This is a genomic window from Rhodococcus sp. CH91, assembly GCF_022554085.1.
In the GTDB taxonomy this organism is placed as follows: domain Bacteria; phylum Actinomycetota; class Actinomycetes; order Mycobacteriales; family Mycobacteriaceae; genus Rhodococcus.
In genome coordinates, this window is sequence record NZ_JAKFYR010000007.1 from 172,716 (window position 1) to 230,386 (window position 57,671).

Consider the following 57,671-nt stretch of genomic DNA (forward strand, 5'->3'; position numbering starts at 1 on the left):
CGGGACGAATACCTCGCGCACTTCGAACAGGGCGGATGCCCGTTCGACCCGCACCTGTCGACGCTCGCCGTCGCATCCGGGGAAGGAGACGAGCGATGACCACTCTGCCCGGCGCGGGCGCCGACAAGGCCGGCACGGCCCATCTGGTGGGTGTGACCATCGACGGCACCGAGATCGCCGTGCCCAAGGGCACACTCGTGATCCGAGCCGCGGAACTGATCGGCGTCCACATCCCCCGATTCTGCGACCACCCGCTGCTCGAACCGGTCGGCGCGTGCCGGCAATGCCTCGTCGACGTCGAAGGCCAACGTAAACCGCTCGCCTCCTGCACCACCGTGGTGACCGACGGAATGGTGGTACGCACCCAGCTCACCTCGCCGGTGGCGGACAAGGCCCAGCGCGGAGTGATGGAACTGCTGCTCATCAACCATCCGCTCGACTGTCCGGTGTGCGACAAGGGCGGTGAATGCCCGCTGCAGAACCAGGCGATGTCCAACGGCCGGGCCGAGACCCGATTCGAGGACACCAAACGTACCTATCCGAAACCCATCGCGATCTCCTCCCAGGTGCTGCTCGACCGTGAGCGCTGCGTGCTGTGCGCGCGATGCACCCGCTTCGCGGACCAGGTCGCGGGGGACCGGTTCGTCGACATGCTCGACCGCGGCGCGCTCCAGCAGGTGGGCATCTACACGGAGGAACCCTTCGAGTCCTACTTCTCGGGCAACACCGTCCAGATCTGTCCCGTCGGTGCACTCACGGGTGCCGCCTATCGTTTCCGTGCCCGCCCGTTCGACCTGATCTCGACCCCGAGCGTGTGCGAACACTGTGCGAGTGGCTGTGCCCAGCGCACGGATCACCGTCGTGGGGCGGTGCTGCGGCGTCTCGCCGGGGACGATCCCGAGGTCAACGAGGAATGGAACTGCGACAAGGGGCGCTGGGCCTTCACCTACGCCACCGCGGACGACCGCATCACCACTCCACTGGTACGCGACGACACCGGCGCGCTCGTCCCGGCGTCCTGGACCGAGGCGCTGGGGGTCGCGGCCCGAGGATTGGCGTCGGCACGCGGCAGGGCCGCGGTGCTGACCGGGGGCCGGCTCACCGTCGAGGACGCCTACGCGTATGCGAAGTTCGCGCGAACCGCGCTCGGCACGAACGACATCGACTTCCGCAGCCGTGCGTTGTCGGACGAGGAAACGGACTTCCTCGCCGCTCGGATCGCCGGGCGACGCCTCGAGGTCACCTACGCGGACGTCGAAGCCGCCCCCACCGTGCTGCTCGCCGGATTCGAACCCGAGGAGGAGTCGCCGATCGTCTTCCTGCGACTGCGCAAGGCGGTTCGACGCAACGGCATGCAGGTGATCGCGATCGCACCGTTCGCCTCCCGCGGACTGCGGAAGCTGTCGGCACGACTCCTCACGAGCGTTCCCGGGGGCGAAGCCGTTCTCCTCGACGATCTGCGGGTCGCCGAGGCCGACGGGACGTCCACGATCGCGACCGCGGCCGCGGGACTGCGCCGGCCCGGCGCGATCGTACTGGTGGGGGAGCGGGCAGCCGGTTCGCCCGGCATGCTCTCTGCCGCTGCCGCACTCGCCGACGCGACCGGTGCGCGGCTGGCCTGGATACCGCGACGCGCCGGTGATCGCGGTGCTCTCGAGTCGGGTGCCTTCCCCGTCCTGCTGCCCGGCGGCAGGCCCGTGGACGATCCCCGGGCCCGGCACGAGGTCGAAGCCGCCTGGGGCCTGCCGTCCGGCGCTCTTCCGCAGCATCGAGGCCGCGACAGCGCCCGCATCCTCGCAGCCGGTGTGGCAGGGGAGTTGTCGGCGCTCGTCGTCGCCGGGGTCGATCCCGACGACCTGCCCGATCCCGACACCGCTCGCGCCGGCATCGACGGGGCCGGATTCGTCGTGAGCCTGGAAGTGCGGCACAGCGCGGTGACCGCGCGGGCCGACGTCGTCTTCCCCGTCGCACCCGTGGCCGAGAAGGCGGGCAGCTTTCTCGACTGGGAGGCGCGTGAGCGCGTGTTCCCGGCCGCGCTCCGCGATACCGGGGCGCTGCCCGACCACCGGGTGCTCGCTGCGATCGCCGAGACGATGGATCTCGGCGGCGCACCCCACGGCCACGAGGAACTGCGTGACGAACTCGCGAGACTCGGGCCGTGGGGTGGTGCGATTCCCGGGACGACCGAGGTCGTCCCGCAGGCACCGGCGCGTCCCGTACTCGGTGAGGCGGTCCTCGCCACCTGGCGGATGCTCCTGGACACGGGCCGATTGCAGGACGACGAACCGCACCTCGCCGGAACGGCCCACCCGCCCGTCGCCCGGTTGTCGGCAGCGACCGCCGCGGAGATCGGGGCCACCGAACACGAACTGCTGACCGTCTCCACCGCGCGAGGATCGGTCGCCCTGCCCCTGGTGTTCGACGATCTGCCCGAGCGTGTCGTCTGGTTGCCGACCGCATCACCGGGCTCGCGGGTGCACGCCGATCTCGGGGTCACTTCCGGCGACATCGTCCGGATCCGGGGCGGCGCGACCACCGCGGCGAGCGCGGGTACCGGCTCCGGTGAGGAGACCCCGCGATGACCGCCGCAGCGCAGGGCCCTGTGGATCTGTCGATGTTCGGGGTCGACCCGTGGTGGCTCGTGGTCCTGAAAGCGCTGGCGATCTTCGCCTTCCTGGTCCTGACCACCCTCGTGCTCATCCTCGCCGAACGCAAGGTCATGGCCTGGATGCAGATGCGTGTCGGTCCCGACCGCGTCGGGCCGAAGGGACTGCTGCAGACGGTCGCGGACGGACTGAAACTCGCTCTCAAGGAGGGCATCACGCCGGCCGGTGTCGACAAGCCGGTCTATCTGCTCGCACCTGTCATCGCGACGGCCCCGGCATTCATGGCGTTCGCGGTCGTCCCGTTCGGTCCCGAGGTGTCGATCTTCGGTACGCGAACGCCTCTGCAACTCACGGACCTACCGGTCGCCGTGCTCTATGTTCTCGCGGTCACCTCGGTGGGTGTCTACGGGATCGTTCTCGCCGGATGGGCATCGGGCTCGACCTACCCCCTGCTCGGCGGACTCCGCTCGACCGCACAGGTCATCTCCTACGAGATCGCGATGGGGCTCGCGTTCGCCGCGGTCTTCCTGCAGGCGGGCACGATGTCGACCTCGGGGATCGTCGCCGCGCAGGGCGGTTTGTGGTTCGTCGTGCTGTTGCTTCCGTCGTTCCTGGTGTATTCGGTGTCGATGGTCGGGGAGACCAATCGCGCTCCCTTCGACCTGCCCGAAGCCGAAGGCGAACTCGTGGGCGGTTTCCACACCGAGTACTCGTCGTTGCGTTTCGCGATGTTCATGCTCGCCGAGTACGTGAACATGGTGACCGTCTCGGCACTCGCGACCACTCTCTTCCTCGGTGGATGGCACGCCCCGTGGCCGCTGACGGTGTGGAGCGGCGCGAATTCGGGGTGGTGGCCGCTGTTGTGGTTCGTCCTCAAGGTGTGGCTCGTGCTGTTCGTCTTCGTGTGGTTGCGCAGCACGCTGCCCCGCTTGCGGTACGACCAGTTCATGGCGCTGGGCTGGAAACTGCTCATTCCTGTCTCGGTGGTGTGGGTGATGGTCGTCGCCGTGCTGCGTCTCCTCGACACCGACGGTGTACTTCCCGGCACGGCGAGTCTCGTCGTCGCCGGACTGTTGTCGACGGCACTGCTGTTCGCCTGGCTCCTCCGGCGGGGACAGCGGGAACGGCGTGCGGCCGCGACCGTCGGGCAGAACCGGACCGGTGAGCACTTCGACGCCATGGCCGGAGGATTTCCCGTGCCACCCCTGCCTTCTCGATCGCCCACGGGATCGAGTCCACCCGCTTCGGCGGCCCGCATCCCAGGAGGATCGTGATGGTCGAGTTCCGCGGCCCACTGGCCGGTTTCGGTGTGACGCTCACGACGATGTTCAAGAAGCCCAACACCGAAGGTTATCCGGAGGAGAAGAAGCCCACCGCGGCCCGCTATCACGGGCGGCACCAGCTGAACAGATATCCGGACGGCCTCGAGAAGTGCATCGGCTGCGAACTGTGCGCGTGGGCGTGCCCGGCCGACGCCATCCACGTCGAAGGGGCCGACAACACCGACGAGGAGCGGTATTCGCCGGGTGAACGCTACGGCCGGGTCTACCAGATCAACTATCTGCGGTGCATCGGCTGTGGACTCTGCATCGAGGCGTGCCCCACACGCGCACTCACGATGACCAACGAGTACGAGATGGCCGACGACAACCGGACCGACCTGATCTACGAGAAGGACCGGCTGCTTGCACCGCCGGAGCCCGGAATGCAACTGCCTCCACACCCCCTGGCGCCCGGTACCACCGACGAGGACTACTACCGGGGCGAGATCCCCGTCCCGGAACACGCGTCTGCGGGCGACGGGGAGGAGCGACGATGACCACCGCCCTGCTGGCAGCCGAGGTCGGCACCACGTCGAGCGGTGAGGCCGTGCAGTTCTGGATCCTCGGTGCCGTCGCCGTGCTCGGTGGTCTCGGCGTCGTCGTCGCATCGAAGGCCGTGTATTCGGCGTTGTTCCTGGCCATGACGATGATCGTGCTGGCAGTCTTCTACATCGCGCAGGACGCTGCCTTCCTCGGTGTGGTGCAGGTCGTCGTGTACACCGGCGCGGTCATGATGCTGTTCCTGTTCGTGTTGATGCTCGTCGGTATCGACTCGTCCGATTCGCTCGTCGAGACCATCAGGGGGCAGCGCGTTCTCGCGATCGTCGTGGCGCTCGGATTCGCGGTGATGCTGATCGGCGGGATCGGGAACACCGCGGTGGGCGGATTCGCGGGACTCGACGAGGCGAACGCCGGAGGTAACGTCGAAGGCCTCGCCGTGCTGCTTTTCATCGACTACGTCTGGGCGTTCGAACTCACCGGCGCGCTGCTCATCACCGCCACCGTGGGAGCCATGGTGCTCGCCCACCGGGAACGGCTGCAGCCCCGGCAGACCCAGCGCGAACTCGCCGAACGCCGTTTCCGGGAAGGGGAGCGGGTCACGCCGCTGCCCGCTGCGGGGGTCTACGCCCGGCACAACGCCGCCGACGTACCGGCTCTGCTTCCGGACGGCTCGTTCTCCGAGCTGTCGGTCGGTGACCTGCTCGGCCGCATCGGGCGTGACTGGGATCGCACCCGGCTCGGCCTGCCGGAACCGGGTGACGGCGAGCCGGGGAAGGACCGTCGATGAACCCCGAGAACTATCTCTACCTGTCCGCGCTGCTGTTCACCATCGGAGCGGTGGGAGTTCTGGTCCGCCGCAACGCCATCGTCGTGTTCATGTGTATCGAGCTGATGCTCAACGCTGCCAATCTGGCGTTCGTGACCTTCGCGCGCATGCACGGGAATCTCCACGGCCAGGTGTTCGCCTTCTTCACGATGGTCGTCGCGGCCGCCGAGGTGGTCGTCGGTCTCGCCATCATCGTGACCATCTTCCGGACGAGGCGATCCGCCTCGGTCGACAACGCGGATCTGCTCAAGTACTGACCACCCGGACGAGGACGGTGCGTGTGAGAGCCAACGACGAGCCGAGAGGACACACAGCATGAGTTCGTTCCTGGCCTCGGCATTGTGGTCGATACCCGCGCTGCCCCTCGCGGGCGCAGTGGTGCTCCTGCTCCTCGGGCGCCGCAGCGACGGCTGGGGGCACCTGCTCGGATGCACCACCGCATTCGCCTCGTTCGTGCTCGGCGTCGCGATGTTCGCCGGCATGCTCGGGCTCGAGGCGAGCGAGCGCCGTGCGCAGCAGACCCTGTTCACCTGGGTGCCGGTCGAGGAACTGCAGGTCGATTTCGGCCTCCGGCTCGACGCGTTGTCGATCTGTTTCGTGCTGCTGATCACCGGCGTGGGCTCACTGATCCACCTCTACTCGGTGGGTTACATGGCGCACGACCCCGAGCGCCGGAAGTTCTTCGCCTATCTCAACCTGTTCCTCGCGGCGATGCTGGTGCTCGTCCTCGCCGACAACTTCCTCGTCCTCTATCTCGGATGGGAAGGGGTCGGTCTCGCCTCCTACCTGCTCATCGGCTTCTGGCAGTACAAGCCGACCGCGGCGACCGCAGCGAACAAGGCGTTCGTCGTCAACCGCGTCGGAGACATGGGGCTTCTCGTCGCCCTCATGATCGTGTTCACGACCTTCGGCAGCCTCGACTACGACACGGTGTTCGCCGCGGTCCCCGAGGCGGGGGAAGGCGTCGTGACGGCGATCGGCCTGTGCCTGCTCCTGGCGGCGTGCGCGAAATCCGCGCAGCTCCCGCTGCAGTCGTGGCTCGGCGACGCCATGGAAGGACCCACCCCGGTCTCGGCTCTCATCCACGCCGCGACCATGGTCACCGCCGGTGTCTACCTCGTCACCCGCGCGAACGCGATCTTCGACGCGGCGCCGGCGGCGCGACTGGCCGTGGTGATCGTCGGCGCGTCGACCCTGTTGTTCGGCGCGATCATCGGCTGTGCCAAGGACGACATCAAGAAGGCGCTCGCCGCCTCGACGATGAGTCAGATCGGGTACATGGTGCTCGCCGCCGGACTCGGTCCCGCGGGGTATGCCTTCGCGATTCTCCACCTGCTCACCCACGGGTTCTTCAAGGCGGGACTGTTCCTCGGTGCGGGTTCGGTGATGCATGCGATGAACGACGAGACCGACATGCGCCGGTTCGGGGGATTGCGCACGGTCATGCCGATCACCTTCGTCACCTTCGGCCTGGGTTATCTCGCGATCATCGGGATTCCGCCGTTCTCCGGCTTCTTCTCCAAGGACAAGATCATCGAAGTCGCCTTCGGAGTGGGAGGGTTCGACGGCATCGTGCTGGGTGTCGTGACCCTGCTGGGCGCGGGACTGACAGCCTTCTACATGACCCGCGTGATGATCCTGACCTTCTTCGGCGACCGGCGGTGGGCACCCGACGCCGAGCCGCACGAGTCGCCGACGGTGATGACCTGGCCGATGATCGCGCTGGCCTTCGGATCCGTAGGCGCCGGTGGCCTGCTCGTGCTCGGTGGAGCCCTGCAGCACTGGCTCGAACCCGTCGTCGGCTACGACCACCACGAAGGCGGTCTGCCGGTCTGGCTCGTCACCGCGCTCACCTTGGCGGTCGTACTCGCCGGAGTCGCGGTGGCCTGGCGCGGGTACGCGCGCGAGCCGGTCCCCGAGACCGCCCCCGCGGCGGTGTCGGCGCTGACGACCGCCGCGCGCCGCGACCTCTACGGAGACGACGCGAACGAAGCCCTGTTCATGCGTCCCGGACAGGGGATGGTGCGCACGCTGGTCGGGGTGGAATCCGCCGAGATCGACGGCGCGGTCACCGGCATGGCCGCCGGGATCGGTGCATTCTCGCGCGGGCTCCGGCGGACGCAGACCGGTTTCGTCCGTTCGTACGCGCTGTACATGTTCGCCGGCGCGACCGTCGTGGTTGGCGCGCTCGTGCTGGCGACGATGTGATGGGGGTGTATCGGTGACCGTTCCCTGGCTGACGATCCTGTGGGTCCTTCCGCTCCTCGGAGCGGCCGCCGTAGCGGCTCTGCCCGCACGCCGGGGCGCCGCCGTCCGGCCGATCGCCGTGGGCGTGTCGATCGCGGTACTGCTCGTGGGGGTGATCGTCGCTGCCGGATTCGACCCGACGGGGGAGCGCTTCCAGTTCGTCGAATCGTACGAGTGGATCCCGTCCTTCGGCGCCGGCTACCGCCTGGGGATCGACGGTATCGCTCTGGTGCTGGTGCTGCTGACCGCCGCGCTCGTTCCGCTGCTCCTGCTGGCCGGCTGGCACGACCATCGAGCCGCCGACGAGGAGATCGGTCGCACCCGTCCCCGCTCCGTGCACACCTATGCGGCACTGATCCTGCTCGTCGAGTCGATGGTCCTCGTCTCGTTCACCGCGCTGGACACCCTGCTGTTCTACGTGTTCTTCGAGGCGATGCTCGTTCCCATGTACTTCCTCATCGGTGGTTTCGGCTCGCCGGGCACCGCTCGTGCGGATCGAGCGCGCGCCGCGGTGAAGTTCCTGCTGTACAACCTGGCCGGTGGCCTGGTGATGCTGGCTGCCCTCATCGGCCTGTACGTGGTCACCGCACGGTCCGGGCTGGGGGAGACCGCGGGAGTGGGCACCTTCGACATCCGCGTCGTCACCGCCGCCGCGACGTCCGGAGAGCTCGATGCGACCCCCTTCGTGCTCGGTGCGTTGTGCGCGGGCTTCCTGTTCGCGTTCGCCGTCAAGGCACCCCTGTGGCCGCTCCACGGCTGGCTTCCGGACGCGGCCGTGCGGACCACGCCGGTCGCCGCGGTGCTCATGATGGCCGTGGTGGACAAGGTCGGCACCTTCGGGATGCTGCGCTACTGTCTGCAGCTCTTCCCCGAGGCCTCGGTGGCCTTCGCGCCGGTGGTGGTCACCCTCGCCGTAATCGGGATCATCTACGGTGCGATGCTGGCGATCGGCCAGACCGACGTGATGCGGTTGATCGCCTACACCTCGATCTCGCACTTCGGATTCATCGTCCTCGGCATCTTCGCATTGACAAGCCAGGGGCAGTCGGGTTCGACGCTGTACATGGTCAATCACGGAATCTCCACGGCCGCACTGTTCCTCATCGCGGGATTCCTGGTCTCCCGCCGCGGCAGCCGCACGATCGCGGCATACGGCGGCGTACAGAAGATCGCCCCGGTCCTCGCCGGGACCTTCCTCGTCGCCGGGCTGGCGACCCTCTCCCTGCCCGGACTCGCCCCCTTCGTCAGTGAGTTCCTCGTCCTCGTCGGTACCTATCCCCGCTATCAGGTCGCCGCGGTGATCGCGACACTCGCGCTCGTCCTCTCGGCGCTGTACGTCCTGTGGCTCTACCAACGCATGATGGGCGGTCCCGTGCGCCTCCCGGCCGGTCCGGCCCGGGGCGACGCCGGCGAGGGAGAGGACCGCGTGGCCGACCTGGTGCCGAGGGAGATCGTCGTCGTCGCGCCGCTGATCGCCTTGCTGCTCGTGCTGGGGATATATCCGAAACCGGCACTCGACATCATCACTCCGGCGGTCGACGACACGCTCGTCTCGATCGACATCTCGCAGCCCGAGCCGGTGATACCCCCGGACCGTCCCGTCGCCGAGGACGGCGTTCTCCCACCCGCCCCGGAGGAAGGTGACGAATGAACCCGTCCGACGGCATCGCCGTTCTTGCCGCATCCATTCCTGCTCCGGCGATCGACTACGGTCTCGTCGCGCCGATCCTGATCGTGTTCGCCGCCGCCGTCGCCGGCGTACTCGTCGAAGCGTTCGTGCCGGCCTCCGCGCGCTATTCCACACACGTCGTTCTGTCGACGGTTGCGATCGTCGCGGCTTTCGTCGTGGTCCTGACGCTCGCCGGGACACGCGCGACGACCCTGTCGGGTGCGGTCGTGATCGACGGGCCGGCGCTCTTCGTGCAGGGGGCGATCCTGATCGTGGCGTTGCTGTCGGTCGCTCTGGTCGCCGAACGCACGACGGAACCTGCTCGTGTGGAAGCGGATTCCCGCGCAGCGGTCGGCGCACAGCTCGACGCGTTCGTGCCTCAGGCGTCGGCGATCCCCGGGACCGCCGCCGAACGGCACGCGGCCGCGGCGGGCGTTACGCGAACGGAGGTCTTTCCGCTCGTGCTGTTCGCCGTGGGCGGGATGCTCGTGTTCCCCGCCTCGAACGACCTGCTGACCATGTTCGTCGCCCTCGAAGTACTGTCGTTGCCGCTGTATCTCCTGTGCGGACTCGCACGCCGGCGCCGGTTGCTCTCCCAGGAAGCGGCTCTGAAGTACTTCCTGCTGGGGGCGTTCTCGTCGGCCTTCTTCCTGTACGGGGTGGCCATGTTGTACGGCTACGCCGGTACGGTTCGTCTCCGCGGCATCGCCGACGCGATCGATGCCGGCGCGGGGAACGAGACCACGGCACTGATCGGGGTGGGGCTGCTGGCGGTGGGGCTGCTGTTCAAGATCGGTGCGGTGCCCTTCCATTCGTGGACACCGGACGTGTACCAGGGGGCCCCGACCCCGGTGACGGCGTTCATGGCGGCGGCGACGAAGATCGCCGCTTTCGGGGCACTGCTGCGCGTGCTCTATGTCGCCGTGCCCGGTGCCGCCGACCAGTGGCGCCCGATCCTGTGGGCCGTGGCGATCGCGACGATGCTCGTCGGCGCGGTACTGGCGGTGACGCAGAACGACATCAAGCGGATGCTCGCGTACTCGGCGATCAGTCACACCGGGTTCGTGCTGACCGGTGTCGTCGCGGGTACTGCGTCCGGTGTCTCGTCCACCCTGTTCTACCTGCTCGTCTACGGCATCGGCACGGTCGGGGTTTTCGCCGTCGTGACCCTGGTCCGCGATCACGACGGGGAGGCGTGGGAGCTGACACGGTGGGCCGGTCTCGGGCGACGCTCACCGGTGCTGGGAACCGCCTTTGCGTTGTTTCTGCTGTCCCTGGCAGGGATCCCGCTGACGAGCGGGTTCATCGCGAAGTTCGCCGTCTTCGGCGCGGCGATCTCGGGGGGTGCGGCGCCGCTCGTGATCGTCGGTGTGCTCGCCAGCGCGGTCGCAGCCTATTTCTACGTCCGCGTCATCGTGCTGATGTTCTTCACCGAACCGCCGTCGGGTGCTCCGAGAGTCGTGACCTCGGCCGTGGCCACAGGTGCGGTCGTCGCGTTCGCGGCTGTGATCACCGTGGTGCTCGGTATCCTGCCGCAACCGGTCCTCGATCTCACGGACGGGGCGTCGCTGTTCGTGTGGTGACCCGATCGCCGGACGATCCTCGGTTCCCTCACCCCGTATGGTTGGAATTGCAGGTGCGAACTCGTCCGCGGAAGGACAACCCATGGGAATGCTCGGCAAGGTCCTCAAGAGCGCTGCGGCGGTCAAGGCGATCCAGGTCGTCCGCCGCGAAGCCGCCAAGCCGGAGAACCAGCGCAAGGCCAAGGACATGATCACCAAGTTGCGGCAGCAGCGCGGTCGCTCGCACTGAGCGGTGGTCGCGCGAAGCGGCAGCCCGTGCTGCTCGGTGCGCGACCGTGTGACGGGAGCCGGGAGACGGTGACCCCTGGTGCGTTTCTTCCTCGTAGGACTTCTCGGTCTCGTTGTGGTGGCAGCCGTTGTTGCCGCCACCGTCGGCGCATGGGAATGGTGGATCCCGGCGCTCCTTCTGGCGGTCGTGCTGGTGGTCGCCCTCCATGATCTCGTACAACGGCGGCATTCCGTGCTGCGCAATTATCCGGTGCTCGGACATGTGCGCTACCTGCTCGAGAGTGTGCGGCCGGAGTTCCAGCAGTATTTCGTCGAACGGAACTTCGACGGGCGCCCGTTCGACAGGGACGTGCGCACCGTGGTCTACGAACGCGCCAAGGGTATCCACGGCGAACTGTCGTTCGGAACCGAGCGCGACGTCTACGAGGTCGGTTACGAGTATCTGGTTCATTCGACGGCGCCGGTGCCGGAACCCGAGGAACCACCTCGGGTGACGGTGGGCGGACCCGACTGTGCTCGGCCGTACTCGATGTCGCTCCTGAACGTGTCCTCGATGAGTTTCGGCGCACTGTCGAGCAATGCGATCAGGGCGTTGAATCGTGGAGCAGCAGCCGGTCGATTCGCTCACGACACCGGAGAGGGCGGACTGACGCCCTACCATCTCGAAGGCGGCGGGGACCTCGTCTGGGAAATCGGCTCGGGGTATTTCGGCGCCCGCACGCGCGACGGACACTTCGATCCCTCGCAGTTCGCGGACAGATCCGCGCACGATCACGTGAAGGCCGTCTCGCTCAAACTCAGCCAGGGCGCGAAGCCCGGAGTCGGAGGTGTTCTTCCGGCGGCCAAGGTCAGCGACGAGATCGCGCGTTACAGAGGCGTTCCCGCTCACGAGAAGTGCGTCAGCCCTGCCGCGCACACGGCCTTCACCACTCCCTGCGAGCTCGTTCGTTTCGTCGCCCGGCTCAGGGAACTGGCCGGAGGAAAACCGGTGGGTTTCAAGCTCTGCGTCGGCTCCCGTATCGAACTGCTCGCACTCTGCAAGGCGATGCTCCTGGAGGGTACGACGCCCGATTTCATCATCGTCGACGGTGCGGAGGGGGGCACTGCCGCAGCTCCTCTCGAATACGAGGACAACGTGGGTCTGCCTCTCACCGACGGTCTGACGACCGTCCACAACGCACTCGTTGCCACCGGCTTGCGAGATCGGATCGCGGTCGGTGCGAGCGGTAAGGTCGCGACGGGCAACGACATCGTGAAGCGACTGATCCAGGGAGCGGACTACACCAATTCGGCGCGGGCGATGATGATGGCGATCGGGTGCATCCAGGCGCAGCGTTGCCATACGAACATGTGCCCCGTGGGGGTGGCGACACAGGATCCCGCGCGGGCGCGAGCTCTCGATGTGGCGGACAAATCGTTACGTGTGCAGAGATATCACGCGAGCACGGTGCGGCAGGCGGTTCAGATCATGGCGTCCATGGGAGCACACGAGCCGAGCGGACTGACGACGGACATGCTGCGGAAGAGGGTGGCTCCCAGTACTGTTCGTTCGTACAGTGAACTCTACGAATGGCTCGGTCGGGGTGAACTCCTGGCCGATCCGCCTGCCACCTGGGCGGCGGACTGGCGTGCCGCCACGCCGGAGTCCTTCCGGTGCGCCCGGTGAGGTGACTGTGGAAGGGCCGTCTTCGCGCGTCACGTCGGAAGTGACTGCTTCACGAGGGTGAACTGCTGGACGTCGATGAGGCGCCGCCGGAAGTTCGCAGCGCAACCGGTGAGATAGCGGAGGTACCGCTGGTAGACCTCCTCGGAGGCCAGCTGCACCGCATCGTCGTGTTGTTCTTCGAGGGCCTTCGCCCACAGGTCGAGGGTACGGGCGTAATGCGGCTGCAAGGATTCGATGTTCTGCACCCAGAAGCCGTGACGCTGGCCGCCGAAGATGATCTGGTCCCGTTCGGGAAGCTGACCTCCCGGGAAGATCTCCCTCATGATGAACCGGAGGAAGAGCGCGTCGTCGCGGGTGACCGCCACCTTCATCGCTTCGAGCTGGGGGCGGGAGTGCCCGACGATGGTGTGCAGCAGCATCCGCCCGTCCTCGGGAAGAATGCGCGACACCCGTTCGAAGAACATGTCGTAGCGCTGCCGGCGGAAATGCTCGAACGCTCCGATGCTCACGATCCGGTCCACGGGCTCGTCGAAGTCCTCCCAGCCCTGCAGCCGCACCTCGGCACTGCGCCCGCCGGACGACATCCGTGAAAGCAGTCCCGACACGTGCTCGTACTGATTGCGGCTCAGTGTCAGACCGATGACGTCGACGTCGTAGTGTTCGGCCGCCCGCATCATCGTCGAGCCCCACCCGCAACCGATGTCGAGAAGTCGCATCCCGGGCCGCAGGTCGCACTTGCGGAGAGCGAGGTCGATCTTCGCGCGTTGTGCCTCCTCGAGGCTCATGTCGTCGCGTTCGAAGTACGCGCAGCTGTACGTCCGCGTGGGGTCGAGGAACAGTTCGAAGAATTCGTCGGACAGGTCGTAGTGTGACTGCACCTTCTCGTAGAACGGGGTCGGATTCGGCATCGGGCCCTACTTTCCGCGGCGGACCCGGAGCCCATCCGGGTCTTCGGCAAGGTGGACATCCCGCTCGGGCATACATCGGGACGCATCGATACTGCGCCCCGAAGTGCTCCGGCCACAGCGAAACGAGGAAGCCGAAGCCCCACCGAGTCACGAAGCGAGCGGCACCGCCGTCTCGCTCACCGTCCTCCGTCGTCGGTCCGGGGATTGCGGCGCCGCCACTGCACAGCGGCTGTGAGCAACCGGATCCCGAGCGCGAGGAGGATCAGATTGAAGACCATCTGTGCCGAGACGACGGCGCGTGCGGGTTCGCTCACGGCCGCGATGTCCCCGAATCCCACGGTCGAGAACACGGTCAGGCAGAAGTAGAGAGCGTCGAGGCGCGACAGCGGTTCGGTGAAACAGTCCGGATCCGCCACGGACATCCGGAGATAGACGGTGGCGAACACCAGCAGATAGACCGATACGGTCGCGGTGAGCGCTTCGATCGCCTGGACCGCCGGATACTGCGCGGCGAGAATCCTGCGGATCTGCCACCAGCCGACCGCCAGGACGGCGAGCCCACCCGCGGCGAGAACCAGAGCGCCGGAGAGATCGCGAACGTGTTCGAGGGGAACGACGAAGTAGACGCCGAACAGGACGAGCGCGGTGACCGTCGGGCGTGCCACGGCGATCAGGATCAGCCGTTTCCGCTCCCGGGGGCCGGGTGGTCGCGGAGAATCGATCATGACGGTCCTGTTCCGGGATGGCTGCCTTCGCCCTACGGTATCCAGCTCGGCGAGGCGACGACGAGAAGATCGGGTATCCGGGCCGGACCGTCACGGTCCACTGGGGGCGGCGAGCCGTGGGGAGTCATCGATGGCCGAGCACAATCTCTGGGTCCGACCGATCGAGGAGGTGGGCGCCGCCGACGCGCCCACGATCGGAGGGAAATCCGCGAACCTGGGAGAACTCACTCGCGCAGGCTTCCCGGTGCCTGCCGCATTCGCTGTCACCACCGACGCCTATCTCGACGCGATGGACGCCGCGGGGGTCCGCGCCGAGCTGGCGGCCGCGGCGGTGCCCGATCCCGACATCGACGACGCCACATTGATCAGCACGTCCGCCGCACTCGCGGCCCTGGTCACCGACGCGACCGTCCCCGACGCGATGCGCACGGTGATCGTGTCCGCCTACGAGCGGCTCGGTCCGGACGTGCCGGTGGCGGTACGTTCGTCGGCGCCGGCCGAGGACGCCTCGGACACCTCGTTCGCCGGGATCCACGAGTCGTACACGAACATCGTCGGTGCCGACGCCGTGATCCGTGCGGTGCAGGCCTGCTGGGCGTCGCTGTGGTCGGAACGGGCACGAACCTATCGCGGACTGCGTGGGGTGACCGACGAACCGTCCATCGCCGTGGTCGTCCAGGTGATGGTGAAATCCGAGTCGTCCGGGGTGGCGTTCACCGCCGATCCCCGCACCGGTGATGTCGACCGCATCGTGGTCGAAGCGGCGCTCGGTCTCGGCGAGGTCGTCGTCGGTGGGCAGGTCGAGCCCGACACCTATGTGGTCGCCAAGGACACCTTCGAGGTGCTCGACGTGCACCTCGGCCGTCAGGAGTTCCGGATCGAGTCCACCGACAGCGGGGACAGCCGTGTCTCCGTCGATCCCGCCCGGCGCATCCGGGTGCTCGACGACGAGCGACTCGGGCGCGTCGCGCGCATGGCCGCGCGAATCGAGAAACACTACGGACACCCTCAGGACCTCGAGTTCGCGTTCGCGGAGGACGAGTTGTGGATCGTGCAGACCCGCCCGATCACGACACTCGACCCGCCCACGTCCGCCGTGTCGTCGGGGAACGGCGATGCACGACCGCTGCTGACCGGCCTCGGAGCCGGCCCCGGGACGGCGACCGGTCGTGTCCGGGTTCTGCACGAACTCTCCGACGGTAAGCGCCTGGGCGCCGGGGAGATCATCGTTGCACCCATGACGCGTCCGGACTGGTTGCCGATCCTGCGACGCGCGGGTGGCATCGTCACCGACGGCGGTGGCATCACCTGCCACGCCGCGATCGTCGGACGGGAACTCGGCAAACCCGTCGTGGTCGGGACACGCGCCGCCACCACCGACCTGCGCGACGGGCAGGTGATCACTGTGGACGGTGACGCCGGGGTGGTGTTCGACGGCGACGTCTCCGCCGCGGTCCGCCCAGCCACGACCGTCTCCGCGCCGGTGCGCTCGGATGGCCCCACAACAGTCACGGCGACCGCGGTCTACGTCAATCTTGCGACCCCGGACGCCGCGGAGTCGGTCGCCGCGACGGATGTCGACGGCGTCGGCCTTCTGAGGGCCGAATTCATGATCACCGAGGCTCTCGCGGGTGAGCACCCCTCACATATGATCGCGCAAGGCCGCCGCGAGGAGTACGTCGAGAAGATGGCGGAAGGCGTCGCGACGATCGCGGCTGCGTTCGCGCCGCGTCCGGTCGTGTACCGGGCGATCGACCTGCGCAGCAACGAATTCGCCGATCTCGAAGGAGGCGAGGTCGAGCCCGAGGAGCAGAATCCGATGATCGGTTATCGCGGATGTTTCCGCTACGTGCGAGACCCCGATCTGTTCTCGCTGGACCTCGATGTGCTGCACCGCGTTCGGAACGCGCATCCGAACGTGCACCTGATGATCCCGTTCGTGCGTACCCGCTGGGAACTGCGGGAATGCCTCGCGCAGCTCGACCGGCACCCACTCGGGTCCGACCCGCGCATGCTGCGGTGGATCATGGCCGAGGTGCCGTCCGTCGTCTACTGGCTGCCGGAGTACGCGAAGCTCGGCATCCACGGGGTCTCCATCGGCAGCAACGACCTCACGCAACTGATGCTCGGCGTGGATCGGGACTCGGAGGTCTGCAAGGACCTCTTCGACGCCATGGACCCGGCCGTCCTCGACGCGATCGATCGGATCATCGAACGAGCATCAGCGGCCGGGTTGACGACCTCGTTGTGCGGTCAGGCAGTCTCGACGAGTACCGACTTCGCCGAGCATCTCGTGCGGCGCGGGATCACCTCGGTGTCCGTCACACCCGACGCCGCGGTGCAGACGAGACGGACCGTCGCCCGTGCCGAACAGCGCATCCTCGTCGACAGGGCCCGCGACGCCGATGGGTGATCGGCGCCGATAGCAGCAGACGCCCCCAGCAGTCGGACACCACGGATAGTGGTGTGCCGTCATCGCATCCGCAGTGGACGACGGTAGGTCAGATCCCAGAGTTCGGTTCCGTGCCCGACCTGCGTCCACCCGTCGTCCTCGATCCGTTGCTGCAACTCGGCGAGACTTTCGTGCAGTCCCGGAACCCACTCCTCACGCGGAGATTCGTATCCCCATCCGCGCGGTACGGGAAATGTCGGACCCCGATAGCGCGGTTCCTCGCCGACGACCCCGACGAATCGCATATAGGCGTTACCCGATTGGGAGGACAGGGTCGCGAACAGTGCGGCCCACCAGTGCCGGGCGCCGACCTCCTCCAGTTCCACCCGCAATGTCTCGTTGTCGTCGGGCATGTCGTTCTCCTTCTCCGATGACCGGCCGGGCCCTGGCTGCCGGGCTGCGATATCCGCCCCTGTACGACGATCACGCGTGCGCACGGGCGGCGAGATCGATATGACGAAACCGAAACACACAGAGCCTCGTACCTGGGCGACCACGAACACGGGAGGAAACGCGTACAGCTTCGCGATCCTGCTTCGGCGGAGCCCGCTACGACCGTCACCCCGTGCGGAGTGACGCTCGAAGGGGTGTGTAGTTCCGGGAATCGAATGTTCTCGTGTTCAGGCGGTAGCGCCATGTGGGTCCGGGCCAGATGGAGCGGTTGAGTCCTTCGCGGTCGAGATACCAGCTGTGGCAGCCGCCCCGGGTCCACGTGGTCGCAGCCGAGTCGCGGTGGACGCGTGCGGTGGATCGGTCGTGCGCTTCTGCGCGTACGACCAGTGCGTCGACGCCGGCACGGTCGGTGGCGTCGAGTGCGGCTGCGATGTAGCGAAATTGGCATTCGAGCATGAACAGCAGGGATGTGTGACCGACTCCGGTGTTCGGTCCACCGAGGAGGAAGGCGTTGGGTAACCCGGCGACGGTGATGCCCAGATGTGCTGTGGCTCCGTCGCGCGCCCAGATCTCCTGCAGCGTCGTCCCGTTCCGGCCGTGGATCGGCATCCGCATCAGGGCTGCGGAGACCCGGAATCCGGTGGCGTGGACGAGGACGTCGATCTCGTGCCGGCGTCCGTCGGCGGTGTGGACGGAGTCGCCGGTGAGTTCGGTGACGGGGGAGGTCACCAGGCTGGTGGCAGGGTGGTTCAGTGCGGGATAGAAGGTGTCGGAGAAGACGATGCGCTTGCAGCCGATCCGATAGGACGGGGTCAGGGCCTGTCGTAGGCCGGGGTCGGGGACCTGTCCGTGAAGGTGGCGCAGGGCACGAGCCTCGAGGGCTGCGCGGTGTCGCTTCGAGCCGGTCAGCGCGGGCACGAGGGTTTCGTTGCGCCAGTATTCGACGGCTCGTCGCGCACGGTGGGGCAGTGGGAGCCGGGTGCGGGGCCGCGGGAGGACCCAGGCGGGGGTGCGCTGGAACACCGTGACCCGGCTACCGAGATCGGTGAGGGCCGGGATCACCTGAGCGGCGCTGGCGCCGGTGCCCACGACACCGACACGTGCCTCCGTCAGGTCGAGATCGTGGTTCCAGCGGGCGGTGTGCAGCACGGGGCCGGTGAAGGTGCCGGGGATGCGGGGAATGCGGGGAGTGTCGAGTGCGCCTGTGGCCAGGACGAGGAATCGGGCGCGCACTGTGGCGGTGTGGGTACGGATGTGCCAGCGGGCCTCGTCTTCGTCCCATCGGCAGTCGATGACCTCGGCGCGATAATCGAGCCGGGCGGTCCGTCGGACCTGGTCGGCGAGATGCCGTGTGTGGTCCAGGATGTCGTGTTGTCCGGCGCGTCCGCTGCTCCAGCCGGGCAGCCGCGTGAAGGAGTAGCTGTACAGGGCGGGGTGGATGTCGCATTCGCATCCGGGATAGGTGTTCTCGCGCCAGGTGCCGCCCGGGCCGGCACTGCGTTCGAGGACGTGCACTGTGCGTCCTCTGGCGGCGAGGTGGAGGGCGGCGCCGAGCCCGGCGAGGCCGGCTCCGACGACGAGTACTTCGGTGTCGATCACTTGAACAGTGTTCAATAACTGCGGTTGCCAGTCAAAATTCACCGTCTCCGCGATGCGCCGAGTCCGTTCGTCGAGTCCGCGTCCACCAGCGGAAGGCCTCGTCGCATCCCCACACGATGACCGGCAGGGGAAGCAGCAGTGCGAGCAACCATGCAGGCGGGACCGCGGTGCCGAAGACGGACTGCAGCGGTGGAATGGTCACCACAGCCGCAGCGAACACGATCTCGAAGACGATGCCCCAGATCAGCATCCGGTTCGTCGTGAATCCGATTTGCGCGAGTGAACTGCGGCTGGTCCGGGCGGCCATCGCGGTGCCGATCTGGCAGGCCACGATGCCGAGGAAGGTCATCGTCGTTGCCTGTTCCCAGGTGTGATGGAGGGCTCCGGTGCCGGTGTCCGCTCCGAAGGTCCATCCACCGTCGAGGAGGGTGAGCAGGAACAGCCCCATCACCAGGAGAGCGGAGACCCCGCCGAGCAGGCCCCAGGACCGGGCGAGCATGGGTCCGGTGATCACCGATTGTGTTCGCGGCCGCGGCGGACGATCCATCAGGTCGGGCTCGGGGTTCTCCCGGCCGAGCGCGAGTGCCGGAAGTGTCTCCGTGCCGAGGTCCACGGCGAGGATCTGCATGATGGTCAGGGGCAGGGGGATCCCGCCGCTGGTGAGCGCATAGGCGAGAAACGGTACGACTTCGGGTGTGGCGTGCGCGAAGATGTAGACGATGAACTTGCGGACGTTGTCGTAGACGCGTCGACCCGCTTCGATGGCGCCGACGATCGTGGCGAAATCGTCGTCGACGAGGACCATGACGGCAGCTTCCCGCGCCACATCCGTGCCCGACCGGCCCATCGCCACACCGATGTCGGCCTGACGCAGGGCCGGTGCGTCGTTGGCGCCGTCGCCGGTCATGGCGACGATGTGCCCCGACTTCTGAAGAGCATCGGTGATACGCAGTTTCGTCTCCGGCGAGCTGCGAGCGAAGACGATCTCGTCGCTCCCCGCGAGCGCCGCGTCGAGTTCGCGATCGGACATCGCGTCCGCTTCCGGTCCTCCGATCACGCGCAGGCCACCCCGGCCGATGTGCACGCTCTCGGCGATGCCCCGGGCGGTGAGCGCATGGTCACCGGTGACGACGATCAGTCGGATTCCTGCCGTATGGCATCGATCCACGGCGTCGGCGACTTCGGGGCGGGGCGGATCGATCATGGCGGCGACACCGAGCAGCGTCGAGCCCTGTTCCGCTTGCTCGCGGACGAGGTTCTCGGACATCTCGTCCGGCGGGAGGGCGCGTTCGGCCAGTGCCAGCAGACGCCGGCCTCGGCGTGCCCAGTCGTCGACGACTCGCTCGATCGTCGCGCGATCCGCGTCCGTCAACGGTCTCGCGACGGATGCCTCGGCGATGTGAGTGCAGCGGGCCAGTAGCTCTTCGGGGGCACCTTTGGTGTGTACGACGGTCGTCGTGCCGACGCGGTCCACCGTCGACATTCGTCGCAGGGTCGGATCGAAACCGAACTGCGCCAGCCTGTCGTCCTTGCTGCGGTGAGGGTCGATGCCGAGTCGCGCGGCGGCTCGCAGCAGCGCAAGTTCGGTGGGATCGCCGATGCCGGTGCTGCCCTCGTCCTCCTCGGATCCTGCCGCGCCCGCGGACGCCGCGAGCTCGGCATTGCTGCACCACACCGCCGCCCGCAACAGCCGTTCGGATACCGGGCTCGGTGTGGGAGGCGTGCGTGGGACGTCGAGGTCGGTGACGCCGTCGCTCGTCCACATCCCGGCGACCGTCATCCGGTTCACCGTCAAGGTGCCCGTCTTGTCGGTACAGATGACGCTCGTCGAGCCGAGTGTCTCGACGGCCGAGATCCGTTTGACCAGCGCACCGCGCCGGGCCAGCAGACGCACCCCGACGGCGAGCGCGAGGGTGATCGTGGGAAGCAGCCCCTCCGGGACGTTGGCCACGATCAATCCGATTGCGAAGGTCACCGAATCGGAGAGGGACAATCCGGCCAGCGTGCCGAGCGGAATGAAGGCGACACCCATCCCGAGGGCCACGAAGGCGATCAGCCGGGCGACACGCTTGACCTGCTTCTCGAGTGGGCTCTCCTGATGCCCGCCACGTTGGGACAGCGCGGCGATCCGGCCGAGTTCGGTGTGCATACCGGTGGCGAACACCACGGCCGTCGCGTCCCCGGTGACACAGCTGGTGCCGCTGAACACCACGTCACGCGCATGGACCAGGGGCACCTGACTGTCGGCGCTGTCGGCGCTCACGCGCACGGGCGTCGACTCACCGGTCAGCGTCGAAGCGTCGATCTCCGCCAGGCCGTCGAGCAGTCGTGCGTCGGCGGAGACCCGATCACCTTCGGAGACCATGATGACGTCGCCCGGTACCAGTTCCCGTGCATCGATCTCCGCTTCGGTGTCGTCGCGCAGGACTCGTGCACGTTGGGGCAGGTAGGCGGCGAGGGCTTCGACCGCGCGATCGGCGTGGCGTTCCTGCACGAATGCGAATGCGGCGTTCAGGGCGATGACGACCACGATCGCAATGGACAGGGGGATCGAGGACGAGACCGCGGCAAGGGCGGCCGCAACCCACAGCAGCAGGGCGAGGGGATGCACGAGTTGCCGGCCCAGGGCACGAAACCAGCCTTCGCTCGGGCGGCGCACCAGCTCGTTGCCGCCGAATATGCCCATCCGGCGTTGCGCCTCACGTGTGGACAGGCCGGTACGGGACGATCGCAGGTCCCGCAGCAGACGGTCGAGCGACTCGAGAGGATCGACGAGTGGGTCTCGCGCGCCCTCGCCGGTCTTCGCAGCAGTCACCGGATCCCACCTCCCGTCGCCTCGCGCCGATAGGTGCGGTGGCCTCTCGAGATCCGGTCGAGGCGAATCCGGTCCCTCATATCCTCGACCGGGCGGTGATCGTCAGGTGCTGCCGTTCTCCGCGAGACCTGCCCTGCGCCGGGTCGCCTCGGTGATCGCGGACCAGTCCTGGCGACCCTGCCCGTGCGCGAGAGCATCGACGAAGACGTCTTCGAGCACGCTGCCGAAGGGCAATGTGACGTCGGCCCCGCGCGCCTGGGCTCGCGCGAGACGCACATCCTTCAATCCCAGCGCCAAACCGAATCCGGTCGGCTCGTACGTGCGGCGGGAGATCATCCGCCCGTACCCCTCGTAGACCACACCGGGGAACAGGCTGTCGTTCATGATGTCCATCAACAACTCCGGCGATCCCCCCACCTTCTCGGCGATCGTCGTCGCCTCGGCGATCGCCTGCAGCGCGTTGGCGATCAGATAGTTGCCGAGGACCTTCATGATGTTGGCCTGCCTGGGATCCTCGCCGATCCGCCACGTCCGGCGGCCGATGACCTCGAGCAGTGGAGCCACTTCGTCTACTGCATCGGGATCACCCGCAGCGAGGACCGTGAGATTGCCCGCCTCGGCCACTTCCGCGCGGCCGAAGACCGGCGAGGCGACGTAGCGCACCCCGATCCCTGCCAGTGCCTCCGCGGCGTGGGTCGCCATCTCGGGGCTCACCGTGGCGAGGTTCACGTGGACGGAACCCGGTTGCATCGCGGCCAGCGCATCGGACGACAGGACCGTGCCGGCGAACGCATGGTCGTCGGCCAGCGCACTGCACGAGACGGGCACATGCAGCGCCTCCGTCGGCGAGACGACTTCCCGGGCACCGTACTCGACGACACTGCCGGCCTTGCCCGGGCTCCGGTTCCACACGAGGACGGTGTTTCCGACCCGTGCCATGTTGCGAGCCATCGGCGTGCCCATCGTGCCGAGTCCCAGAAATCCGATTTCCACAGCAGAGTCCTTCCCATCGGGAAGCGCATGACGGCGAAGTCCACTCTAACGCCGCCGATCGACGCTCGTGGGCGGTCGACGGAAGTGGAGAACACCCCGCTCGCCCCGCGAGATGGGGGTACCCTCGGCACCGTGTCCACGGCGGTGGCGGTGAATCAGCTCGTCAAGACATTCGGCACCACCCGTGCGCTCGACGGTCTCCGTCTCGAGGTCCGCGCCGGTGAAGTACACGGTTTCCTGGGTCCCAACGGGTCCGGCAAGTCGACGACGATCCGCATCCTTCTCGGTCTGCTCCGCGCCGACTCGGGACAGGTGAGGGTGCTCGGCGGCGATCCGTGGCGGGACGCGGTCCCGCTGCACCGGCGCCTCGCCTACGTGCCGGGCGACGTCAACCTCTGGCCCAATCTGACCGGGGGAGAAGCGATCGACCTCCTGGCAGGACTTCGCGGCGGTATCGACGAGAGGCGCCGGGCCGAACTGCTCGACCGATTCGAACTGGACCCCACGAAGAAGGTGCGGACCTACTCGCGAGGCAACCGGCAGAAGGTCGCGATCATCGCAGCACTGGCATCGGATGTGGAACTGTTCCTGTTCGACGAACCGACCTCCGGTCTCGATCCCCTCAAAGAGGAGGTCTTCCGGGGATATGTGAGTGAGGTGGTCGCGCGCGGGTGCTCGGTTCTGTTGTCGAGTCACATCCTCGCCGAGGTGGAGGCGCTGTGTGACAGGGTCACCATCATCCGTCGCGGCCGCACCGTCGAGTCGGGCACGCTCAGCGAACTACGTCATCTGACCCGCACGTCGGTGACCGCGGAGACTCTTCGTCCGGCGCACGGCCTCGAGGCGCTCGCGGGTGTGCACGACCTCGAGATGCGCGGACACCGAGTGCGTTTCGAAGTCGATACCGAGCATCTCGAACCGGTTCTGCGTGCACTGCTCGACTTCGGGCCGACGTCGCTCACCAGCACTCCGCCCACCCTCGAAGAACTGTTCCTGCGGCATTACGGTGACGACCTGCCGGGTGAACACAGCCGCTCACCTGGTTCCTCGTCCGCGCCTCGGTGAGGAAGCGGGATGCCATGAGTGACGCCTTCGTCGGGACCGGGCACCTCATCGGCCTCGCGCTTCGCCGCGACCGTGTGCAACTCCCGATCTGGCTGGCAGCGATCACGGTCGTCTACGCCGTCTCGGTGTCGAGCCTCGAAGGGCTGTATCCGACGCAACAGGATCTGCGCATGCTCGCGGTGAGCTCTGCGGCCTCTCCGGTGGTTCTGGCCACCAACGGCCTGGTCTCGGGGGACAATCCGGGTGCGATCGTCGCCGCCCAGACGGTGTTGTTCCTGGCGCTGGGCGCCGGACTGATGAGCATGCTGGCCGTGGTGCGACACACCCGGCAGAACGAGGAGACCGGACGCGCGGAACTGGTGGGTGCCGATGTCGTCGGTCGCCGAGCCATGCTCACGGCGGCCCTGGCCGTCACCACCGGTGCGAATCTTGTGCTGGCCGTGCTGTTGACCGTGGTGTCCCTGACTTTCGGCCTGCCTGCCGCCGGGTCCGCAGCACTCGGGGTGGCCACCGGCGCCGCCGGTCTCGCATTCGCTGCCGTCGCTGCGGTGACCGCCCAGATCGCCGAGGGGGCACGCGCGGCGAACGGGCTGGCCGGTGCCGCGCTCGGCGCCGCATTTCTGCTGCGCGCGATCGGTGACAGTGCCGGCACGGTGGATCCGTCCGGCATCAGCGTCACGAGCATGTGGTTGTCGTGGTTGTCGCCGATCGGATGGGCCCAGCAGATGCGGCCGTTCGACGCGGACGAATGGCCGATTCTGCAATTGTTCGCCGTCTTCGCGGTGGTGACGATCGTGGCCGCCTATATCGTCACGGACCGGCGGGATTTCGGCGCCGGGATGGTTCAGCCGCGTCCGGGACCGGCTCGCGCCGCGGATCGGTTGCCGACCGCGTTCGGTCTCGCCTGGCGACTGCAGCGGACCACCCTTCTGTGGTGGGCGGTGGGGCTCGCGATTCTGGCCGCCACCTACGGCAGCGTGGCCGACGAGATGAACGACTTCCTCGACGAGAGCGGGGGCGTGGCCGACCTCATGAAACAACTCGGGGGAGGAGCGGACGCGCTCACCGACGCGTACTTCGCCATGATCTTCCTGACGATGGCGTTACTCACGAGTGGCTATGCGATGCAATCGGTCCTGCGCGTGCACAGCGAGGAGATCTCCGGTCGTGCCGAATTGGCGCTGACCACCGGCCTGGGGCGGGTGCGGTGGGTACTCGCTCATCTCGCCGTCGTCGTGATCGGTGTGCTGATGCTGCAGCTTCTCGTCGGAGTCGTGCTGGCGGTGACCTACGGCGCGACGACAGGCAATATCGCTGCACCGCTGAGGGATCTGATCCCGGCAGCATTGGTGTACGTACCCGCGGTCGCGGTGGTCGCGGCGACTGCCGTGTTGTGCGCCGGGGCGCTCCCGCGTCACGGTGCTGCCGCCGCCTGGGGGATCTTCACCGTGTGGTTGCTCGTCGGTCAGCTCGGCGCAGTACTCGATCTTCCGCAGGCGGTGCTCGACCTGTCGCCGTTCATCCACGTACCCGCATTGCCGGCGGCGCCGGTGCGGGTCCTGCCCCTCGCCGTGTTGTCGGCTCTCGCGGCGGCCGTCGCGGCAGCAGGGGTTTTCGCGTTACGTCGCCGCGATCTCGTGATGCGGTGACGGCGGAGCCGGACGGCTCAGCGCGGGCTGTAGGTCATGCAGCGCGCTGCGTGGTCGTCGGAACCCGCACCGACGCGGATCTCGGCGGCCGCGCATTCCAGATCCTGGTTGTGTACACAGTCGGCTCGGTGGCAGGCGCCGACCATGCTCGTGACGGTGTCGAGGCCACCCTTCGTGGACAACGGAATGAACGTCTCGCAGTCGGCGCTCCCGTTGTTCCCGGCGACGTTGATCGCGTAGGCGTGACACCCGTCGTGGTTGTAGGAACAGTTCGTCACCGTGCATTCACTGACGTGGGGCATTTCCATCGTGGTCATATCGCCCTCCGAGTAGCTCGGTAGTCGTACTCACGTGGTCTCACCATATCCACCTCGCCGTCGATATGAACAGCGAGGTCAGGCTGCCCTTATCGCGAATCCCGGGTGCTGTGGACCGCTTTCGCCGCGCCGCGATCGGCCCGCATCGCGGCGATCCGGGTCAGCCCACCCGGACGGTGCATCCCGGCCGCAGTTCGACGACCCGGTCACGGCACATGATCTCGATCGGTGCCTCGTGTCCTGGTCCGGCACTGACCTCGACCTCTGTGCCCTCCACCTTCAACTGCAGGTCGTGTCCCCGATAGGAGATTCGGAACTCCAACGGGCCGGCGGAGACGGGCCATCGTGGCCCGAGGACCAAGCGGTCACCACGTACCTCGAGCCCGGTGAAACACCGCTGCAACAGATCGACGCTCCCGGCCATGGCGGCGAGATGGATTCCCTCGGCGGTGGTCCCGCCCTGGATGTCGCCGATGTCCGAGACGAGGACCGTCTCGAAATACCGCATCGCGTCGTCGCGGTGTGCGCGAGCGAGCACCCAGGAGTGCACGAGAGCACTCAGGGTCGAGCCGTGCGACGTGCGGGTGAGGTAGTAGTCGATCGTTCGCGGGATGGCCTCCGGTTCGAACCGGTAGTCCAAACGCTCCAGGAGGCCACGGAGTTCGTCGGCGGACAGCAGATAGAAGAGCATCAGAGCGTCGGCCTGCTTGGAGGCCCGGTACCGGTTGACGTCCTTCCCCTCGGCCTCGAGGATGCGATCGAGCCGCTGGATGTTCCCGTACTGCCGGCGGTAACGATCCCAGTCCAGTTCCATCAGCTTCTCGTAGCCTTCGAACTGGCTGAGCACCCCGTCGTGGAAGGGGACGAACATGCGTCGGGCGATATCGCCCCACCGTGACATCTCCTGAGGTTCGAGGCCGAGACGATCGACCAGTCGGGAACGGACCCGTTCCGGGACCACGTCGAGTGCCTCGATCGCGCGGAGGATCACCCACACCGCCATCACATTGGTGTAGGCGTTGTTGTCGATCCCGTCGTAGGGGGCGTGCGGATAGCCGGTGTGGAATTCGTCGGGGCCGATGACGCCCCGGATGCTGTAACGGGAGCGCCCGGGATCGACGGATGCCAGATCCGCGAAGAACCGGGCGATCTCCACCAGCATCTCCGCGCCGCATTCGTCGAGGAAGTCGAGGTCGGCCGTGACCTGGTAGTGCTGCCAGACGTTGTAGGCGATCGCGATACCGATGTGATGCTGCCGCCGGCTCGGATCCGGCAGCCAGTGTCCCGAGACCGGGTTGAGATGGACCTGCTGACTCTCCTCGCGTCCGTCGCTGCCCGACTGCCACGGATACATCGCTCCGCGGTATCCGCACGCCTTCGCCGCCCGCCGGGCCTCGGGCAGACGCCGGTATCGATAGCGCAGCAACGAACGTGTCACCCCGGGAATCCTCAGGTCGAGCACGGGCAGAACGAACAGTTCGTCCCAGAAGATGTGCCCCCGATAGGCTTCGCCGTGCAGGCCTCGCGCCGGCACTCCCGCGTCCAGACAGGCGGTGTTCACCGAGACGGTCTGCAGCAGGTGCAGCAGATGCAACCGCACGATCCGCGACGCGTCGGGATGAGCAGGCAGACCGATATCCGTCTGCTCCCACAGATGTGCCCACGCGAGAACGTGCCCGTCCAGGACCGATTCGAAACCGTCGAGATCGGCGAGCAGGCGGAGCGCCGCGTCGGCAGGCTCGGAGATGGCCCGGTCGCGGCCGGTGAAGACGGTGACCGTCTTCTCCACCACCGCCGTCCCTCCCTCGTGAAGATCGAAGGTCAGTGTGTGCCCGGCGCTCCCGTCGGCGTCGAAGTAACCTTGTCCACCCACCTCCTCGCCCACCCGGAGCGTCGCGCGTGCCGCCATGGCGATGTCGATGTGGGATCGAGTGGTGCGGGCCGTCAGGAGAACGGTGGCCGGTGCGCACTCGGTGAACCGGAGGTGCTCGAGATGCTCGTCGGCGAACGCGCGATAACGCTCGACGAGGTCGTTGCGCACCGAGCCGTCCAGCGAGGACCGCAATTCGACGGTGCCGGACCAGTTCTCGGCCAGAACAGTCGTCTGCAGTGCACAGACGTGAGGCAGATGCAGTGCGGCGAACCGCCGCTGCACCACAGTGGTGATCCGTCCCTCGCCGTCCCGGTATCGCACTCGCCGGGTGAGTACCGCGCGGCGCAGGTGGAGATACTGACAGAAGTCGAGGATCTCGACGTCGTCGATGTCGAACCACGGCCCGCCGTCGATCCGGAATGTCGTCGCGAGCCAGTCGGGCAGGTTGACCATGCTCTCGTTCTCGACGGTCGTTCCGTCTCGAACTTCGCTCGGACGGTTGAAAATTCCCGCCGCGTACGTACCCGGATAGTGAATCCTTCCGGCCTTCGACTCGGGAGCGCACCCACGGGTCCCCAGGTATCCGTTGCCGACCGTGCAGAGCGCTTCCCGGAGTTTCTCGTCGTCGGGTTCGTATCCCTCGAAGTACAGGATCCAGTCCTCGGAGCGGGCAGTGGAATCGGGACGGCGCCGGAGCTGTTCCGCGATCTCCTCGAGGTACTCACGTACTCCGCCCGGCCCGTCGGCCGCGAAATCCGCCGCCGAGTAGCGATCACCGAGTTCGGTACTGCGGACGACGATGCCGATGCCGTCCTTCGACAGCGCGTCGAAGGCATCCTCGCCGGAAAGATCGTCGCCGATGTAGACGGGCACCGCCGTCTCGGCCCCGGCGATGTGGGCGAGCACTCGCTGTAGCGCGAAACCCTTGTCGCCGTCGGTGCCCGGACGCAGTTCGACGATCGTGCGACCGTGAGTCGATCGCAACGACTCGTGCCGTCGTCCGACATCGTGGACGACGGCGACGATCTCGTCGACGTGCTCGGCGGCCGCGTTGCGGTAGTGCACGGTCACGGAGAACCGCTTGCACTCCACGGACACGCCGTCGACGTGCCGCAGCCTCCGGGTTATCTCCTCCCCGGCCCGTTTCAGCGCCGGAAGGGCAGCGACGGCGTCCGGGTCCTCGTATTCCCGGCCGTCCGGGCCGACGAGTTCGTAACCGTAGTTTCCGGCATACCAGAGTCCGGGCAGTCCCACGCGGGCACGGACATCGGCCGGATCGCGCCCGCTGATCACCGCGACGGGACATTCGGCTGCGAGACGTGACAGGGTCTCGGTCATCCCGTCGGCGAGAGCCGCGGCGAAGGGGTCGGGGTCGATGTCCGCCGACGTACCGTCGAAGTCGAGACAGATCACCGGCCGTCGCACGAGGAACGACGTGGTGACCTCGTACCGAAAGGCGGTCGCGCCCGGAATCTCGGAAAGCCGGTGCAGACCTGCGCGGAGTGCGATCCGGCCGATCTCGTGAACGATCGCGTCCGAGCGGCGCAGAGACAGGCGATCGGTCGTCCTGTCGGTGAGGGTGATCACGAGTCCGAACCCGGCGCGGTGCGCATGAGCTCGCGTCTTCTCGGATGCTGTGACGGCAACCGCCGCCGACGGAGGGATGCCGAGACGCCCGTCGCCGTCCGGAAGTGGGGTATCCACCCATATCCGGAACAGATCTGCGATTCCCGCCGATGCCAGAACCGCGTCCGAGACGCCGCCGGAGGCGAACACGGCGGTCGTGATCCCGGCCGCGTGCCACCGGCGGGCCGATTCGACGGTCGCGTCGACAGCGGTGACGGTCCCATCGGTGGACTCGGAGACCACGAGCGCCGGATCGAAGACGACCGCGCTGTGATATCGCAGATCGATCAGAGGCTGAGCCATGGCAGCGGCTCCCATCTCGGGGGCCGTCCGGTGGCGGACAGCCCGGAGGTCTTCGCTTCAGGGTAGGTCCTGCAGGGGTGGGTGGGAGAACGGAACGCAGATGGAGGATTTCGCCCCCGCGGTTGCGCTACCGGATCAGGTGACCGAAGACGCTCACGCGGCGGCAGGGCGGCGCCCACACTGAAGACTGCGCACGGTACCGATCCACCGCTGAGAAGGGACCGCCATGTCCGTCCTGGTCGGGTACGCCACTGCCGGAGGGTCCACACGCGGGATCGCCGAGCGCATCGCGGCGGGACTGCACGGTGGAACTGCCGTCGAACTCGGGGTTCCGGGCGAGGCCGTTTCGGTGCGTGACTACGACGCGCTGGTTCTCGGCAGCGCGATCCACAACGGGCAGTGGCTGCCGGCAGCCGCCGCCGCGGTGGAACGCATCCGCGCGGAGCTGGAGGGAAGAACGGTGTGGGCCTTCTCGGTCTCGTCCGTCGGAGCGACGAGCACGACTCTCTCGCCCCGGCTGGCGCGGTATCTGCGCCGCGGCACCCCGGAGCCTCGGGCGGTGCAGATGCTCCGCTCGGTCGCGGACGTGCGCGATCACCGTTTCTTCGCCGGTGCGATCGGCCCCGGGGACTGGCCGGGATTCGGCCGGGTCGTCTTCCGGATGATGGGAGGTCGCTACGGCGACGCCCGGGACTGGGACGACATCGATGCGTGGACGGGCAGGATCCGGAGCGCCCTCGCCGAGGACGCGAGGTGATCAGGACCACTCGGTGTCGCGTGATCTCGCCGGCGGCGGGGTTGTGCTACAACCACCGGCCGATGTCCGTCACCGAATCGGACGGACTCGCGGGTAGGTGCCGGTGAACAGCGTCAGAAACCGGAGAACGAGCGCTCCTCACGTCGCCGCACGACGACGTCGTCGAACGCCTCGATCAGACCCTCGGGATACCACCGGGGATTCGTGTCGGCCGTGGTGGCGACGAGTAGCAGTTGCCGCTCACCCGCATCGGCCGCGACATCCGCCAGGCGGGCCCGGTGCTCCTCGTCGAGCGAGGCGACCGTCGCTGCGAGGTCGGCGACGAGAAGTACACGGGGACGCGCGATCACCGGCGAGTCGAGTTCGGCGACGACTTCGGTGATCCGCTCGGTCGTCGACGCCCACCGATAGGACCCCGGAGAGAGCGTGCCGGTCTCGCCGAGCCACCGGTGCCGACGGTGCGGATCGACGACGATCAACTCGTGCGTGCCACCCCCGAGGATCGTCAGGGCGATCAGGTCGAGGGCCACGCTCGGCGACGAGCGGCGCTCGTCGCGCTGGATGAGCAGATTGCGTCCGGCCGAGAGATCCCACGAGACCGGCGTGCCGTCGTTGTCGCGGCCGAACGGAATCGTGGTTCTGCAGGTACCGGGCACGCGCCCGCGAGCCGAACCGTCGCTCTGGGCGCGGGCGGAGCGCATCGGGACCGAACGAGAGCACATCCGATGTGCGGGCGGAGTGACGGGCATCGTCATGGAGGATCCGTTCCGTGTCGCTGGGCCCGGAGTGGCCTCCGGACGCCAGAACTGTAGGGGAAGGCTCCGACAAACGGCGAGAAGTCCCACAGCGACCGGGACGAACCGTTCACTCCACCACAACGGGGCCGGGACGTTATCGTCTGGACCCATGCGCCCACTCGTGACAGCCCTCGCCGTAGCCGGCCTGACAGCGCTCGGTACCCACATCGCAACCGCGGCCCCGGCCCCGGTCGTGGACGACGGCGGAGTGATCGTCGCACCGGCCGGCACCCAGATCTCGTTCGCCCACACCCCGACCGGCATGCGGGCCGGCACGGCGAACGAACACGAATCCCGGGCGGGCCTGTCGATCGTGAAGCTCTACCTCGCCGAATACGTCTTCCGGCACGGCGATCAGGCGGACCACGCCGACGCCGCCGAGATGATCCGGTCGTCGAGCGATGCGATCGCCGATCGTCTGCACGCGAAGTATCCGCAGGCGATCTCCACCACCGCAGCCGAATTCGGCCTCGCCGACACGCACGTTCCCGGCTACTGGGGATACGGGACCACCTCGACGCACGACATGGTCACCTATCTGGAGACGAAGAAGCGCACCGATCCCGCGTCACCGGTGCTCGCCGCGATGGCCTCGGCCTACGGGACGGCCGCCGACGGATATCCGCAGAACTTCGGCACCGCGCTGATCGCCGGGGTCGTCGGCACGAAGTGGGGATGGAGCAACGACCGTTCCTTCCATGCCTCCGCCTCCTTCGGTCCCGATTTCTCGGTCGCGGCCTCGGCGCACGGGTCGGCTGCGCAGCTCACCGAACACGTTCTCGGTGCGTTCACCGAGGGGACTCCGCCGGGCCCGGGGCCCGGCGTTCGCCTCCAGGACTGCCCATCGCTGAGTTGGCTCGCCGGCGATCCGCTCCTCGGCGCGCCCGCGCAGTCCCTCCTCGACGGACTTCCGCCGGCCGTCGTCGAGACCGTCTGCGGCTGATCGCGGCGGCGGTCAGATGCGGCGCATCACCGACACGACCGTGCCCAGCACCACCGCCTCGTCCCCGTCGAGCACGGGATAGGCGGAGTTCCGGGGTTCGAGGTAGACGTGGCCGGACCTGCGCCGGAAGACCTTCACCGTGGCCTCGCCGTCGATCATCGCCGCGACGATCCGGCCGGAATGAGCCTCGTGCTGCCGGCGGACCACCACCACGTCGCCGTCGCAGATCGCGGCGTCGACCATCGAGTCCCCTCGCACGCGCAGCGCGAAGAGGGTGCCGGAGCCGACCAGATCGCGAGGGAGCGTGAGGACGTCGTCGGTGTGCTCCTCGGCGAGAATCGGTGCCCCGGCTGCGATGTCACCGACCACCGGCACGGTCACCGTGTCGTCGGATGCTCCGTCCTCGCCCGCTGCACCGAGGAAAGGACGTACGTCGAGCTGTCTGGTGACGGCCGAACCGCGGCGGAGGAAACCCTTGTCCTCGAGGTTCTTCATGTGCTTCGAGACCGTGGAGGTGGACCGCAGACCCACCGAGTCGGCGATCTGCCGCGTACTCGGCGACGACCCGTGGGCGACGATCCAGTCCCGGATCGCGACCAGGATCTGCTGCTGGCGGAGCGGGAGGGAAGAGGGGTCGAGGCCCCCGAACATGTCGAATTCGTCGTAACCGGTCACCCGGCGAATCGTAGTGGGCGAGAGTGGCTCGGCCCGGATCCGGCGTCGCTAGGCGGTCTCCGCCAGGTCCGGGGGAGTGCCGGCGGAGCCCGGCCCGTTCTGCAACTGCTCCATGGCGCGTCGTTCCCGCAACGCACGAACGAGCTGGCGGTCCTTCATCTCGGCCGGTTCGGCGGACGAGGCCGGAACGGAGAGCCCGACCAGGGCACCGCCCAGCAGCGCGAGAATCACCCATACCGGGTCGTTCTCCCCGATGTTCGGACCGAGTTTCAGGAATACCGCCAGGCCGCCGACGGCGAGCGCGACTCCGGCCGGAGCCAGGATCCGGCGGACCCGAGATTTCGGTCGCGATCCCGGCGGCAACGGCATCGACTGGGCCGCCAACTGCCACAGGCGCGCATCGATGCTCTCCCGGACGGGACGCTTCCGGAAGTCGTCGCCGAGTTCGTTGTAGATAGCGAGATCGGCGGCGAGCCGGGTCCGGAAGTTCCGGCGGGCCAGCTCGCGCGAGAGAAGCACGGCTGCCCATGCCACCGTTCCGGTGACGAGTGCAACGACGACGAGTACCCAGATGTCCACGTCGGAACATTACGACAGGTACATGGAGATCGGTGGGATCCGGGCTGCTACCCGCGGACGGTGCGGCGCTGCCGAAAAGCTGGTGCCCCCGGTGAGACTCGAACTCACACTGGACGGGTTTTGAATCCGTTTCCTCTGCCAATTGGGATACGGGGGCGTTGCGGACACCACTGTAGAGGATCGGGCGAACAGGGCGTGCACCGGTACCCTTCTAACGTTCCACCCCCGAACCGGGGACCGTCAGTACCGAGGGGAAGGCCCGACCATGACCTCCGCGCCGCACGACAACACACCAGCTCCTCGTCGGGTCGTCGTCGCGGAAGACGAAGCCCTGATCAGGCTCGATCTCGTGGAGATGCTGCGGGAAGAGGGCTACGAGGTCGTCGGCGAGGCCGGGGACGGGCAGCGTGCCGTCGAACTCGCACAGGAGCTTCGGCCGGATCTGGTGATCATGGACGTCAAGATGCCGCGCCGCGACGGCATCGATGCCGCGTCCGAGATCGCGGAACGCCGCATCGCGCCTGTGGTGATTCTCACAGCCTTCAGCCAGCGCGAACTCGTCGAGCGTGCCCGGGACGCGGGCGCGATGGCGTATCTCGTCAAGCCCTTCTCCAAGAGCGATCTCGTGCCCGCGATCGAAGTCGCGGTGAGCCGGTTCTCCGAACTGCGCGAACTCGAGCGCGAGGTGGCGGGTCTGACGGAGCGTTTCGAGACCCGCAAACTCGTCGACCGCGCCAAGGGTCTGCTCATGGAGAAGCACGCCATGACCGAGCCGGAAGCGTTCCGGTGGATCCAGCGGGCCGCGATGGACCGCCGCACGACGATGAAGCAGGTCGCGATCGTCGTCCTCGAGACGCTCGGAGACGAGACTGCCGGATAGCCTCCGCGGGAGGATCGGCCCTGATCGGCGTTACCGCCACATCAATTCTCGGCCCCGTAGATAACGGTCGTATCACAAGGATTTCGGCACGGTTTGCGAGGTCCGTCCGACCGCTATGTTTCCACCACGTCCGGAATCCTCCGGATGCGGTGTCAGGCGTTCGAAGGAGAGTTGTATGGCAAGACGGACTCTGGTCCGCGCCGTAGCGGTACTCGGTGCTGCGACGCTCGCTCTCGCCGGGTGTAGTTCCGACAGTGACGATTCGGCGACCGGTACCGCAGCCGGGGACGACACGTCGGCGTCGTCCACGACCGTGGAGACGGACTGCGAACCGGCGCAGGCCACAGCCGGGTCGACTCCGGTCACCGGGCCGCTGAAGATAGGAACGATCCTGCCGGAGACCGGCAGCCTCGCCTTCCTCGGGCCGCCGGAGGTCGCCGCCGTCCGCCTCGCCGTGGACGAGATCAATGCCGCAGGCGGGGTTCTCGATCAGCCCGTCGAACTGTTCCCCGGCGACTCCGGAGACACCACGACCGATACGGCGAACACCACCGTCGACCGGCACCTGTCGAACGGCACCCAGGTGATCGTCGGCGCCGCCTCGTCGTCGGTGTCCCTCAAGGTGATCGACAAGATCGTCAGCGCCGGCGTCGTGCAGTTCTCGCCGGCCAACACCTCCGACCAGTTCGTCTGCTATCCCGACCGGGGCCTGTACTTCCGCACGGCCCCCACCGACGTGCTCCAGGCGCAGGCCCTCGCGCAGTTGATCGCCGAGGACGGGGCGCAGCGGGTGTCGGTGCTGGCGCTCAACGACCCCTACGGCACCGGTCTCGCGGAGAACACGGTCACCAACCTCGTCGACGCCGGTATCCCGGAGGATCAGATCCAGAAGATCATCTACGACCCGAACGCGCAGTCGTTCAACGCCGAGGTCGATCAGGTCGTCAACTTCGCGCCCGACGCGGTCGCGCTGATCGGTTTCGAGGAGTCCGCGAAGATCATCACCCGCATGCACGAGGTGGGAATCGGGCCGTCCGACGGCATGGCCGTCTTCGGCGTCGACGGCAACATGGGTAATGCGCTCGGAGAGAATGTGGCCGCCGGACTGCTCGACGGTATGGCCGGAACGACACCGCTGACCGACACGGGAGAGGAATTCCAGCAGCGGCTGCTCGCGGTCGATCCGGGCCTGATCGACTTCAACTATGCGGGCGAGTCGTACGACGCGGTCGTCGTCTCCGCGCTGGCTGCCGAACAGGCCGGCTCGACCGCCGGGGTGGACATCGCCGCGAACATCAACTCGGTCACGCGTGACGGAGAGAAGTGCACCACCTACCAGCAGTGTCTGGATCTGCTCCGCGAGGGTCAGGACATCGACTACGACGGTGCCACCGGCGAACTCAGCTTCGTGGACGCGGGTGAACCGGGGGTGGGTTCCTACGGCCGGCTGGTGTTCGACGCCGACAACAAGCTGACCACCGAGGACTACATCGTGGTGGGGAGTGACGCGTAATCGGTCGACGAGGGGGTGACCGCCGGGAGGCGGTCACCCCTTCCGCTTCTCCCTGCTGCCGGCCAGGGTGCCGAGATACAGTTCCACGACCTTCGGGTCGTGCATGAGTGTGGTTCCGGTATCGGTGTACGCATTGCGGCCCTGGTCGAGGACGTATCCGCGATCGCAGATCTGCAGGCAGCGACGCGCGTTCTGCTCGACCATGATGATCGAGACCCCCGCGGCGTTGATCTTCTTGCACCGGATGAAGACCTCGTCCTGGAACATCGGCGACAGACCCGCGGACGGCTCGTCGAGGAGCAGGACCGACGGCTCCATCATCAGTGCCCGTCCCATCGCGACCATCTGGCGTTCCCCGCCGGACAGTGCCCCGGCCTTGACCTTCCGCCGTTCGGCGAGCAGGGGGAACAGTGACGCCACACGGTCGAACTGCTTCGCGAACTCCTTGGGCCGCAGATATATCCCCATCTCGAGATTCTCCTCGATGGTGAGCGAGGGGAAGACGTTCTGCGTCTGAGGCACGTAACCGAGCCCCTTGCGCACGAGGATGTGGGCGGGCGCCGACGTGATCGACTCCTCGGCCAGCGTGACGCTGCCGCTGCGCACGGGGATCAGGCCGAACAGCGCCTTGAGCAAGGTCGACTTGCCGGCCCCGTTCGGGCCGATGATGCCCACGATCTCGCCCTCCCGCAGATAGAAATTGCAGCCGCGCAGGATGTCGACGCCGGGGAAGTAGCCGGCGACGAGATCATCGGCACGAAGGAGCGCGCCCTCCGCGAGACGGGCGTGCTCCTCGGCGGTCGCCGCGCGTTCGGCCGGTGTCATGCCCGCGGGGGTGGGAGAGATGTTGTCGCTCACGGCTTCTCCAGAGAATTCGCCGACGGGTCCACCGATGCGGCATCAGGGTCGGACAGGTCGCCACCGGCCTCGAGGGTCTGGGCCTCGGCGTCGGCGAGAGCGTCGGCCAGCGCGGCGGTCGCCCCGACAGGATTTCCCTCGTCGTCGAATTCGAGCGCTTGATCGTGGTGGCTGCCCAGATAGGCGTCGACCACGGCAGGATCGGAGGCCAGAGCGTCGGGTGGTGCTTCGGCGATCACCGATCCCTGCGCCATGACCACCACCCAGTCGGAGATGTCGCGGATCACGTCCATGTCGTGTTCGACGAACACCACGGTCGTGCCGTCGTCGCGGAGCGTCTTGATGTGTCCGAGAAGGCTCTGCGTGAGCGCGGGATTCACCCCTGCCATCGGCTCGTCGAGCATCACGACCGCCGGATCCGTCATCAATGCGCGGGCCATCTCGAGCAGCTTGCGCTGCCCACCGGACAGCGAGCCGGCGAAGTCCTCGGCTTTCGCGGCCAGACCGAACCGGTCGAGCAGTTCCTGCGCGCGTGCGGTGACCTCGCGCTCCTGCCCGCGCCACGTCCACGGCAACAACGCCCCCGCCATCCGTTCGCCGGTCTGATGGCGCGCGCCGAGACGGACGTTGTCGAGGACGGTCATCTTCGACAGCGCCTTCGTGAGCTGAAAGGTGCGGACGATCCCGCGACGGGCCACGCGATGGGGAGGCAGCCCGCCGAGGGAGACGCCGTCCATGGACCACGTGCCCGTATCGGGCCGGTCGAATCCGGTGAGCAGATTGAACAAGGTCGTCTTGCCCGCCCCGTTCGGCCCGATGAGGCCGGTGATGCAGGACCGCTGGATCTCCAGATGGTCGACGTCCACGGCCTTGAGGCCCCCGAAGGTCCGGTGCAGGCCGTCGACGACGAGGACGGGATCGGGTTTCGCGGCACCGGGCGTTCGTGGCACGGCGGCGAACAGGGCGGCGCGGTCGGCCGCGGTCGGACCGGGCCGGGCGTGCCGGGGCGGATGCGATCCGGGTTCTGTGGTGTCAGGCATCGAGTTGCACCTTCCGCTTGCTTCCCAGGATGCCTTGCGGCCGGAAGACCATCATCACTGCGATCAGGATGCCGAGCAGCACGAATCGCATCGCTCCGACCTGCTGCTCGGTGAACGGGAGCAGCGGGTCGGGCCCGGCGATGGCCTGGCGCAGGAAGGCGTCGGGGAGGGTGAGCAGGAACCAGAAGAGCATCGCTCCGAGCACCGGCCCGAAGACCGTGCCGGCTCCCCCGAGAATCAGCGCCCCGAAGGCGAAGAAGGTCTGCGCCGTCGAATAGAAGTCCGGATTGATCGACTTGGTCTGCAAGGCGTTGAAGATGCCCCCGAGACCGCCGATCATGCCGCCGAGCACCAGCGCCTGCATCTTGTAGACGAAGACGTTCTTGCCGAGCGCGCGCGCTGCGTCCTCGTCCTCGCGCACGGCCTCGAGGACTCGCCCCCACGGACTGTGCGAGAGCAGGTAGACCAGGCCGCACAGCAGCAGTACCAGGGTCCATCCCACGACCATCGCCCACAGGTCGTCCCCGTAGAACCGCAGGCCCAGCAGGTTGTACTGCCGACTCGAGTCGAACGGGCTCAACGAGGTGAAGGGATCGGCGAATCCCCACAGGCCGCGGGTGGATCCGGTCACCGAGTCGGACGCGGTCGATCGGAACATCAGGCGCAGGATCTCGGCCGCGGCGATCGTCGCGATGGCGAGATAGTCGGCGCGCAACCGCAGTGTGGGAATGCCGAGGACGAGGGCGAGCAGACCGGACAGTGCCAGGCCGGTGAGAACGCCCACCCACAGCGGCTGGTCGTAGGTGACGGTCATGATGCCGACGCCGTAGCCGCCCAGCAGTGCGAAGCCGATCTGCCCGAAATTGAGCAGGCCCGCATAACCGAAGTGCAGGTTCAGTCCGATCGCGAGGAGTGCGTAGAAGATCGCCGAGGGACCGATCAACTGCGCGAACGAAACCTGGAGTACCGCCACGAGATCCATGGATCACCCGATCCTTGTCCGACTGCCGAGGATGCCCTGGGGGCGGATGACCAGGATGACGATGAGGACGAGCAGCCCGCCGATGTACTTCAGGTCCGGGTTGATCACGAGGGTGGACAGCTGCACGAGCAGCCCGACCACCACGCAGCCGACCAGTGCGCCGTATGCGGTGCCGAGGCCACCGAGGATGATGCCGGCGAACATCAGCAGGAGCAGCTTGAAACCCATCTCCCACTGCACGCGGCCACCGAGTTCGGACAGGCCGAACAGCACGCCGCCGAGCGCGGCGAGCCCACCACCGAGCCCCCAGACGAAGCGGACCACGCGTTCGACGTCGATACCCGACGACGCCGCGAGATCGCGGTTGTCCGCCACGGCCCGCATCGCCTTCCCGATCCTGGTGCGTTGCAGCAACAATGCGATACCGACGAGGACGACGAGACTGATCACGATGCACACGAGGTTGACCGGCGTGATCGCGATCGGCCCCCACACCAGTTGCTGTTGGGCCTGGTAGTCGTCGTACGGCTGGGTGCGGTCGGAGAAGAACATCAGGATCAGATAGCGCAGCGCGATCGCGAGCCCGATCGACACGACCAGCTGTGCGATCAGGCCGGTACGGCGCCGCCGGAGCGGCGCCCAGATCAGGGCGTTGTTGAGCAACCCGATGATCACACCGACCACCACCGCGAGGATCGTGGCCGGTACGAGCTGGACACCGAGAGTGACATTGAAGACCCACGCCGCGACCGCGCCGAGGGTCACCAATTCGCCGTGGGCGAAGTTCGTCAGCCCGGTCGTGCCGAAGATGAGGCTCAGCCCGACGCCTGCGATGGCGATGACCAGTCCGAAACGCAGTCCGTCCACCAGCGTGCGGATCAGTGTCTCCCCCCAGGACACCGTCGAACCGGATCGTGCCTCCCCGAAGGAGAAGATCACCGTATTCGCCTGTCCCGCAGCCACATCGCGGGTGACCGTGGACTGAACGGTGACCTCGTCCGGAAGGCTCTCGACATCGACTTCGAAGACGTAGGTGCCCGGTGGGAGGGTCAGCTCCCAGCGCCCACCCTCCGCGGACTCCGTCTCGGCGACCACCTCCCCGTCGCTCGTCGTCGCGCGCACGCCGACCCCGTCGAGGCGTTCGCCGGCGTTGTTCAGCGTTCCTCGCACCGTCACCGTGCCCGCGATGTCCTCACTCGCGGGAGAGGAGGGCGAGGCGGGCGGCGACGGATCCGGTGGGTCCTGCGCGGAGGACGAGCCTGTGCCCAGGACGAAGCACAGGGCACTCGCGAGCACGAACAGTGCGAGTCGGGCCGTCCGGTGAAATGTCGAGGTCGGTCGTCGCCGACATCCCGAGGTTGGGGCCACGCAGGTCCTCCCGGCTGGTGCGCTGTGACCGAGCACGGCGACCGCAGTCGGATGCCACCCGAACCGCGGTGGCGCGCGAAATACGGTGACGCCGAACACGGTGTCGTGAGAGGGGACTCTAGCGGCTGGAGGGTCGCCCGCAAGGGAAACTTGGATGACCCGGACGTTTCGGTCTCGTTACGCAGGAGAACGATGGTGTATCCGCCGCCGGAACCAGGAGGTCGGACGGTCCCCACATGGCTGTCACCCCCGATCCCTAGACTGGCAGCGTGACCCGTGCATCGATCTCCGAGACCACCACCGCGGCCGCCGGCGACCGCCCGACCCTGTTGCTCCTCGACGGCCATTCGCTCGCGTTCCGCGCTTTCTACGCCTTGCCTGCCGAGAACTTCAAGACCCACAGCGGACAGACCACGAACGCGGTCTACGGGTTCACCTCGATGCTCATCAATCTCCTCCGGGACGAGAAGCCCACGCATGTCGCCGCGGCATTCGATGTCAGCCGCAAGACCTTCCGCGCCGAGCTGTTCGCCGCCTACAAGGCGCAGCGCAGCGCGGCGCCCGACGACTTCAAGGGCCAGATCGACCTCACCAAGGACGTCCTCGCCGCGATGGGGATCCCGGTCATGGCCATCGAGGGCTTCGAAGCCGACGACATCATCGCGACACTCGCCACCCAGGCTCACGCCCAGGGATTCGAAGTGCTCGTGGTCACGGGCGACCGCGACGCGCTCCAGCTCGTCAACGACGACATCACCGTGCTGTATCCGCGTCGCGGCGTGTCCGACCTGACACGCTTCACTCCCGCGGCGGTGCAGGAGAAATACGGGCTCACTCCGGAGCAGTATCCGGATTTCGCGGCGCTGCGCGGCGACCCGAGCGACAACCTGCCGGGCATTCCCGGCGTGGGGGAGAAGACGGCCACGAAGTGGATCCGCGAGTTCGGGAGCCTGAGCGCACTCGTCGACCGGGTCGACGAGGTGCGGGGCAAGACGGGCGACGCGCTGCGGGAGAATCTGTCCAACGTCCTGCTCAACCGCCAGCTCACCGAGATGGTGCGCGACGTGGCCGTGCCCTACACGCCCGAACAGCTCGCTCTCGCACCGTGGGACCGGGATCGGATCCATCGCCTCTTCGACGATCTCGAGTTCAAGGTGCTGCGCGACCGGCTGTTCGAGACGCTGTCCTCCGCCGAACCCGAGGCCGAGGAGGGCTTCGAGGTGCGTGGCGGGATCGTCGAGCCCGGTGCGCTCGGCGACTGGCTGGCCGAACATGCCCCTGCCGGTCGCCGTCACGGTCTCGCCGTGGTGGGAACCGGCACTCCCTACGGTGGCGACGCGACGGCGATCGCCGTTGCCGGCGCAGACGGTGAGGGTGCCTATGTGAGCACCCTGGCGCTCACCCCCGAGGACGAGAACGCGCTCGCCGCATGGCTGGCCGATCCCGCGATCGAGAAGGCCGTGCACGAGGCGAAGCCCGCCATCCACGCGCTGCGTGGACGCGGCTGGTCACCGGCCGGTATCACCAGCGACACCGCTCTCGCCGCCTATCTCGTGCGGCCCGGGCAGCGTACGTTCAAACTCGACGATCTCTCGCTGCGCTATCTCAAGCGTGAGCTGAGGGTGGAAGACACCGGAGCGCAACAACTCTCGCTTCTCGACGAGGAGGACTCCGCGGATCTGCAAGCAGCGGAGAGCCAGATCCTCGCGGCGCGCGCCGTCGTCGATCTCGCGGCGGCGCTCGACACCGAACTCGAGGAGATCGAGTCGGTCCGGCTGCTCACCGAGATGGAACTCCCGCTGCTCGAGGTGCTGGCGGATCTCGAGGCCACCGGTATCGCCGTGGACACGGCACACCTGAACGACCTGCAGTCGGAGTTCGCAGCCGAGGTCGCTGCCGCCGCGAACGCGGCCTACGAGGTCATCGGCAAGCAGATCAATCTCGGTTCGCCGAAGCAACTGCAGGTCGTGCTGTTCGACGAACTCGAGATGCCGAAGACGAAGAAGACCAAGACCGGTTACACCACCGATGCGGACGCGTTGCAGAACCTGTTCGACAAGACGGGCCATCCCTTCCTCGAACACCTGCTCGCCCATCGCGAGTCGACGAAGATGAAGACGACCGTCGACGGTCTGATCAAGTCGATCGCCGACGACGGCCGCATCCACACCACCTTCAACCAGACCGTCGCAGCGACGGGCCGGCTGTCGTCGACGGACCCGAACCTTCAGAACATCCCGGTGCGTACCGAGGCGGGCCGCCGGATCCGCGACGGATTCGTCGTGGGCGACGGGTTCGACATGCTGCTCACGGCCGACTACAGCCAGATCGAGATGCGCATCATGGCCCATCTGTCGGGCGATGCGGGGCTCATCGAGGCCTTCCGCACCGGTGAGGATCTGCATACCTTCGTGGCGTCCCGGGCGTTCGGCCTGCCGCTCGAGGAGGTCACCCCCGAACTGCGCCGACGCGTCAAGGCGATGTCCTACGGCCTCGCCTACGGACTGAGCGCGTACGGACTCGCGCAGCAGCTGAAGATCTCCACCGACGAGGCCCGCGAACAGATGGAGGCGTACTTCACGCGCTTCGGCGGCGTGCGCGACTATCTGTACAACGTGGTCGAAGACGCCCGCAAGGTCGGGTACACCTCGACGCTGTACGGGCGGCGGCGCTATCTGCCCGACCTCAACAGCGACAACCGGCAGCGCCGCGAGATCGCCGAGCGGGCCGCGCTCAACGCTCCCATCCAGGGCACGGCAGCCGACATCATCAAGGTCGCCATGATCGACGTGCAGAATGCGTTGCGCGAGGCGGGGCTGCGCTCCCGGATGCTGCTGCAGGTACACGACGAACTCGTTCTCGAGGTCGTGGCCGCGGAACGTGAGCAGGTCGAGGCCCTGGTGCGCGAGAAGATGGATTCGGTGATCGAACTGTCGGTGCCGCTCGAGGTGTCGGTCGGTTACGGCCGCAGCTGGGACGCGGCCGCGCACTGAGCGCTCGGCCGACCCCATCGACGGCGCCCGCCCCGAACTGCCGGGGCGGGCGCCGTCGTCGCGAGCCGGTCAGCCCTGGTCGGCGCGGGCCTGTGCGATCTGCTGGCGGACGTCGTCCATGTCGAGTTGCTTGACCTGCGAGAGGAGATCCTCGAGAGCAGCGGGCGGAAGGGCACCTGCCTGGTTGTAGACCAGGATGCCTTCCCGAAAGGCCATGATCGTGGGGATCGAGCGGATGTTCGCGGCTGCCGCGATGGCCTGCTCGGCCTCGGTGTCGACCTTCGCGTGCACCACGTCGGGGTGCTTCTCCGAGGATGCTTCGAAGGTGGGGGCGAACTGCTTGCACGGGCCGCACCAGTCGGCCCAGAAGTCGACGAGCACGATGTCGTTGCTCGTGACGACCTCGTCGAAGTCCTGCTGGGTGAGAGCCTTGGTTGCCACGGAAATCCTTTCGGTCGGGCGTGTCGACGGGTCCAACATCCGGCCGCCGTTGTTTCTTCCCGTTACGGTGTTCCTTCCGCCCACGCTACGTGACCGGCCCGGCTCCGGTGGCGCGTAGACGGTGGGCGAGTGGACGGATCCGTCACACTCCGGCCGGCTCGGGTACGCGTCGGAAGGTGCGGCGGTAGGCCTGCGGAGTGGTCTGCCGCAGCCGCAGGAAATGCTGCCGCAGCACCGCGGCGGTTCCGAACCCGACTCGGTCGGCCACCACGTCGACGGGCAGATCCGTCTCTTCGAGCAGCCGCTGGGCTGCGAGGACACGCTGGTCGCGGAGCCAGCGGCCCGGGGTGACCCCGACCTCGGCGACGAAACGGCGTGCGAAGGTACGCGGCGACATGTGTGCCTTCTGCGCCAGGACGGCCACGGGCAGGTCCTGATCGAGATGCGCGCTCATCCAGTCCAGCAGCGGCGCCAGCGACTCGTCCTTGCACTCGGGCAGCGGCATCGCGACGTATTGCGCCTGCCCGCCGTCGCGATGCGGTGGCACCACCATGCGCCGGGCGATCGTGTTGGCGACGTGCGAACCCTGCACGGTACGCACGATGTGCAGGCACAGGTCGATGCCTGCCGCGGTGCCCGCGGCGGTGAGGACCGGATGGTCGTCGACATAGAGCACGTCCCGGTCGACCTGCGCCGCCGGGTACATCCGTGCGAGACGTTCCGCGTGCATCCAGTGGGTCGTGCAGCGGCGCCCGTCGAGCAGTCCCGCCGCGCCGAGGACGAACGCTCCGGTGCACATGCTCGCCACGCGCGCACCGCGGTCGACCGCGGCCCGCAACTTCGCGAGGAGCGGCCCGAGGCTTTCCTCGTCGAGCGGCGGACCGTCGCTGCTCACGGCGGGTACGAGGATCAGATCGGCCTCGTCGAGCAGGTCGAGGGTGCCGGGTACGTCGATGGTGTACCCGAAGCGGGTGCGCACGGGTTCGGAGCTCGCCGCGACGAGATGGAAGTCGTAGGTGGGCAGACCGTCGTCGGAGCGGTCGAAACCGAACACCTCGCACGCCACACCGAGCTCGAACGTCTCGACGTAGGGGAGGAGGGGTACGACCACCTTCTCGAGCTTGCCTGCCCCAGGTGTTCCGGCCATGTGGACAGTGTGACAGCCCGGTGGCAGAAAATCGACGTTTGCTGACAATTCTGCCACTGTTGCGGAGATCGACGAGGCAGCAGGCTGGGAGGCATGATCGTTCTCGCGCTCGTGGTCCTGGGAACCGTACTCCTCCTCGACGTCCTCGCCCTCCTCGGACGCACACCCGATACCCGTTGGGAGAAGACGCAATTCGGCGACTACCGGTTCTGACGCGTCGTCTTCCGGTCAGGTGAGCGACCACTCGCGTCTGCTCTCCCCGTCCCACCGCCGGACGCCGCCGCTCGCACCCGCCAATCGCGTCTCGGGAGTCTGCGTCGCCGCGAGTGCCACGCCGATCCGCGCCACGGGCACACGTCGTGCGAGTGTCACGTGCGGTGTCCACTCACCCGGCCGGATGTGCGCCGGAATTCCCGGGCATCCCGCGAGGATCTCGAACACCCGTGCGTGGAGTTCGAGCAGGGCGATCGAGGGCACGACCGTCCTCGCGAGAGTCGCGTGCCGGCTACCGAAGACCACGACACCACCGAGCCGGACCGCCAGGGGCCGCGGCGGGAGTACAGCGCGCAACGCGTCGTCGAACTCGGTGGGCAGGGCACCCGCGACGAACAGGGTGACGTGCGGGCGGTTGGATTCGGCGCGCACGCGCCCCTGACTGCCCACACCCGCCTCGAGCAATCGCGACCATTCGTCCCGCACCACGGCATCGAGACGGGGGTCGAGGAGGACTTCCACCGACTGGACCACGGTAGGCAATGATGACCGGGTGACGGACGAGACCGCAACGCTTCAGCACCATCGCATCGGAATCCTGGAAGGGGACGGGATCGGCCGTGAGATCGTGCCGGCGACCCGCACCGTCGTCGATGCGGCCGTCGCCGCGGCCGGGGGAGTCGCAGTCGACTGGGTGCCGCTGCCCATCGGCGCCGCGGCCATCGACAGCCACGGCACGCCCCTCCCGGAGGAGACCCTCGAGAGCCTCGCCGGTCTCGACGCGTGGATCCTCGGCCCCCACGACAGTGCCTCCTATCCGCCGCAGTTCCGGGGCGAACTCACCCCGGGCGGGCGGATCCGCAAACATTTCGACCTGTACGCGAACATCCGTCCCGCCTGTGCGCTCCCGGGAGCACCGTCCGTCTCGCCCGAGATGGATCTCGTCGTCGTCCGCGAGAACACCGAGGGTTTCTACGCCGATCGCAACATGGCCGTCGGCAGCGGGGAGTTCATGCCCACCCCCGACATCGCCCTCGCCGTCGGGGTCGTCACCCGCGCCGCCTGCGAACGCATCGCGCACACCGCCTTCGACCTCGCGTCGCGGCGTCGCAAGCGGGTCACCATCGTGCACAAGGCGAACGTGCTCTCACACACCACGGGCCTGTTCCGGGACGTCTGCGAGGAAGTGGGTCGCCTGTATCCGAGCGTCACCGTGGACGACCGGCACGTCGACGCGATGGCCGCCCTGCTCGTGCGCCGCGGCGAGGAGTTCGACGTCGTAGTGACGGAGAACATGTTCGGCGACATCCTGTCCGATCTCGCGGCCGAACTCTCCGGCTCCCTCGGAACCGCCGCGTCGATCAACGCCTCGCGGACGAAGGCCATGGCGCAGGCCGCCCACGGCGCCGCCCCCGACATCGCCGGTCTCGGGCGCGCGAATCCTGTCGCGCTCATCCTTTCCGCCGCAATGCTTCTCGATCGTCTCGGTGCCCGCGTCGACTCCCACTTCACCGCTGCCGCCCGCATCATCGAGGACGCGGTGCGCGCCACGATCGCGGCAGGCACCGCGACGGCCGATCTCGGTGGCACGGCGTCGACGGCGGAGTTCACCGCCGGCGTCGTCGCGCGACTGGGCGCCTGAGTGCAGGTTTGCATTCGACCCCACCCCGGGTTGGATACTGTGCGACTGTGAATCGAGCAGTGCACACCCGACGCCGGGCCGCGGCCGTGCACGGCCACCTCCGGAGGCTGAGCAGACCGGCCGGAATCCTGGCCGTGCTCGCCGTCGCGACCGGGTGCGTGGTCAACACCGAATCGACCGTCCCGGCCGGCGACCGGATCCGCGCGGAGAAGGTCGAGGCCGTGGCGGAATTGCTGCCACCCGACGTCGCCGACGGCGGAACACTCGACGTCGGGGTCAACGTCCCGTACGCGCCCAACGAGTTCAAGGACGACGACGGCAGCATCGTCGGATTCGGTGTCGAACTGGTCCAGGCGGTCGGGGACGTGCTCGGGCTCACGCCGGTGTTCAACGAGGCGGACTTCGACCGGATCATTCCCGCGGTGCAGGCCGGCACCTTCGAGATGGGATCGTCCTCCTTCACCGACACGAAGGAGCGGGAGGAATCCGTCGACTTCGTCACGTACTACAGCGCGGGGGTGCAGTGGGCGCAGCGCACCGGGGAACCGGTCGATCCCGACAATGCCTGTGGGCTGCGCGTGGCCGTGCAGACCACCACCATCGAGGATCTCGAGGAGGTCCCGGCCAAGAGCGAGGACTGCGTCGCCCGGGGTCTTCCCCCCATCGACAAGGTCAAGTACGACAGCCAGGACGAAGCCGCCAACGCCCTGATCCTCGGACGGGTGGACGCGCTGTCCGCGGACTCGCCGGTCACGGCGTACGTCATCGCACGCAGTGAGGGGCGGCTCGAACCCGCCGGCGAGGTCTTCGACGCGGCGCCCTACGGATTCGTCGTGGCCAAGGGCTCGCCGTTCGCTCCCGTCCTGCAGCAGGCGGTGCAGCAGCTGATCGATTCCGGTGTGTACGGCGAGATCACCGAACGCTGGGGCATGGAGGACGGGGCGATCGCCACGTCGCAGATCAACGGCGCGACGAGCTGAGAGAGGGAACCATGAGCGAGTCCACGTCCGCGAGATCCGCGGAACCGCGGCCGGACGAACCGGAACCGATCCGCGCAGTACCCCTGCGGCATCCCGGACGCTGGATCTCCGGTGCGATCGTCCTGATCGCACTCGGGCTGTTCGCCTGGGGTGCGGCCACCAACGAGGCCTACCGCTGGGACATCTACGCCCAGTACCTGTTCGACCGACGCATCACCGCCGCGGCGTGGAAGACGGTGCAGCTGACCGTCCTCGCGATGCTCGCCGCCGTGGCCCTGGGCGTGGTACTCGCGGTGATGCGCCTGTCTCCGAACCCGGTACTGCGCTCGGTCGCGTGGCTGTATCTGTGGGTCTTCCGGGGCACTCCGGTGTACGTGCAGCTCGTGCTGTGGGGGCTGTTCCCGTCGATCTACAAGCAGATCGACCTCGGGATCCCGTTCGTCCACCAATTCGTCCACATCGACGTGCAGGGCCTGAACGCGGCCTTCCTGTTCGCCGTCATCGGCCTGGCCCTCAACGAAGCGGCGTATATGGCGGAGATCGTGCGGGCCGGCATCACCTCGGTGCCCGAAGGGCAGGTCGAGGCGTCCACGGCGCTCGGAATGTCGTGGACGCAGACCATCCGCCGCACCGTGCTTCCGCAGGCCATGCGGGTGATCATCCCGCCGACCGGCAACGAGCTGATCAGCATGCTCAAGACGACCTCGCTCGTCGCCGCGGTGCCCTACAGCCTCGAACTGTACGGCCGGGCCCGTGACATCTCGGGTGCGAACTTCCAGCCGATTCCGCTGCTGCTCGTCGCGGCCACCTGGTATCTGGCCATCACCAGCATCCTCATGATCGGCCAGTACTACCTGGAACGGCATTATTCGAAGGGGCTGAGCCGACAGCTCACGGCTCGTCAGCTGCAAGCACTCGCCGACGCACAGAACACACCGATCACCGAGGCCGGCAAGCCCACGCCGAAGCCCGGAGCACCGGGAGAGGAACGCTTATGACGTCCGTCGACACGCCGATGGTCCGGGCCGATCGGGTCTGCAAGAGCTACGGCGCGGTCAAAGTGCTCAAGGGCATCTCGCTCGAGGTCGGGCGCGGTCAGGTCACCTGCTTGATCGGGCCGTCCGGATCCGGGAAGTCGACCTTTCTGCGGTGCATCAACCATCTCGAACGCGTGGATGCGGGGCGTCTGTACGTCGACGGCGACCTCGTCGGCTACGCCGAGCGCGGTTCGAAGCTCTACGAACTGCACCCGCGCGTCGCCGCACGCCAGCGGCGTGACATCGGCATGGTGTTCCAGCATTTCAACCTGTTCCCGCACCGCACCGTGCTCGAGAACGTCGTCGAGGCCCCGGTCCTCGTCAAGAAGATCAAGCGGGACGTCGCGGTCGAGAAGGCCCGCGATCTGCTCGCGCGGGTGGGCCTCGCCGACAAGATCGATGCCTATCCCGCCCAGCTCTCCGGCGGACAGCAGCAGCGTGTCGCGATCGCCCGTGCGCTCGCGATGGATCCCAAGCTCATGCTGTTCGACGAGCCCACCTCGGCTCTCGACCCCGAACTTGTCGGCGAGGTGCTCGCGGTGATGCGCGATCTCGCGGCCGGCGGCATGACGATGGTCGTGGTCACCCACGAGATGGGCTTCGCGCGCGAGGTCGCCGACCAGCTGGTGTTCATGGACGGTGGCGTGGTCGTCGAGGCCGGCGACCCCCGCACCGTGCTGTCCGACCCGCAGCAGAGCCGGACCAAGGAGTTCCTGTCGCGGTTGCTGTGAGTCCGGGTCAGCGGGGTTTGCGACTGCAGAAGATGGCGGTGCCGGGGAAGACGGACCCGCGCAGCGGGCTCCACTGTCCCCACTCGCGGTCGAGGTGGTCGGGCCACTCCGGCTCGACGATGTCGTAGACCTCGAGACCCGCGGCGACGAGTTCGCGCACCCGGTCGCCCACGGTGCGGTGGTGTTCGGCGTAGGTCGGTCTGCCCGCGGGATCGACCTCGACATAGGGGGTCCGGTCGAAATAGGGGAACATGGCGATCAGGCCGTGTTCTCCCGGATCGTCGGGGAAGATCCAGCGCATCGGATGGTTCACCGAGAACACCCATCGGCCGCCCGGCCGCAGCACCCGCGCGACCTCGCGCATGACACGACCGGAATCGGCGACGAAGGGCACCGCGCCGAAGGCCGAACACACGATGTCGAAGCTCGCGTCGGCGAAGGGCAGATTCTCGGCGCCGGCCTGCACGAGCGGGACCGTCCGTCCGGAGGCGGCCATCGCGGCGAGCCCGCGCTGCAGCATGCCTGCCGAGATGTCCAGGCCGACCGCCCGGGCGCCCTGCCCGGCCAGCCAGCGGGTGCAGGGGGCCGAACCGCAGCCGAGTTCGAGGACGTCGCGTCCGGCGACGGGGCCGAGCAGTTGTACGTCCGCCTCGTGCAGCCCCTCCGGACACCACACGAATTCCCCCTCGGGAGTGTCCACTCCGAGGAACTCGCCGTGTGTGCGGTGGTAGTCCTCGGTGTCGGCGTCCCACCACACCCGGTTGGCGCGCTCGCTCTCGAGGGAACCGAGCCGGATCCGGGTGGCCCGGGTCTCACCGAGGATCTCCGCCGCGATCGCGTGTCGTCCGGTCTCGTCGTCGGCCCGATCCGGAGCGGTGGAAAGGTCTGAAACAGGGGTGTTCTCGGAGCCGGACATATCCTGCAGCCTAGTGGGTGGCAGATGCCCGCAAGGACATCGGTTTGCCCACCTCCCCCCGAGGCGCGTAGCCTGGTGATCGCGAGTGTCCGCAGTTCGGCCCGAGGTCGATCCACGAAGCTCGCCGTGATTCGCGCATCGCCGTGTCGCAGTGAGTGATTCACGTGCCCGACCGCATTTGACCAACCGACTATCAACCCGTCCGGAGCAACTCAACACATGGCCTCCACCACCGTCACCTCGCCGCAGGTAGCCGTCAACGACATCGGCTCCGCCGAGGATTTCCTCGCCGCCATCGACGCCACGATCAAGTACTTCAACGATGGCGACATCGTCGAAGGCACCATCGTCAAGGTCGATCGCGACGAGGTGCTGCTCGACATCGGTTACAAGACCGAAGGCGTCATCCCGTCCCGCGAGCTCTCCATCAAGCACGACGTCGACCCCAACGAGGTCGTGTCGGTGGGCGATGAGGTCGAGGCTCTCGTCCTCACCAAGGAGGACAAGGAAGGCCGTCTGATCCTGTCCAAGAAGCGCGCGCAGTACGAGCGCGCCTGGGGCACGATCGAGGAGCTCAAGGAGAAGGACGAGGCCGTCAAGGGCACCGTCATCGAGGTCGTCAAGGGCGGCCTGATCCTCGACATCGGCCTGCGCGGCTTCCTGCCCGCCTCGCTCGTCGAGATGCGTCGCGTCCGCGACCTCCAGCCGTACGTCGGCAAGGAGATCGAGGCCAAGATCATCGAGCTCGACAAGAACCGCAACAATGTGGTTCTGTCGCGCCGCGCATGGCTCGAGCAGACCCAGTCCGAGGTCCGCAGCGAGTTCCTGCACCAGCTCCAGAAGGGCCAGGTCCGCAAGGGCGTCGTGTCCTCCATCGTCAACTTCGGCGCGTTCGTCGATCTCGGCGGTGTCGACGGCCTCGTGCACGTCTCCGAGCTGTCCTGGAAGCACATCGACCATCCCTCCGAGGTCGTCGAGGTCGGCACCGAGGTCACCGTCGAGGTTCTCGACGTCGATCTCGATCGCGAGCGCGTGTCCCTGTCGCTCAAGGCGACGCAGGAAGATCCGTGGCGTCAGTTCGCCCGGACCCACGCGATCGGCCAGATCGTGCCGGGCAAGGTCACCAAGCTCGTTCCGTTCGGTGCGTTCGTGCGCGTCGAGGAGGGCATCGAGGGCCTCGTCCACATCTCCGAGCTGGCCGAGCGCCACGTCGAGGTTCCGGACCAGGTCGTCGCGGTCGGCGACGACGCGATGGTCAAGGTCATCGACATCGACCTCGAGCGTCGTCGTATCTCGCTGTCGCTGAAGCAGGCGAACGAGGACTACACCGCCGAGTTCGACCCGTCCAAGTACGGCATGGCCGACAGCTACGACGAGCAGGGCAACTACATCTTCCCCGAGGGCTTCGATCCCGAGACCAACGAATGGCTCGAGGGCTACGAGAAGCAGCGCGAGGAGTGGGAGTCCCGCTACGCCGAGGCCGAGCGTCGCCACAAGATGCACACCGCTCAGATCGAGAAGATGGCTGCCGACGAGGCGGCCGAGGCTGCAGCCGGCGTGTCCGGTGGCAACTACTCGTCCGAGTCGGGTGCCGAGGCAGCGCCGGAGACCACCGGCGGCGGATCGCTCGCGAGCGACGCCCAGCTCGCCGCTCTGCGCGAGAAGCTGTCCGGCAACGCCTGACAGATAGTTCCCACGGACGACCCCGCACCACACTCGGTGCGGGGTCGTCCGCTTTACGGCTCCCTGCTGTTGTCGGGCACGGTGCTTCAGGGTCGAAAACGAGACCGGTCCCCTCCGAGGAGGGGACCGGTCTCGTTTCGTCGATGTCTCGGGTGTTCACCTCACGGCAGGCTCACCCCACGGCGGGAGTCGCCCATTGGGCGGGCAGGGCCGTCGCACGCTTGCGCATCGTCGCGTGGCTGTGCCGCGCGTTCGTCAGCAGTGCGGTGAACCAGTTCCGCCGGTGCTCGGCGAGGGCGGCAGCGACCTCGGGGATGAGGATGCAGTGAACACCGTTTTCCATGCCGAGGCGATGCCGACCTGTGGGTGAGGTGGAGGATCGCATGGCCTGCCTTCTCGATGATCCGGACGAGCCGGGTCGGACGCTTCGAAGCGAACGATATCGGAGCCGACGCCGAATACGGTGCATTTACCGCAGGTAGGAGGGGGTGTGTCAGCCCTCGACGCTCACTGCGACCGGCTCGTGACCACCCCGTGACGAAGCCGTAATCGTGGCGGGTCGGGCGCATTCACCCGGTGGTGAGGTGCGACACTGGGCGGCGTGCTGCGAATGGGATTGACCGGAGGTATCGGCGCGGGCAAGTCGACCGTCGCGAAGGAGCTCGTCGAACTCGGGGCGGTGATCGTCGATTCCGATGTCGTCGCGCGGGAGATCGTCGCTCCCGGATCCGACGGCCTCGCCGAACTCGTCGATGCCTTCGGCGAGGACATCCTCCACCCCGACGGGACGCTGGATCGCCCGGCCCTCGCGGCGAAGGCATTCGCGAGCGACGACGCACGCACCGTTCTCAACGCCATCACCCATCCCCGGGTCGGACGCCGTACCGCCGAGTTGGTCGCCGCCGCACCCGAGGACGCCGTGGTCGTCCAGGACATCCCGTTGCTCGTCGAGGGTGGAATGGCGCCGGCCTTCCATCTCGTGGCGGTGGTGCACGCCGCCGAGTCCGAGCGGATCCGCCGGCTGGTCGAACTGCGCGGCATGCCCGAGACCGACGCACGGGCGCGGATCGCGGCGCAGGCGACGGAGGAGCAGCGTCGCGAGGTCGCCGACGTCTGGCTCGACAACACCGGCGACCAGCAGGTGCTGGTCGAGCAGGTCCGGCGGTTGTGGGCCGACCGCCTGCTGCCCTTCGAGGAGAATCTGCGCACCGGCGTGGCCGTCACCCCCGAGCCGGTCGTCGTGCCCGCCCGCGAGGAATGGCACCGTCAGGCCCAGCGGCTCATCGCCCGCCTCGCCCTCGCCGCAGGAGGTGCGGCGAAACGCATCGACCACGTGGGCTCCACCGCGGTGCCCGGTCTGGCCGCCGTCGATGTCATCGACCTGCAGATCACGGTGGCCGATCTCGCCGCAGCCGACGCGCTCGCACCGGCCCTGGCCGCAGCGGGCTTCCCGCGTATCGACGACGTGGTGACCGACGAACCGAGGCCGTCCTACGGTGCCGGGGGAGAGACCGACCCCGCAGTGTGGGAGATGCGGATGCACGGCAGCGCCGACCCCGGCCGGCCCGCGCGGGTGGCCGTCCGGGTGGACGGCTGGCCCGCCCAGCGGTTCGCCTTGCTGCTGCGTGACTGGCTGTCCGCGGTGGAGACCGCGAAGCGCGAGTACGCCGACCTCAAGACCGACGCCGCCTCCCGGGCGGCCCAGCGGCCGGAGGGTGCGGAGGTGACGGCCGCCTATGCCGCCCTCAAGGCGCCGTGGTTCGATCGGGCCCACCATCGCGCGTGGGAGTGGGCCGAGGCCACCGGCTGGTAGGTCCGGCTGCGGCCGGACCCCGGCGTATCCCGCGCCGGGGAATGATCCCGGGACCCCACCCGTTAGAGTAGTTGACAGTTCAACTACCTGACGGAGGTTCGACCGTGCAGTTCGGCATCTTCACCATCGGCGACGTGACGCGCGACCCCACGACGGGCCGGGTCCCCACCGAACACGAACGCATCACCGCGATGACGACGATCGCGCTGAAGGCCGAGGAGGTGGGCCTGGACGTCTTCGCGTCCGGTGAACACCACAACCCGCCCTTCGTTCCCTCCTCCCCGACGACCATGCTCGGCTGGATCGCCGCGAAGACCGAGAAACTGATCCTCTCGACCGCCACGACCCTCGTCACCACCAACGACCCGGTGAAGATCGCCGAGGACTTCGCGATGTTGCAGCACCTGTCCGGTGGCCGCGTCGACCTCATGATGGGCCGCGGGAACACCGGGCCCGTCTATCCGTGGTTCGGCAAGGACATCCGCCAAGGCATCCCTCTCGCCATCGAGAACTACCACCTGCTGCGCCGGCTCTGGCGTGAACGCGTCGTCGACTGGGAAGGCAAGTTCCGCACCCCGTTGCACGGCTACACCTCCACTCCGTGGCCGCTCGACGACACCCCGCCCTTCGTGTGGCACGGTTCCATCCGGTCGCCCGAGATCGCCGAACAGGCCGCCTTCTACGGCGACGGCTTCTTCCACAACAACATCTTCTGGAACCGGGAACACATCCAGCAGATGATCGCCCTGTACCGGCAGCGCTTCGAACAGTACGGCCACGGCGCAGCCGACCAGGCGATCGTCGGGCTCGGTGGGCAGGTGTTCATGGCCGAGACCGAGGCGGAAGCCAAGCGGATCTTCCGCCCCTACTTCGACAATGCGCCCGTCTACGGCCACGGCCCGTCACTCGAGGAGTTCACCGCGACGACGCCGCTGACCGTCGGCACCCCCGAACAGGTCATCGAACGCACGCTCGGCTTCGCGGACTATGCCGGCGACTACCAGCGTCAGCTCTTCCTCATGGACCACGCCGGCCTACCGCTCGACGTGGTGCTCGACCAGATCGAGATCCTCGGGCGCGAGGTCGTGCCGGTGCTGCGCACGGAATTCGAGCGCCGCCGCCCCGCCCACGTGCCGTCCGATCCGCCCACGCACGGCTCCCTCGTCGCGCAAGGCCCCGACTCACCGCACCGGCAGGTGATCCCGGCCCGCGTCGACCTCACGCAGGAGGAGGCCGAAGTTCGATGACGCAGCGCATCGTCGTCGTCAGCGGCGGCCTGTCCGCGCCGTCTGCGACCCGTCTGCTCGCCGACCGCATCGCCGAGGCCACCCGTGCCGCGGTCGGTGCACGAGGTGACCATGCGGAGATCGAGGTGATCGAAGTGCGGGACCTCGCGAAGGACCTCGCGACCACCTTCATCGCAGGTGTGCCCACCGCGGCGGTGGCCCGCGCCCGCGAGCAACTCGCCACCGCCGACGGTCTGATCGCGGTGACCCCGGTGTTCGCCGCCGGCTACTCGGGCCTGTTCAAGATGTTCTTCGACGCACTCGACCCGGACACGCTCACCGGCGTGCCCACGGTGATCGCGGCGACCGCGGGGAGCCCGCGGCACTCGCTGGTCCTCGACCATGCGATGCGCCCGCTGTTGACCTATCTGCGCGCGCTCGTCGTACCCACTGGGGTGTTCGCCGCCACCGAGGACTTCGGGGCCGGTGCGGCCGGTGCCGCGCTGAAGAGCCGAATCGGCAGGGCTGCAGAAGAATTGGCTCGGCAGGTCACGCGGGGCGCCGTCGCGGACGGACCTGCGACGCGCGTGTCGGGAAACTCGGTCCGGACGGACGGAACCTCCTTCCGGGAACTGCTCGGCAACCACCTGGGCTGATCCCGGAAACGTCCGCCCCCGTCACGAACGATCCCACCGGAAGACCGTCGCGGCGACCGCCGAGCCCACCCCCATCGCGGTGGCGAGACCGATGAGGTTCGCGGGTGCGATCGCGGTGCCGGCCCACGCCGCCGACAGCGCCTCCACGGACGCCCCGAAGGGCAGCCACCGCCCGGCCTGCACGACCGGATCGGGCAGCGCATCGGGACTGCCGAACAACCCGCCGCACGCTCCCAGGGCGAAGAAGACGACGAGTCCGATCGCCACCGCCGCGTTGGGAGTCGGCGCGATCGCCGCGACGATCATCCCCACGGCATACATCGCCCCCATGATCAGGGCGAAGACGCCCACCGCGGTGAACGGATCGACGGGCGGGCGAGCAGCGAAGAGCAAGAATGCCGTGAGCACAGCCGCACCGACACCGAACAGTGTCTGCACGGCGCCGACGACGGCCTGGGCGACGAGCACCATCGCGGGCGACGCGGGCGTGACGGACAGTCTCCGCAGGATGCCCGAAATCCTGTAGTAGGCGAGAAAACTGGGCATGTTGACGATCCCGATCGTGGCGACCACGATCGCGATCACCAAGGGCAGGACGAACACCTCGAGCACCGTGCGGTCGTTCACCACCGTCTCGGAGCTCGCTGTCGACGCACTCATCGCCAGGATCAGCAACGGCAACCCGATCGGCACGACGAGCCCGGCGGTGTCCCGCGCCACCATCTTCGCCTCGCAGCGGATCAGCATCAGCCACGCCGCAGCGCCCGGGCGGTGAGTCCTCGGGGCCGTCATCGCATCTCCCCGAGGTCCCGGCCGGTGAGTGCGACGAAGGCGTCGTCCAGGTCGGTGGCCCCGGCGCTCTCGACGATCCCCGCGGGAGTGCCGGCCGCGACGACGCGTCCGTGGTCGACCAGCACGACCCGGCCGCACAGATGCTCGATCTCCTCCATCGCATGGCTGACCAGCAGCACCGCGACGCCGTCGGCGTGCAACCGTTCGATCGCCGACCACATCCGGCGCCGCGCTCGTGGGTCGAGCCCGGTGGTGAGTTCGTCGAGGATCACCACGCGGGGCCTGCCCACGAGTGCGAGTGCCACCGACAACCGTTGCTGCTGACCGCCGGAGAGATCCTCGAACCGCATGTCGCCCCGGTCGGACAGTCCGACCGAGTCCAGGAGTTCCGCGGCCGGAACGGGATCGGGGTAGAAGCTGCGGTACAGGTCGACGAGTTCCCGCGCGGTCAGCGCGTGGTGAAGGGCCGCCCGTTGCACTTGGACGCCGAGCACCTGCCGCAGCGCGGTTCGATCCCGCCGGGGATCGAGTCCGAGCACGCGCACCCTGCCGCCGTCGGGCGTCCGCAATCCGGCGATCGTCTCGACCGTGGTCGTCTTGCCGGCGCCGTTCACCCCCACGATCCCGACGGTCTCACCGACGCCGACCGTCAGACTCACATCGTGAACGGCGACCGCGTCGCCGTAGTGCTTGTACAGGTGCTCGGCGACGATCGCCGGCGTGCCCTGCCCGTTCTCGGGATCGTCCATGTCCTCGACGCTACGAGCGGACGTTCCCGCTGCGCGTGTGCCGAAGGTCGGGATCGACGCCCATGACTTCCGGCACCCTCCGCCGAGGTCACCGAGCCCTACAGTGGTGATGTGCGTCGATGGACTGCAGACGAGCTGTCGGGCCTGGCGATGCTCGTGATCGTGGTGGCCGTGGGACTTCCGGTGTTGTTCGGAGCCGCGACACCGAGGATCCCCAGGGCCGTGTGGGCCGCGCTGTTCGTCGTCACCGTGATGGCGTTGTTCTGGGCGGCGGTGATCGAACAGCGCGCGCGGAGGGCCCGTGTCGCACTCGCCGTCGCCGTCGGATCGTCGTGGGGTGTGGTCGCGACCGCTCCGGCGGTGGGATTGCTGCCGATCCTGCTGGTCGTCACCGCTGCGGTGAGCGTCTATCTGGTACCGGTGCGGGTGGCGCTGACGATCGTCGCGCTGAACACGGTGGTGCTCGCCGCGTCCGGCGCGATCCCGGGTGCGTCCGGCGAGATCCCGCTGATGGTCGGCTTCTATCTGCTGATCCAACTCGCCACCGTCTTCGGTTCGGTGTCCCTGCTCCGGGAGCAGCGCATGCGCCGGGAACTCGCCGAGACCCACGTCGAGCTACGGGCTGCGACGGTGCTGCTGGCCGAATCGGCGCGCACCGCCGAACGCCTGCGTATCTCCCGCGACCTCCACGATCTGATCGGTCACCAGCTCACCGTGCTCGCCCTCGAACTCGAGGCCGCCCGCCATCGCGACGGCGACGGGGCGCACGAACACGTCGAGCGTGCGGCCGGGGTCGCACGCGCACTCCTCGCCGACGTCCGGAACACGGTGGGGGAGTTGCGCGCCGAACCACGCGATCTCGCGGACGCACTGCACAGGGTGGCGCACGACCTT

50 protein-coding genes and 1 tRNA gene (2 of these 51 cut by a window edge) are annotated in these 57,671 nt (G+C 67.8%); 28 read left to right on the top strand and 23 right to left on the bottom strand.

Translation table 11 applies throughout. The annotated features are described in order from the left end of the window. The 11 genes from nuoF to MOM01_RS15330 form a co-directional block, all read left to right on the top strand. Positions 1-99, top strand: partial view of an NADH-quinone oxidoreductase subunit NuoF gene (gene nuoF, locus MOM01_RS15280; protein WP_241386268.1) — the final stretch only. The gene continues 2,058 nt to the left of window position 1, outside the view; the window shows 99 of its 2,157 coding nt (coding positions 2,059-2,157); its start codon lies beyond the left edge, outside the window; it ends in the stop codon at positions 97-99. Further along, entirely contained in the window at positions 96-2,582 is a 2,487-nt protein-coding gene (locus MOM01_RS15285) for an NADH-quinone oxidoreductase subunit G (RefSeq protein WP_241386269.1), read from the top strand. Before nuoF ends, MOM01_RS15285 begins: the two co-directional genes overlap by 4 nt. Further along, entirely contained in the window at positions 2,579-3,880 is a 1,302-nt protein-coding gene (gene nuoH / locus MOM01_RS15290) for an NADH-quinone oxidoreductase subunit NuoH (protein WP_241386270.1), read from the top strand. Before MOM01_RS15285 ends, nuoH begins: the two co-directional genes overlap by 4 nt. Further along, entirely contained in the window at positions 3,880-4,425 is a 546-nt protein-coding gene (gene nuoI / locus MOM01_RS15295) for an NADH-quinone oxidoreductase subunit NuoI (RefSeq protein WP_241386271.1), read from the top strand. Before nuoH ends, nuoI begins: the two co-directional genes overlap by 1 nt. Further along, positions 4,422-5,216 carry an NADH-quinone oxidoreductase subunit J gene (locus tag MOM01_RS15300; protein ID WP_241386272.1) on the top strand — a complete coding sequence of 265 codons (795 nt, stop codon included), beginning with the start codon at positions 4,422-4,424 and terminating at the stop codon, positions 5,214-5,216. Before nuoI ends, MOM01_RS15300 begins: the two co-directional genes overlap by 4 nt. Further along, positions 5,213-5,512 (top strand): NADH-quinone oxidoreductase subunit NuoK, encoded by a 300-nt coding sequence (gene nuoK / locus MOM01_RS15305; protein WP_241386273.1) that lies wholly within the window; start codon positions 5,213-5,215, stop codon positions 5,510-5,512. The genes MOM01_RS15300 and nuoK overlap by 4 nt, the downstream gene beginning before the upstream one ends. Positions 5,513-5,570: 58 nt before the next feature. After that, positions 5,571-7,463, top strand: coding sequence for an NADH-quinone oxidoreductase subunit L (gene nuoL, locus MOM01_RS15310; protein ID WP_241386274.1), 1,893 nt, complete (start codon positions 5,571-5,573; stop codon positions 7,461-7,463). 13 nt (positions 7,464-7,476) lie between these two features. After that, the gene (locus MOM01_RS15315) at positions 7,477-9,153 is read left to right on the top strand and encodes an NADH-quinone oxidoreductase subunit M (protein WP_241386275.1); all 1,677 of its coding nucleotides are present in this window, start codon (positions 7,477-7,479) and stop codon (positions 9,151-9,153) included. Further along, entirely contained in the window at positions 9,150-10,754 is a 1,605-nt protein-coding gene (gene nuoN / locus MOM01_RS15320; protein ID WP_241386276.1) for an NADH-quinone oxidoreductase subunit NuoN, read from the top strand. The genes MOM01_RS15315 and nuoN overlap by 4 nt, the downstream gene beginning before the upstream one ends. An 82-nt stretch (positions 10,755-10,836) precedes the next feature. Beyond that, positions 10,837-10,983 carry a hypothetical protein gene (locus MOM01_RS15325; RefSeq protein WP_241386277.1) on the top strand — a complete coding sequence of 49 codons (147 nt, stop codon included), beginning with the start codon at positions 10,837-10,839 and terminating at the stop codon, positions 10,981-10,983. A gap of 75 nt (positions 10,984-11,058) precedes the next feature. Continuing rightward, entirely contained in the window at positions 11,059-12,648 is a 1,590-nt protein-coding gene (locus MOM01_RS15330) for an FMN-binding glutamate synthase family protein (protein WP_241386368.1), read from the top strand. 29 nt (positions 12,649-12,677) lie between these two features. Here the strand turns inward: MOM01_RS15330 and MOM01_RS15335 are convergent, their stop codons facing one another. Together MOM01_RS15335 and MOM01_RS15340 are read right to left on the bottom strand one after the other, a co-directional pair. Further along, positions 12,678-13,556, bottom strand: coding sequence for a cyclopropane mycolic acid synthase family methyltransferase (locus MOM01_RS15335; RefSeq protein ID WP_241386278.1), 879 nt, complete (start codon positions 13,554-13,556; stop codon positions 12,678-12,680). Positions 13,557-13,732: 176 nt separating this feature from the next. After that, entirely contained in the window at positions 13,733-14,281 is a 549-nt protein-coding gene (locus tag MOM01_RS15340; RefSeq protein WP_241386279.1) for a potassium channel family protein, read from the bottom strand. A gap of 130 nt (positions 14,282-14,411) precedes the next feature. Between MOM01_RS15340 and ppsA the strand changes: the two genes are divergently transcribed. Then, complete coding sequence (gene ppsA, locus MOM01_RS15345; RefSeq protein ID WP_241386280.1) at positions 14,412-16,694, top strand: phosphoenolpyruvate synthase; 2,283 nt, start codon at positions 14,412-14,414, stop codon at positions 16,692-16,694. A gap of 59 nt (positions 16,695-16,753) precedes the next feature. On the opposite strand, the gene MOM01_RS15350 is transcribed toward ppsA, so the two are convergent. The 4 genes from MOM01_RS15350 to MOM01_RS15365 all read right to left on the bottom strand — a co-directional run bounded on the left by MOM01_RS15350 (position 16,754) and on the right by MOM01_RS15365 (position 22,533). After that, positions 16,754-17,086, bottom strand: coding sequence for a hypothetical protein (locus tag MOM01_RS15350; RefSeq protein WP_241386281.1), 333 nt, complete (start codon positions 17,084-17,086; stop codon positions 16,754-16,756). A gap of 205 nt (positions 17,087-17,291) precedes the next feature. Further along, positions 17,292-18,725 carry a flavin-containing monooxygenase gene (locus MOM01_RS15355; protein WP_241386282.1) on the bottom strand — a complete coding sequence of 478 codons (1,434 nt, stop codon included), beginning with the start codon at positions 18,723-18,725 and terminating at the stop codon, positions 17,292-17,294. Positions 18,726-18,756: 31 nt separating this feature from the next. Further along, positions 18,757-21,540: a cation-translocating P-type ATPase gene (locus tag MOM01_RS15360; RefSeq protein ID WP_241386283.1), complete on the bottom strand. Its 2,784-nt coding sequence runs from the start codon at positions 21,538-21,540 to the stop codon at positions 18,757-18,759. A gap of 102 nt (positions 21,541-21,642) precedes the next feature. Beyond that, positions 21,643-22,533 carry an NAD(P)-dependent oxidoreductase gene (locus MOM01_RS15365; RefSeq protein WP_241386284.1) on the bottom strand — a complete coding sequence of 297 codons (891 nt, stop codon included), beginning with the start codon at positions 22,531-22,533 and terminating at the stop codon, positions 21,643-21,645. 132 nt (positions 22,534-22,665) lie between these two features. On the opposite strand from MOM01_RS15365, the gene MOM01_RS15370 reads away from it, so the two are divergent. Continuing rightward, entirely contained in the window at positions 22,666-23,598 is a 933-nt protein-coding gene (locus MOM01_RS15370; protein ID WP_241386285.1) for an ABC transporter ATP-binding protein, read from the top strand. A 14-nt stretch (positions 23,599-23,612) separates the two neighbouring features. Continuing rightward, positions 23,613-25,247, top strand: a complete 1,635-nt coding sequence (locus MOM01_RS15375) for an ABC transporter permease (RefSeq protein WP_241386286.1) — start codon at positions 23,613-23,615, stop codon at positions 25,245-25,247. Positions 25,248-25,264: 17 nt separating this feature from the next. Here the strand turns inward: MOM01_RS15375 and MOM01_RS15380 are convergent, their stop codons facing one another. Both MOM01_RS15380 and otsB read right to left on the bottom strand, forming a co-directional pair. Then, positions 25,265-25,564, bottom strand: coding sequence for a DUF1540 domain-containing protein (locus tag MOM01_RS15380; RefSeq protein ID WP_241386287.1), 300 nt, complete (start codon positions 25,562-25,564; stop codon positions 25,265-25,267). 160 nt (positions 25,565-25,724) lie between these two features. Beyond that, on the bottom strand, positions 25,725-29,366 hold the full coding sequence (gene otsB / locus MOM01_RS15385) for a trehalose-phosphatase (protein ID WP_241386288.1): 3,642 nt from the start codon (positions 29,364-29,366) through the stop codon (positions 25,725-25,727). A 226-nt stretch (positions 29,367-29,592) separates the two neighbouring features. Here otsB and MOM01_RS15390 point away from each other — a divergent pair, with 226 nt between their 5' ends. Then, positions 29,593-30,123, top strand: coding sequence for a flavodoxin domain-containing protein (locus MOM01_RS15390; protein ID WP_241386289.1), 531 nt, complete (start codon positions 29,593-29,595; stop codon positions 30,121-30,123). A 113-nt stretch (positions 30,124-30,236) separates the two neighbouring features. On the opposite strand, the gene MOM01_RS15395 is transcribed toward MOM01_RS15390, so the two are convergent. Then, positions 30,237-30,878, bottom strand: a complete 642-nt coding sequence (locus tag MOM01_RS15395) for a hypothetical protein (protein WP_241386290.1) — start codon at positions 30,876-30,878, stop codon at positions 30,237-30,239. Between the two features lie 151 nt (positions 30,879-31,029). On the opposite strand from MOM01_RS15395, the gene MOM01_RS15400 reads away from it, so the two are divergent. After that, on the top strand, positions 31,030-31,863 hold the full coding sequence (locus tag MOM01_RS15400) for a hypothetical protein (RefSeq protein ID WP_241386291.1): 834 nt from the start codon (positions 31,030-31,032) through the stop codon (positions 31,861-31,863). Between the two features lie 12 nt (positions 31,864-31,875). Here the strand turns inward: MOM01_RS15400 and lexA are convergent, their stop codons facing one another. From lexA to MOM01_RS15415, 3 genes are all read right to left on the bottom strand, one after another. Next, a complete protein-coding gene (gene lexA / locus MOM01_RS15405; protein ID WP_241386292.1) occupies positions 31,876-32,538 on the bottom strand; it encodes a transcriptional repressor LexA in 663 nt (220 codons plus the stop codon). 48 nt (positions 32,539-32,586) lie between these two features. Continuing rightward, positions 32,587-33,117 (bottom strand): hypothetical protein, encoded by a 531-nt coding sequence (locus MOM01_RS15410; protein ID WP_241386293.1) that lies wholly within the window; start codon positions 33,115-33,117, stop codon positions 32,587-32,589. Positions 33,118-33,197: 80 nt separating this feature from the next. Continuing rightward, positions 33,198-33,274 (bottom strand) — tRNA-Leu (locus MOM01_RS15415). 108 nt (positions 33,275-33,382) lie between these two features. Here MOM01_RS15415 and MOM01_RS15420 point away from each other — a divergent pair. Continuing rightward, positions 33,383-33,997, top strand: coding sequence for an ANTAR domain-containing response regulator (locus MOM01_RS15420; protein ID WP_241386294.1), 615 nt, complete (start codon positions 33,383-33,385; stop codon positions 33,995-33,997). A 175-nt stretch (positions 33,998-34,172) separates the two neighbouring features. After that, on the top strand, positions 34,173-35,510 hold the full coding sequence (locus MOM01_RS15425; protein ID WP_241386295.1) for an ABC transporter substrate-binding protein: 1,338 nt from the start codon (positions 34,173-34,175) through the stop codon (positions 35,508-35,510). 33 nt (positions 35,511-35,543) lie between these two features. On the opposite strand, the gene MOM01_RS15430 is transcribed toward MOM01_RS15425, so the two are convergent. Genes MOM01_RS15430 through MOM01_RS15445 form a run of 4 tightly spaced genes read right to left on the bottom strand, consistent with a single transcriptional unit; the run spans position 35,544 to position 39,758 of the window. Further along, positions 35,544-36,335, bottom strand: coding sequence for an ABC transporter ATP-binding protein (locus MOM01_RS15430; protein WP_241386369.1), 792 nt, complete (start codon positions 36,333-36,335; stop codon positions 35,544-35,546). A 29-nt stretch (positions 36,336-36,364) separates the two neighbouring features. Next, positions 36,365-37,408: an ABC transporter ATP-binding protein gene (locus MOM01_RS15435; RefSeq protein WP_241386296.1), complete on the bottom strand. Its 1,044-nt coding sequence runs from the start codon at positions 37,406-37,408 to the stop codon at positions 36,365-36,367. Next, on the bottom strand, positions 37,401-38,390 hold the full coding sequence (locus MOM01_RS15440; protein ID WP_241386297.1) for a branched-chain amino acid ABC transporter permease: 990 nt from the start codon (positions 38,388-38,390) through the stop codon (positions 37,401-37,403). Before MOM01_RS15440 ends, MOM01_RS15435 begins: the two co-directional genes overlap by 8 nt. A gap of 3 nt (positions 38,391-38,393) precedes the next feature. Further along, a complete protein-coding gene (locus tag MOM01_RS15445; protein WP_374112311.1) occupies positions 38,394-39,758 on the bottom strand; it encodes a branched-chain amino acid ABC transporter permease in 1,365 nt (454 codons plus the stop codon). Between the two features lie 269 nt (positions 39,759-40,027). Here MOM01_RS15445 and polA point away from each other — a divergent pair, with 269 nt between their 5' ends. Beyond that, complete coding sequence (polA, locus tag MOM01_RS15450) at positions 40,028-42,751, top strand: DNA polymerase I (protein WP_241386298.1); 2,724 nt, start codon at positions 40,028-40,030, stop codon at positions 42,749-42,751. Positions 42,752-42,820: 69 nt separating this feature from the next. Here polA and trxA read toward each other — a convergent pair whose 3' ends face one another. The 3 genes from trxA to MOM01_RS15465 form a co-directional block, all read right to left on the bottom strand. After that, positions 42,821-43,192 (bottom strand): thioredoxin, encoded by a 372-nt coding sequence (trxA, locus tag MOM01_RS15455; protein ID WP_241386299.1) that lies wholly within the window; start codon positions 43,190-43,192, stop codon positions 42,821-42,823. Positions 43,193-43,334: 142 nt separating this feature from the next. Further along, on the bottom strand, positions 43,335-44,339 hold the full coding sequence (locus MOM01_RS15460) for a GlxA family transcriptional regulator (RefSeq protein ID WP_241386300.1): 1,005 nt from the start codon (positions 44,337-44,339) through the stop codon (positions 43,335-43,337). Positions 44,340-44,567: 228 nt separating this feature from the next. Continuing rightward, positions 44,568-45,086, bottom strand: coding sequence for a 2'-5' RNA ligase family protein (locus tag MOM01_RS15465; RefSeq protein WP_241386301.1), 519 nt, complete (start codon positions 45,084-45,086; stop codon positions 44,568-44,570). A gap of 19 nt (positions 45,087-45,105) precedes the next feature. Between MOM01_RS15465 and MOM01_RS15470 the strand changes: the two genes are divergently transcribed. The 4 genes from MOM01_RS15470 (at position 45,106) to MOM01_RS15485 (ending at position 48,942) form a co-directional block, all read left to right on the top strand. Continuing rightward, positions 45,106-46,194, top strand: a complete 1,089-nt coding sequence (locus MOM01_RS15470; protein WP_241386302.1) for an isocitrate/isopropylmalate dehydrogenase family protein — start codon at positions 45,106-45,108, stop codon at positions 46,192-46,194. An 86-nt stretch (positions 46,195-46,280) separates the two neighbouring features. Next, positions 46,281-47,174, top strand: a complete 894-nt coding sequence (locus MOM01_RS15475) for an ABC transporter substrate-binding protein (RefSeq protein ID WP_241386371.1) — start codon at positions 46,281-46,283, stop codon at positions 47,172-47,174. Between the two features lie 11 nt (positions 47,175-47,185). Further along, complete coding sequence (locus tag MOM01_RS15480; RefSeq protein WP_241386303.1) at positions 47,186-48,172, top strand: amino acid ABC transporter permease; 987 nt, start codon at positions 47,186-47,188, stop codon at positions 48,170-48,172. Further along, on the top strand, positions 48,169-48,942 hold the full coding sequence (locus MOM01_RS15485; protein WP_277609755.1) for an amino acid ABC transporter ATP-binding protein: 774 nt from the start codon (positions 48,169-48,171) through the stop codon (positions 48,940-48,942). Before MOM01_RS15480 ends, MOM01_RS15485 begins: the two co-directional genes overlap by 4 nt. A 7-nt stretch (positions 48,943-48,949) precedes the next feature. On the opposite strand, the gene MOM01_RS15490 is transcribed toward MOM01_RS15485, so the two are convergent. Further along, positions 48,950-49,858 carry a class I SAM-dependent methyltransferase gene (locus MOM01_RS15490; protein ID WP_241386304.1) on the bottom strand — a complete coding sequence of 303 codons (909 nt, stop codon included), beginning with the start codon at positions 49,856-49,858 and terminating at the stop codon, positions 48,950-48,952. 219 nt (positions 49,859-50,077) lie between these two features. Between MOM01_RS15490 and rpsA the strand changes: the two genes are divergently transcribed. Continuing rightward, complete coding sequence (gene rpsA / locus MOM01_RS15495; protein WP_241386305.1) at positions 50,078-51,541, top strand: 30S ribosomal protein S1; 1,464 nt, start codon at positions 50,078-50,080, stop codon at positions 51,539-51,541. Positions 51,542-51,713: 172 nt separating this feature from the next. Here rpsA and MOM01_RS15500 read toward each other — a convergent pair whose 3' ends face one another. Further along, positions 51,714-51,926: a hypothetical protein gene (locus tag MOM01_RS15500; RefSeq protein ID WP_241386306.1), complete on the bottom strand. Its 213-nt coding sequence runs from the start codon at positions 51,924-51,926 to the stop codon at positions 51,714-51,716. A gap of 216 nt (positions 51,927-52,142) precedes the next feature. Between MOM01_RS15500 and coaE the strand changes: the two genes are divergently transcribed. The 3 genes from coaE (at position 52,143) to MOM01_RS15515 (ending at position 55,236) form a co-directional block, all read left to right on the top strand. Next, on the top strand, positions 52,143-53,354 hold the full coding sequence (coaE, locus tag MOM01_RS15505; RefSeq protein WP_241386307.1) for a dephospho-CoA kinase: 1,212 nt from the start codon (positions 52,143-52,145) through the stop codon (positions 53,352-53,354). 104 nt (positions 53,355-53,458) lie between these two features. Then, complete coding sequence (locus tag MOM01_RS15510; RefSeq protein WP_241386308.1) at positions 53,459-54,601, top strand: LLM class flavin-dependent oxidoreductase; 1,143 nt, start codon at positions 53,459-53,461, stop codon at positions 54,599-54,601. After that, on the top strand, positions 54,598-55,236 hold the full coding sequence (locus tag MOM01_RS15515; protein WP_241386309.1) for an FMN reductase: 639 nt from the start codon (positions 54,598-54,600) through the stop codon (positions 55,234-55,236). Before MOM01_RS15510 ends, MOM01_RS15515 begins: the two co-directional genes overlap by 4 nt. Positions 55,237-55,257: 21 nt before the next feature. Here the strand turns inward: MOM01_RS15515 and MOM01_RS15520 are convergent, their stop codons facing one another. Continuing rightward, positions 55,258-56,028 carry an ABC transporter permease gene (locus MOM01_RS15520; RefSeq protein WP_241386310.1) on the bottom strand — a complete coding sequence of 257 codons (771 nt, stop codon included), beginning with the start codon at positions 56,026-56,028 and terminating at the stop codon, positions 55,258-55,260. Beyond that, complete coding sequence (locus MOM01_RS15525; protein ID WP_241386311.1) at positions 56,025-56,777, bottom strand: ABC transporter ATP-binding protein; 753 nt, start codon at positions 56,775-56,777, stop codon at positions 56,025-56,027. Before MOM01_RS15525 ends, MOM01_RS15520 begins: the two co-directional genes overlap by 4 nt. Positions 56,778-56,888: 111 nt before the next feature. On the opposite strand from MOM01_RS15525, the gene MOM01_RS15530 reads away from it, so the two are divergent. Then, positions 56,889-57,671, top strand: partial view of a sensor histidine kinase gene (locus MOM01_RS15530; RefSeq protein ID WP_241386312.1) — the 5' portion only. 318 nt of this gene lie beyond the right edge of the window; 783 of the gene's 1,101 nt are visible here — the first part of the coding sequence; it begins with the start codon at positions 56,889-56,891; the stop codon falls past the right edge of the window.

Bases quoted from the DNA above. Each gene is read 5' to 3' on its own strand.
- MOM01_RS15285 (WP_241386269.1), top strand. From the start codon at position 96: ATGACCACTCTGCCCGGCGCGGGCGCCGACAAGGCCGGCACGGCCCAT.
- nuoH (WP_241386270.1), top strand. From the start codon at position 2,579: ATGACCGCCGCAGCGCAGGGCCCTGTGGATCTGTCGATGTTCGGGGTC.
- nuoI (WP_241386271.1), top strand. From the start codon at position 3,880: ATGGTCGAGTTCCGCGGCCCACTGGCCGGTTTCGGTGTGACGCTCACG.
- MOM01_RS15300 (WP_241386272.1), top strand. From the start codon at position 4,422: ATGACCACCGCCCTGCTGGCAGCCGAGGTCGGCACCACGTCGAGCGGT.
- nuoK (WP_241386273.1), top strand. From the start codon at position 5,213: ATGAACCCCGAGAACTATCTCTACCTGTCCGCGCTGCTGTTCACCATC.
- nuoL (WP_241386274.1), top strand. From the start codon at position 5,571: ATGAGTTCGTTCCTGGCCTCGGCATTGTGGTCGATACCCGCGCTGCCC.
- nuoN (WP_241386276.1), top strand. From the start codon at position 9,150: ATGAACCCGTCCGACGGCATCGCCGTTCTTGCCGCATCCATTCCTGCT.
- MOM01_RS15325 (WP_241386277.1), top strand. From the start codon at position 10,837: ATGGGAATGCTCGGCAAGGTCCTCAAGAGCGCTGCGGCGGTCAAGGCG.
- MOM01_RS15335 (WP_241386278.1), bottom strand. From the start codon at position 13,556: ATGCCGAATCCGACCCCGTTCTACGAGAAGGTGCAGTCACACTACGAC.
- MOM01_RS15340 (WP_241386279.1), bottom strand. From the start codon at position 14,281: ATGATCGATTCTCCGCGACCACCCGGCCCCCGGGAGCGGAAACGGCTG.
- ppsA (WP_241386280.1), top strand. From the start codon at position 14,412: ATGGCCGAGCACAATCTCTGGGTCCGACCGATCGAGGAGGTGGGCGCC.
- MOM01_RS15350 (WP_241386281.1), bottom strand. From the start codon at position 17,086: ATGCCCGACGACAACGAGACATTGCGGGTGGAACTGGAGGAGGTCGGC.
- MOM01_RS15375 (WP_241386286.1), top strand. From the start codon at position 23,613: ATGAGTGACGCCTTCGTCGGGACCGGGCACCTCATCGGCCTCGCGCTT.
- MOM01_RS15380 (WP_241386287.1), bottom strand. From the start codon at position 25,564: ATGACCACGATGGAAATGCCCCACGTCAGTGAATGCACGGTGACGAAC.
- otsB (WP_241386288.1), bottom strand. From the start codon at position 29,366: ATGGCTCAGCCTCTGATCGATCTGCGATATCACAGCGCGGTCGTCTTC.
- MOM01_RS15390 (WP_241386289.1), top strand. From the start codon at position 29,593: ATGTCCGTCCTGGTCGGGTACGCCACTGCCGGAGGGTCCACACGCGGG.
- MOM01_RS15395 (WP_241386290.1), bottom strand. From the start codon at position 30,878: ATGACGATGCCCGTCACTCCGCCCGCACATCGGATGTGCTCTCGTTCG.
- MOM01_RS15400 (WP_241386291.1), top strand. From the start codon at position 31,030: ATGCGCCCACTCGTGACAGCCCTCGCCGTAGCCGGCCTGACAGCGCTC.
- MOM01_RS15420 (WP_241386294.1), top strand. From the start codon at position 33,383: ATGACCTCCGCGCCGCACGACAACACACCAGCTCCTCGTCGGGTCGTC.
- MOM01_RS15425 (WP_241386295.1), top strand. From the start codon at position 34,173: ATGGCAAGACGGACTCTGGTCCGCGCCGTAGCGGTACTCGGTGCTGCG.
- MOM01_RS15430 (WP_241386369.1), bottom strand. From the start codon at position 36,335: ATGACACCGGCCGAACGCGCGGCGACCGCCGAGGAGCACGCCCGTCTC.
- MOM01_RS15435 (WP_241386296.1), bottom strand. From the start codon at position 37,408: ATGCCTGACACCACAGAACCCGGATCGCATCCGCCCCGGCACGCCCGG.
- MOM01_RS15440 (WP_241386297.1), bottom strand. From the start codon at position 38,390: ATGGATCTCGTGGCGGTACTCCAGGTTTCGTTCGCGCAGTTGATCGGT.
- MOM01_RS15460 (WP_241386300.1), bottom strand. From the start codon at position 44,339: ATGGCCGGAACACCTGGGGCAGGCAAGCTCGAGAAGGTGGTCGTACCC.
- MOM01_RS15480 (WP_241386303.1), top strand. From the start codon at position 47,186: ATGAGCGAGTCCACGTCCGCGAGATCCGCGGAACCGCGGCCGGACGAA.
- MOM01_RS15485 (WP_277609755.1), top strand. From the start codon at position 48,169: ATGACGTCCGTCGACACGCCGATGGTCCGGGCCGATCGGGTCTGCAAG.
- MOM01_RS15490 (WP_241386304.1), bottom strand. From the start codon at position 49,858: ATGTCCGGCTCCGAGAACACCCCTGTTTCAGACCTTTCCACCGCTCCG.
- rpsA (WP_241386305.1), top strand. From the start codon at position 50,078: ATGGCCTCCACCACCGTCACCTCGCCGCAGGTAGCCGTCAACGACATC.
- MOM01_RS15500 (WP_241386306.1), bottom strand. From the start codon at position 51,926: ATGCGATCCTCCACCTCACCCACAGGTCGGCATCGCCTCGGCATGGAA.
- MOM01_RS15515 (WP_241386309.1), top strand. From the start codon at position 54,598: ATGACGCAGCGCATCGTCGTCGTCAGCGGCGGCCTGTCCGCGCCGTCT.
- MOM01_RS15520 (WP_241386310.1), bottom strand. From the start codon at position 56,028: ATGACGGCCCCGAGGACTCACCGCCCGGGCGCTGCGGCGTGGCTGATG.
- MOM01_RS15525 (WP_241386311.1), bottom strand. From the start codon at position 56,777: ATGGACGATCCCGAGAACGGGCAGGGCACGCCGGCGATCGTCGCCGAG.